This is a genomic window from Phenylobacterium sp. (genome assembly GCF_030698145.1).
In the GTDB taxonomy this organism is placed as follows: Bacteria; Pseudomonadota; Alphaproteobacteria; order Caulobacterales; family Caulobacteraceae; genus Phenylobacterium.
The window spans coordinates 1-52,574 of record NZ_JAUYNW010000131.1; the positions used below are offsets into that span (position 1 = coordinate 1).

Genomic DNA, 52,574 nt, shown 5'->3' on the forward strand with positions numbered 1-52,574 from the left:
GGCCCGCGTCGTTCGGCCCTTCTAGGGCGCTGGACAAAGCCGGCGAACCGGCCAATTTGGCCGCGTGGCACGCGGTCGGTTCATCACCTTCGAAGGCGGCGAGGGCGCCGGGAAATCGACCCAGGTCAAGCGCCTGGTCGAGCGCCTGCGCGCGGCCGGCCAGGAGGTCGTGGCCACCCGTGAGCCCGGCGGTTCCACCGGCGCCGAGGCGATCCGCGAACTTGTGCTGAAGGGCTCGGCCGACCGCTGGAGCCCGGCGACCGAGACCCTGCTGATGTACGCCGCGCGGCGCGACCATATCGAGCGCGCCATCGCGCCCGCCCTGGAACGCGGCGCCTGGGTGGTCTGCGACCGGTTCGCCGACTCCACCCGGGCCTATCAAGGCGGAGCCGGCGGAGTCGACCCGCATCTAATCGCCGCGCTGGAGACCCATGTCCTGGCCAATGTCCGGCCCGACCTGACCCTGGTCTTCGACCTGCCGGTGGCGGTGGGCCTGGCGCGCGCCGAGATCCACGCCGCCGCGGCGGGCCATGCCGAGACCCGGTTCGAGTCCATGGGCGCAGCCTTCCATGAACGCCTGCGCGCGGCCTTCCAGGCCATCGCGGAGGCCGAACCCGCGCGCTGCGTCCTGATCGACGCGGCCGATACGATCGAGGGCGTCGAGGCCCAGGTCTGGGACGCGGTGTCCGGGCGGCTGGCCGTCCATGGCTGAGCACCATCCCAACCAGACCTTCACCCTGCAGGGCCATGAGGGGCCCGAGGCCGCGTTCGAGGACGCCCGCGAGCGGGGGCGGCTGCACCATGCCTGGCTGCTGACCGGACCGGAGGGGGTGGGCAAGGCCACCTTCGCCTACCGCGCCGCGCGCCGGCTGCTGGGGGCGCCGCCGGAGCCGTCCTACGGAATCCTCGGCGCCGAGCCCGACCATCCGGTGAGCCGCCAGATCATCGCTCATTCGCACCCCGACATCCTGGTGCTGGAGCGGATCGGCGAGGATGGCAAGCCGCGCAAGGTCATCCCGGTCGACGAGGCGCGCAAGCTCTCGGAGTTCTTCTCCAAGTCCCCGGCCACGGCGCCGCACCGGGTGGCGATCATCGACGCGGCCGACGACCTGAACGTCAACGCCGCCAACGCCGTGCTGAAGACCCTGGAGGAGCCGCCATCGCGCGGGGTCCTGCTGCTGGTCTCCCATTCGCCCGGCCGGCTGCTGCCGACCATCCGTTCGCGCTGCCGCAGGCTCGCCTTCCACGCCCTGCCGGAGGACGAGGTCGCCTCCTTCGTCCAGGCGCGGACCGAGGCCAACGCCGAGGACGCCATCCGGGTGTCGCGGATGTCGGGGGGAGCGCCGGGCCGGGCGGTGGCGCTCTACGCCGCCGGCGCGGTGGCCATCGACGACGCGGCGCGCGAGATCCTGTTCAACCTGCCCAAGGTGGACGAGGGCATGGCGCTGGCGCTGGCCGACCGGTTCCGGGGCGGGGAGGGCGCCCAGCAGTTCGCCCTGCTGATCGAGCGTCTGGCCGAGCGGGTGCATGGCCACCTGCGGCGCCAGGCGGCGGAGGGCTTCGGCGGCCTTGATCGCTGGGCCTCGGCGTGGGAGACGCTGCAACGCCTTCCGCGCGAGGTGGAGGCAGTCAATCTCGACCGCGCGGACGCCTTCTTTTCGGCCCTTTCGGAACTGCGCGACGCCGCCCGCGCCTGAGACCCCATGCTGATCGACAGCCACGTCAACCTGCACGCACCGCAATACGACGAGGACCGCCAGGCGGTCATCGCGCGCGCCCGGGCGGCCGGGATCGGCCTGATGGTCAATATCTGCGACAAGATCCCGAACTATCCGAAGGTCCGCGCCCTGGCCGACCAGGCCGACATCTGGTGCACGGTCGGCGCCCACCCGCACGAGGCCAGGGACCATACGGACCTCACGAGCGCCCAGCTCATCGCCATAGCCGCCGACCCGCGCGTGGTGGGGATCGGCGAGACGGGGCTCGATTTCCACTACGACCTCAGCCCGCGCGACATCCAAGCCGACGTGTTCCGCCAGCATGTGGCCGCGGCGCGCGAGACCGGCCTGCCCCTGGTGGTCCACACCCGGGAGGCCGACGAGGTCATGGGCGACATGCTGGAGGAGGCCCACGGGCGCGGCGCCTTCAAGATCCTGATGCATTGCTACACCTCGGGCGCGGAGCTGGCGGGGCGTATGGCGGCGCTGGGGGCGTGGTTCTCGGTCTCGGGAATCGCCACCTTCAAGGCCGCCAGGGACGTTCGCGAGATCATCGCCGACATGCCCGGCGACAAGATCATCGTCGAGACCGACTGCCCATACCTGGCGCCGGTCCCGCACCGTGGTCGGCGCAACGAGCCGGCCTATCTCGCGCCCATCGTTCACAAGCTGGCCGAGATCCGGGGCTGGACGCCGGAAGACGCCGAGCGGCGCGCCGAGGACGCCTTCTTTGCCCTCTTCGACCGGATCCCCCGGCCATGAGCGCCCGGCTGGAATTCACGATCTTGGGCTGCGGCTCGTCCGGTGGCGTGCCCCGGGCGGACGGCGACTGGGGCGCCTGCGATCCGGCCAATCCGAAGAACCGCCGCCGCCGCTGCTCGCTGCTGGTCCGCCGCAAGGGCGAAAGCGCCGAGGACGAGACGACCTTGATCGTCGACACCTCGCCCGACCTGGTGTGGCAGACGGCCGAGGCCGGGGCCAAGCGACTGGACGCCGTGCTGCTGACCCATGACCACGCCGACCAGACCCACGGCATCGACGACATCCGCGCCTTCGCCATCCGCCAAAGGGCCAGGATCGCCTGCCACGTGGACGCCCCGACGGCGGCGAGCATGCGGCGGCGCTTCGGCTACATCTTCGAGGGGGAGGCGGGCTATCCGGCCATCGCCGATCTGCGGGACCTGCCGGGCCACGGGCAGACCTGGGATGTCCAGGGGCCGTCCGGCGCGATCCCCGTGGTCACCTTCGACCAGGACCATGGCGCCGTGCGCTCCGTCGGCTACCGGTTTGGCGGCGTGGCCTATTCCAGCGACGTGGTCGACCTCGACGAGACGGCGCTGGAGGCCCTGGCCGACCTCGACGTCTGGATCGTCGACGCCCTGCGCTGGCGGCCCCACCCGACCCACGCCCATGTGGAGCGAACTCTCGAATGGATCGACAAGGTCAGGCCGCGCCGGGCGATCCTCACCAACATGCATATCGACCTCGACTATGACGACCTGGCCGCGCGTCTGCCTGCGGGTGTCGAGCCGGCCTTCGATGGCCTGCAATTCGAACATGAACTTGGTGGCGATTTTCGATGATAGTTTCGCCGCTTAGGCTGGGATTCTTAGCATCCCGAAACGGTTCGAGCCTGCGGGCCATCGTGGCGGCGATCGAGTCCGGGAGCCTGGCCGCCGAGGCGCGCCTGGTGGTCAGCAACAACCGCGCGGCCCAGGCGCTCGTCTTCGCCCAGGACCACGGCGTCCCCGCTGAGGTGATCGCGACCCAGGCCGATTCGGACGCCGCCGACGCGCGGCTTTGCGCGGCGCTGCAGGCCGCCGAGGTCGAACTGGTGGTGCTCTCGGGCTATCTGCGCCGGCTCGGCCCCCGGACGCTCAACGCCTATCGCAACCGGGTCCTGAACATTCATCCCGGCCCCCTGCCGCGCTTCGGCGGAGAGGGGATGTATGGCCGCCGGGTCCACGAGGCCGTCATCGCCGCCGGAGCGGCCGAGAGCGGGGTTACCATTCACCTGGTCGACGAGATCTATGACAACGGCCCGCTGATCGCCGCCCGCGCCGTGCCTCTGGAGCCCGGCGAGACCGCCGACAGCCTGGAGGCACGCGTCACCGACCTGGAGCCCGGGTTCTTCGTCGAGACCCTTCAGCGGCTGGTCAAGGGCGAACTGGTCCTGCCGGGCTAACCGTGCAGGCGCGAGCGCGCCGTGGGCTGCAGCCGCAGGGTCTCGATCGGCTGATAACTCCAGAGGCTGAGCCGGCCCGTAGCGGCCCGCCAGGTCTGCGACTGGCGCAGCGCCATGCGGTGTCGCTCATAGGCCGTGCCGTCCGGGAAGCTCATGAACCAGACGAACACCGGCTCGGTGTTGCGCACCGGAATCTGGGGAAAGTTGTTCGCCGCCGTCTCGGTGACATAGGCGCCCAGGACCGGCGCGCCGGCCGCGGCGAGCAGTGGCCGCAGCTCGTTGTCGAAGAAGGCCAGGAATGCCGGATCGGCCGCCGTGCGCAGATAGACGATCTGGGCGACCACCAGGCCGGGCCCGGAGCCCTTGGCGGTCGGCTCGGGCCGCGCCTCCCGGCTGGGGGCGAGGGCCGATCGCGGCAGGGCGGGCTTGAGCAGCAGCACGTTATCGGAATCGACCATGGTCGGATTGGCGCCGTTGCGGTTCGCTTGCCAGACCGGGCCGAAATAGAAGCCATTCAGAGCCCGGGCCCGCGCCGCCATGTCGGGGAAGGTCCGCAGCCAGACGAAGCGGTCGGGACTGTCGAGATCGCGGAACTGGCCAACGATGGTCATGCCCTGCGCCTCCTGACCCTCGACGAAGTTCCGCTCGAAGATGTCGATCAGGGTGTCGCGTTTGCCGGGATGCAGAGTGTACTGACGCAGTTCCAGTACGGCGTCAGGCTTGGGATCGCGGGCGTTGGCGACCGAGCCGGCGGTCAGCAAGCTAGCGCCCGCCAGCAGGCCGGCGGCGAGGTGGCGGTGACTGATGGGCATGGGCTCTCCGAGGTGACTGCGGAGTGACCTAACCCTGTCCAACTGACATCTTGCGTCAGGTATTAGCGGGCGCGACACGCGGCGCGCACATCCGGGCGGCGGCGAAATAGCAGGGAATGGCGAAGGCCGAGAGACAGGTGAAGGCGAACAGCGTCCAGCTATAGGGCTGCTCGACGCCGCGGGCGATCAGCGCGTCGACCAGGACCCCGCTGCCGGTGATGCCGATCCCCAGGCCGATCACGTTCAGGCTCATGATGTAGAAGGCCACGACCGTCGAGCGCACCTGCGACGGGCACAGCTCCTGCACCGTGGAGAAGGTCGGGCCGTAGAAGGCGCCGAGCTGGAAATAGGCCACCACCATGCAGACCCAGAACATGGCGTTCCCCGGGTCGATGAGCCGATAGGCCAGGTTGATCGGCAGCAGGGCCAGCAGCACCCAGACCATGAACATCGGCCGGCTCTGTCCGGTCGCCGTCACCCAGCGGTCGCTGGCCACCCCGCCGAACAGGTTGCCCGCCACCCCGGCGGCGCAGGCGATCAGGCCGCTGATCACCGCGATCTCCGCCCGTTCGAAACCGCGCTCGCGCACCAGCCAGAGCTGATCGAAGGCCGCCGCGCCCAGGAGGAAATGGACCACGACCCCGCCGGCGATGGTCAGTTGCAGGGCAGGGGACGCCGCCAGCGCGGCGCCGAAGATGCGCAGGAGTTCGCCGAGCTTGGGACTGGCCGCCTTGGTCGCCTCGGTGCGAACCGCCCGGGTCTCCTTGACCTGGAAGATGATCAGCGAGAACACCACGCCGATCGCGCCCAGCAGGAAGAAGCAATTGCGCCAGCCGATGGCCGGTCCCAGAAACCCGGCCACCAGCAGGCTGACGCCGACGCCGATCGGCACGCCCATATAGTAGAAACCCGCCGCAAACCCGCGTTTTTCCAGAGGATATCGGTCGGCGAGCAATGACATGGCGGTAGGGGTTAACGCCGACTCGCCGACGCCGATGAACACCCGCGGGATCGCCAGGGTCACGAAATTGCGCGCCAGGCCCGAGGCCGCGGTCAGCGCGCTCCAGGCGAACATCGCGCCGGCGATCAGCCGCGGCCGGTTCACCATGTCGGCCAAGGCGCCCATGAACAGGCCGGCGACCGCATAGAAGACGATGAACACCAGACCGGTCAGCAGGCCGAACTCGGTGTTGGTCAGGCTAAGGTCCGGAACGATGAAGTTGGCGAAGCTCGACAGCAGCTGTCGATCCACGAAGTTCAGGACGTTCATGAGCGTTAGCAGCACCAGAAGCCCGTGGCCCGCGCCACGCTGTTCGCCAGGCGTCATATGGTTCTCCCTGAACGCGGATCGTCTCGTCGCGATCCTGCGCGTCAGGATTGACTGTCCGCCACGCTGGCGGTTCCATCAAGCGGCGATGCCGCCAGGATCGCCGCCGTTTTCACCAGGAACAGCCATGGCTCAGTACGCAGCGATGATCAGCTTCCAAGTCGCCGCCGAGCGTTTGGAGGAGTTCGAAACCCTGATGCTGGTGGAGGCGCCTCGCACCCGAGCCTTCGACGGATGCGAGCTTTTCGAGATCTACCGAAACGCCGAAGGCGAGGTTGTCTTCCTGGAGCACTGGGAGTCGGAGGAAAAGTCTAAACTCTACGGGCGGTGGCGCGCCGAGAGAGGCGATTTTGAAACCCTGGGGGCATTCTTCACTACGCCGCCAAAGACCTCGGTCTATCGCCGATTGGATAATGCAATTTCTGATAATCTTCCTTAGGCGAAGAACGGATGTAGATCACCGATGGAGATGTCACCGGCCTCGCCGTTCGGAATGTCACAAGCCTACCCTTCGGTTCAGGCGTTGAAGGTGGCGGCGGATGACCGTGATCACGATGAGCCGCAAGGACGTCTCTCGGCTGCGGATTCAGATCGTTGACTCCACCAGAGAAGTAAATAACACTTCGCTACATGGTGAAGTATCAAGCCTCGGGCATCGACCGCACGTTCTCCGCGCTCGCCGACCCTACCCGCCGGCATGTCCTGCTACGGCTGAAGGACGAACCCGGCCTTTCCGTGAGCGAACTCGCTCGACCGTTTTCGCTGAAGCTTCCCGGAATGATGAAGCATCTGGATGTCCTGTCTGATGCGGGATTGATCACCCGGACCAAGGCCGGTCGGACAGTGTCGGTTCACCTTTCGGTCGGGCCGATGCGGGAGGCGATGGAGTGGCTCAAGCGATATGAACGCTTCTGGACGGTAAGCATCGATAGGCTTGCTGCGCTCGTGGAAGAGGATGGCGAGCGATGACCAAGAGCCTGCCGAGCCTGACCATCGTGCGCAAAATCAAGGCGTCGCCCGCGAAGGTCTACGCGGCGATCACACAGCCCAAACTCATGATGCAGTGGTGGGGTCCTGATGCGGGGCCGACGCTCAGCGCCGAGACCGACGTCCGACCCGGAGGTCGATTTAGCGTCGTATTCCGGCTGCTGAACGGCGAGGAGCACAATCCCACTGGGGTCTATCAGGAGGTGGTTCCTGGGAAGAAGCTGGTCTTCACCTGGGAATGGCCCGGAATGCCAGAACGAGAGTCGCTGGTCACGTTTCTGCTTGAGCCGTTTGACGGCGGCACCGAACTGACCCTGATCCACGAGCATCTTCCCGATGAAGAGGCGCGCAATAGTCACGAGGAAGGCTGGGATGGCCTCCTCGATAAACTAGTCGTTTTCCTTGGAGATGCGGAATGGGCGACCTGACCCTCACCACCTTCGATTGGGTTCCCGAAATGCCGCGCGGCTATGTGCGTGACATACGGGTGCGTTGGGCGTTGGAAGAAGCCGGGTTGGCCTACCGCGTTGAGAGCGTGTCCTTCCGCGATCGCAAAGCCGGGCACTTCGCGCATCAGCCCTTTGGACAGGCGCCGTGGCTGACCGATGGCGACCTCTCGATCTTCGAGAGCGGCGCGATCCTGCTGCACCTCGGCGAGCGCAGCGATGCGCTGCTGCCCGCCGATCCGCGCGGTCGCAGCGAGGCCAAGGAATGGCTGTTCGCGGCCCTGAATTCAGTCGAGATGGCGAGTCTGCCCTGGTCCCTATTGGAGTTCTCCGGGGAGAGCGAGGATACGGCGGCCTGGAAGCTTTTCGACGGGTTCCTCAAGGTCCACCGACTCCAGCATATGGAGCCGGTATTGGCGGGGCGCGAATGGCTCGCCGGGACCTTCTCTGTAGCCGACATTCTCATGGTGGATGTGCTGCGCCTCGTGGATCGGTTCGACGGGCTAGCGAATTATCCTGCTTGTCGCGACTACGTCGCGCGCGCCATGGCCCGACCGGCCTTCGTGAAGGCATACGAAGACCAGATGGCCCACTTTGCGGCGGCAGACACCGCTTGATACATGACCGTTGAGATCAAGGTCCTCCAGTCCGGTGATGAGGCCGTGCTCGGCCATGTCGCGCCGGAGGTGTTCGATAACCCCGTGGATCCGGCGCTGAGCCGCGAGTTCCTGGCCGATCCCCGCCACCATATTGCGGTCGCCGTGGACGCCGGCCTGGTGGTCGGCTTCGCCTCGGGCGTCCACTACGTCCACCCCGACAAGCCGGCCGAACTCTGGATCAACGAGGTCGGGGTCGCGCCTAGCCATCACGGCCAGGGCCTGGGCAAGGCGGTGATGCGCGCCCTGCTCCAGGTCGGCCGCGACCATGGCTGCCGCGAGGCGTGGGTCTTGACCAATGTCGGCAACGCCGCGGCCCGGGCGCTCTATGTCTCGGTCGGCGGGACCGAGGGCGCCGATGACAGCGCCGATGCCGCGCTCGGCTATTCGTTCGCGCTCTAGGCGACCGCGCGCAGGTGGTAGCCTAGGGCCAGGGAGACGCAGTGCTTGACGGCCTCCTCCGGGATCGGCCGGGCGGTCGAGAAGATCAAAGCCCGGTCGCCCTCGAAGGTGAAGTCGTCGGGATAGATGTCCCGGAAGGTCGCCAGCAGGCTGGTCTGGCAGTGGAAATACATAGCATAGCCGCCAGACGCCCCGGCCAGGGCGTCGATCCGCACCGTGGTCCCGACCCGCGGCCGCGCCGGCAGATAGGCCGGTTGGCCCCATTTCAGGGTCTCGACCACTTGGCCCACCCGCGGCGTTTCGGCCGCCGCGGCCAGGATCAGGGCCCGCAGGTCCATGAGCGCCGCGCGCAGGTCCGGCGGATGACGGTCGAACACCGCCGCGACCGCCGGGTCTCCGAATGCCTGGTCCGTCATCGCCCGCCTCCCCGCGCCCGCCTTCCCGTGCTTGGCATCATCGGCGCGGCGAAGGCGGGCTGGCAAGCTACCAGCGCTTGGACAGGGTCACGCCGTAGGTGCGCGGGGCGTTGTAGTTGCGGTTGCCGTAGCCCAGGGCCGCGAGATTGATGCCCTGGGTCAGGTGTTGTTCGTCGCCGAGGTTCTTGCCCCAGACGGCGATCTCCAGGTCGTGAGCCGTCAGGGCCAGGGCCGCCCGGGCGTCGAAGTTCCAATAGCTGTCCTGGAGCAGCACGGGATCGTTCAAGGCGTCCTTGAACACCTCGTCCGAATAGTGCGCCCCGGCCTGCAGGGTCAGCGCCCAGCCTTCCGACACCTCGACTTCGTACTGCGCCGAACCGTTGAAGGTTAGCGCCGGGGCGTTGGGCAGCTCGTTGCCCGAGGGCACGACGCCGCCACTGGTGGCGAAGGCGCCGAGCTCGCTATGCACAAGGCCTAGACCCGCCTGCAGGGTCAGGCCCTCCAGGCCCGGCGGCCGCAGGGTCAGGTCCAGGTCGGCGCCATAGAGTTCGGCCTCCTCGACATTGCCCAGGCGTTGGATCGGCAGGGCTCCGGAGGTGTCGCGAATGAAGGTCTGCACGTCGTGATAGTCGTAATAGAAGACGCTGGCCGAGGTCTGCAGGCCCAGCTCCGGGACCCGCCGTTTCCAGCCGGCCTCGAGGGCCACCAGCCGCTCCGGCTCATAAGGGATGAGTTGGGCGGTGGAAGTGGTCATGCCCGAGAAGAAGCCGCCGGACTTCACCCCCTGCGAGGCGCTCGCGTAGAACAGGGTCAGCGGGTCGGCCTTGAAGTTTAGGCCGAGCTTCCAGGACCAGTTGGTGTCGTCGATCGTCTGGTCGATGAAGGACAGTGGGATGGGTCCAGAGCCGCACGGCGCCAGGGTGAGCGCGCTGCCCGGGCACAGGGCCACGAGGTCGGAGGCGCCGGCGCGGTTGGACTTCTCCTCCCAGGTGTAGCGCAGGCCGGTGACCAGGCTGAGCCGCTCGCCGAGCTTCCACTCGCCGTGGGCGAAGGCCGCCAGCGAGTCGGTCGATTGGTCGGCGACGCTCATGGTGCGGGTGTTGAACAGGTCCTCGAGAAAACCCGGCGTGGTCACCTTCACCCGGTCGGTCGAGTAAAAGCCGCCCAGCAGCCACTCCAGCCGTTCGGTCGAGCCGGCCAACCGCAGTTCCTGCGAGAGCTGGTGGATCTTGTCGGTCTGGATGAAGTCGGTCTGGCGAAGCGGGCTGGCGTCGGTGTCGATATAGAAGCTGCGCGCGAAATTGGCGTAGCCGGTCACCGAGGTCAGGGTGGCTTCGCCCAGCTTCCAGTCGACCTTCAGGGTCGTGGCGAACTGGTCGAAATCGTAGAAGTGCTGGCCCGACCAGTCGCCGCGGAACGGGTCGCCGTCGAGGTCTACATAGCCGAAGAAGTTGCTGCAACGGGGGCTGCCCGGGCATGGCGCGCCGGGCGACAGCGGTGACGGGAACTGCCCGAAATACTCGCCCTGCCCCATCTCGGACCGCGACCGTTGGCCCTCGACCTTCAGGTTGACGTCGAGCGTCTCGCTGGGCGTCCAGCGCGCCAGGGCGCGGCCAACCCAGAGGTCCCGGCGGCCGATGTCGCGATTGATCACCCGGTTGAAGTAGTAGCCCTCGCCCTGCTGGATGGTCTTGGCGGCGAAGCGGAGGGCCAGGGTGTCGCTCAGCGGTACATTGACCATGCCTTCCAGGTCGTAGCTGTCGTAATCGCCGGCGCCGGCCGCGGCCCGGGCGGAGAAGCCGGTTGTCGACGGCTTGGCGGTGACGATGTTGAGCGCCCCGGCCGTCGAGTTGCGGCCGTAGAGCGTCCCCTGCGGACCTTTAAGGACCTCCACCCGCTCCAGGTCGACGAGGTCGAAGCTCATCTGGGCCAGCGAGGCCAGGTAGACCTCGTCCACATAGACCCCGGCGCTCGGATTGTTGGTGGAGGAGAAGTCGTCCAGGCCGACGCCGCGGATCGTGATGATCGGCATGGCGCCGGCGACCTGCTCCTTGATGTCCAGGCTGGAGACCACCGAGGTCAGGTCCCTCACCTGCTCGACCCGGCGTTCGCTGAGCTCGTTGGCGCCGACCACGTCGAGGGTCCCGCCGACATCGAGCACGTCCTGGGCCCGCTTCTGGGCGGTGACGGTGATCTCCTCCATCAGCGTCGCCTCCTGTGCGGCGGCCGGCGGCGCGGCCAGCAGGATCGCGGCGCCCAGCACCGTGGAGCCCAGCAGCGCCGAGCGATTCGCATGTTGGCGGATCATATTCGTTCCCTCCCCGTGCTTTCCCCGCTTGTCCCGGACCGCGTCTTGCGGCCTTCGCCGGAGAAATTTGACATCGAAGTATGTGGCGATAACGGCACGAGCAGATTTGCTTGTCAACGAATTCCACATCTGCGTATGTTTCCTAAACCTCGCGTCCAGAAACGTGGGGAGCCGAGGCCATGCCGCAGATTCGAAAGACCTTTTCCGATCAGGCCGCCGCGCCGGCGAAGTCCGCCGGCGGCACGCGCAAGCGCGGCCTGAAGCGCGAAGCGCTGCTGGCTCAGGCCACGAAGCTGTTCAATCTGCGCGGGATCGCGGCCACCTCGCTGAGCGACATCGCCGCCGAGGCCGGGCTCACGCGGGCGGCGCTCTACTACTATCTCGACGACCGGGCCGAGCTGGTCTTCCAGTGCTATATGCGGGCCTGTGATCAGACCGCCGAGGATCTCGCCATCGCCTCGGAGGCGCCGGGCGGCGGCCTGGGCCAGGTCCTGGCCTTCGTGGAGCGCGCCACCGCGCCCGATCGCCCGCCCGTCGCGGTGCTGAGCGAGATCGGCTACCTGGCCTCGCCCCATCGCGAGCTGGTGGAGACCGCCAACCGCCGCAACGCCGCCCACCTCGAGGCCATGGTCGAGCAGGGAGTCCGCGACGGCGGCATCCGGCTGTGCGACGCCAAGATCGCGGCCCGATCGATCATCGGCATGCTCTCCTGGGCGCAACTCTCGCCCTACTGGGTGCTGGGCGCCAAGGGCCCCGGCTTCCGCGCGCGGACCGGGGCGGCGATGCTCGACCTGCTGAAGAACGGCATCGGCCAGGGCGCGCGCAACATCCAGCCCTGCCCCGTCGACGCCCAGAGCTTCCTGCCCGGCCGCTTCAACGCCTTCGACCGCCGCGAGGCCGCCGAGATGAAGGCCGCCCAACTGGTGATGACCGCCTCGCAGCTCTTCAACCGCAACGGCATCGAGGCCACGTCCCTGGACGATGTGAGCGCCGCGCTGGGGGCGACCAAGGGCGTGGTCTATCACTACATGCAGGACAAGACCGACCTGGTGGTCCGCTGCTACGAGCGCGGTTTCGACCTGTTCGAGGCCTTCGCTGCGGCGGCCAAGGCCCGCGGCGCCACGGGTTTCGAGCGCTCGATGATCGGCGTGCACCTCAACACCCAGGCCCAGGTCGGCGAGCTGTCGCCCCTGATGCCGCAGGTGGGCCTGGACGCCCTGCCCGCCCCGCATCGGCAGGCCTTCGTGCGGCGCGCCAATCGGCTGCGCAACCAGTTCTCGGTCTTCATACGCCAAGGGATCGCGGACGGCTCCTGCCGGCCCTGCGACGTGCCCATCGTCGCCCAGTTGGGCGCCGGCGCCTTCGGCTGGCTGCCCAAGTGGATCACTCCGGACGACGCGCGCGATCCGCTCCGGTTCGGCGACGAAGTCGTCGCCCTCTTCACCCTAGGCCTGAAAGCGAGCTGACCATGACCCTGGCGACCCCCGACGAAGTCCGCATCCACGGCACGGTCGCCCCGGGCCTCGAGCCGGTTCGAGACCAGTTCGTCGCCAACTTCCGCCGCGAGGACGCCAGCCGCGAGGTGGGGGCCTCGCTGGCGGTCTATCGGCACGGCGTGCTCGTGGCCGATCTCTGGGGCGGGTTCCGCGACGAGGCGCGCCAGGTTCCCTGGACCGCCGACACCCTGGCCAATGTCTGGTCGACCACCAAGGGCGTCACCGCCATCGCGTTGGCTCGACTGGTGGATCAGGGCAAGGTCGAGTACGCCGCGCCGGTCGCCACCTACTGGCCGGAGTTCGCCCAGGCCGGGAAGGCCGACATCACCGTCGCCCTGCTCGTGTCGCACCAGGCCGGCCTGCCGGGCTTCGTCGACCCCACGCCGCTCACCGACTTCTACGACTGGGACACGGTGACTCGCCGCCTGGCCGGCCAAGCGCCGATGTGGGAGCCGGGGACGAAGAACTCCTATCACGCCATGACCTACGGCTTCCTGGCCGGCGAGATCATCCGCCGGGTGAGCGGCCGCAGCGTCGGACGCTTCGTGGCCGAGGAGATCGCGGGCCCGCTGGGCGCGGATTTCCATATCGGCCTGGCGGAACGCGACGAGCCCCGTGTGGCGCCGTTGATCGCCCCCAAGGCAGGCGAGGCTTTCGATCCCGCGACGATGGCGCCCGAGGCGCTGGCGGCGGTGGCCAATCCGGCCATGGAACCGACCATCCCCAACGACCGCGCCTGGCGCGCCGCCGAGGTGCCGGCCGGCAACGGCCACGCCACGGCCCTGGGCCTGGCCAGGATCTATGGCGCGCTCGCCAACGGGGGCGAACTGGACGGCGTGCGGCTGATGTCGGCGGAGACCATCGCCAAGCTGACCACGGTCCAGACCCGGCGCGAGGACGTCATGCTGGGCTTCAAGCCGTTCTGGGCCCATGGCGTGGCGCTGAACGACTCAGGCGTGTTCGGGCCGCACGCCGGGACCTTCGGCCATTCCGGTTGGGGCGGTTCGTTCGCCTGCGCAGATCCGGCGACCGGCGTGGCCATCGGCTACGTCATGAACCAGATGGGCGGCGGCCTGGTGGGCGATCCGCGCGCGGTCGCCCTGTGCCATGCGGTGTTCGCCAACGCTTAGGCCCTGGCCTCGCCGGCGAAGGACCCCATATGGGGCGGATGGTTGATCTCTCCGTCCTTGATCTGTCGCCCATCGTCGAGGGTGGCGACGCCGCCCAGTCGTTCCGCAACACCCGCGACCTGGCCCAGCATGCCGAGCGCTGGGGCTATCGCCGCTATTGGCTGGCCGAGCATCACAACATGACCGGAGTGGCCAGCGCCGCCACCGCCGTGATCATCGGCCATGTGGCGGAGGCGACCACGACCATCCGGGTCGGGGCCGGCGGCGTCATGCTGCCCAACCATGCGCCCCTGGTGATCGCCGAGCAGTTCGGCACCCTGGCCTCGCTCTATCCCGGCCGGGTCGACCTGGGCCTGGGCCGCGCGCCGGGCTCGGACCAAGCCACCGCCCGGGCGCTTCGCCGCAACCTCGCCTCCGACGTCGACCAGTTCCCACGCGACGTCATCGAGCTGATGGACTATTTCCGCCCCGCCCAACCGGGACAGCTGATCCGCGCCGTGCCGGGGGCGGGACTGGACATGGCGTTCTGGATTTTGGGATCGAGCACCTACGGCGCCCAACTTGCCGCGGCGCTCGGGCTGCCGTTCGCCTTCGCTTCCCACTTCGCCCCGGCCTATCTGGACCAGGCCCTGGCGCTCTATCGCAGTCAGTTCCGGCCGTCCGAGCATCTGGATCGGCCCTATGTGATGGCGGGCTTGAGCGTGGTGGCGGCCAAGACCGACGCCGAAGCCCAGCGGCTGTTCACCTCGGTGAAGCAGGCCTTCATCAATCTGGGTCAAGGACGGCCCGGCCCCCTGCCCTCGCCTGTCGAGGATCTGGAAGGCCGCCTGGACGGCCTGGGCGGGCCGATGCTGCGCCAGGCGCTGAGCTGCGCGGTCGTGGGCTCGCGAGAGACCGTGGCGCGGGGCCTCGCCGCCTTCGTCGAACGCACCGGCGCCGACGAGCTGATGGTCACCGCCCAGGTGTTCGATCACGCCGCGCGGCTGGCCTCGTTCGAGATTGTCGCCCAGGCGCGCGAGGACCTCGCGCGCCTGGAGACGGCGCAAGCCTAGTCGGTCGTATCGTCAACGGGAGCGTCAGGACCGTTCTTCTTGATCGACTCGATGGCGCTTGTGGCGCTGGCCTTGGACGAATAGCCCTCGGTGGAGAACATAACCTCGCTGTTGTACTTGAACCGGACCCGGTATTCCCCAGCCTTGTCCTTGTAGATTTCGAACTTATGGGCCACGCGAGCCTCCTGCTCTTGGATTGGGTCGTCCGCCCCGGGGGCGAGACTTGGCTGCGCGCCGCGCCCCGTCAAGCCACCACGCGATGACAGCCGCGCCACACTAAGGCCACGCTTTGGTCGTGCCTTTCGCTTCGGCCGTCGTGGGCCTATCTCTTAATCGAACGCAGCGCTCGCCTTCGCACCGGAGCACCCCCATGCGCATTCTCCTTTTCGCCGCTTTCGCTCTCGCCGGCCTCGTCGGCTCGGCCATGGCCGAGCCCCTGTCGACTGTCTCCAGCGTCCAGGTCACCATCGGTCCCGACCTTGCCAAGAAGGCGGCAGAGGACTACGGCGTCCGCGATGTCGACCGCCTGGTCGCCGAACTCCAGTCCGACGTGCAGCGCGAGCTGCATCGCACCGGCGTCCTGGCCGGAGGCCGCGTCGAGCTCACCCTGATCGACGTCCGCCCCAATCGCCCCACCTTCAAGCAACTCGGCGACCGGCCCGGCCTCTCCTATGAGAGCTTCGGCACCGGCGGGGTCTCGATCGAGGGCCAGGCCGTCTCGATCGATGGCGACATCACCCCGATCCGCTACACTTGGTACGAGACCGACATCCGTGATTCCCGCATCGGCGGCACCTGGGCCGACGCCCAGCACGGCATCGATCGTTTCGCCTTCCAACTGGGCCGCGGCAAGGCCTACGCTCGCCGTTGAGTCTTGCCTCGCGGTTCAGCAAAGAGACCCATGCCAACGTCAAACGCGCCAAGCGACCTGCCGCCCATCGAGCGCCTGCGCGCGATCATGACCGCCCTGCGGACCCCCGGGACCGGCTGCGCCTGGGACCTGGAACAGACCTTCGCCACCGTCGCCCCCTATACGGTGGAGGAGGCCTATGAAGTGGCCGACGCCATCGAGCGCGGCGACCTGTCGGACCTGAAGGAGGAACTGGGCGACCTCCTGTTCCAGGTCGTGTTCCACAGCCAGATGGCTCAGGATCAGGGCGCCTTCGATTTCGACGACGTGGCCGCCGCCATCTCCGACAAGATGATCCGCCGTCATCCTCACGTGTTCGGCGGCGAGAACCATCGCACCAGCGCCGAGCAAACCCAGGCCTGGGAGGTCATCAAGGCGCAGGAACGGGCGACCAAGGGCGGCAAGGCCAGCCTGCTGGACAATGTGCCGGTCGGCCTGCCGGCTCTCACCAGGGCCACAAAACTCTCCAAGCGCGCCGCCACCGTCGGTTTCGTCTGGCCCACCGTCCAGAAGGTGGTCGAGAAGCTGCACGAGGAGGTGGCCGAGCTCGAGGTCGAGATCGCCGCCGGCGACCTGGAGAAGGCCCGGCAGGAACTGGGCGACGTGCTGTTCGTGGTGGCCAACATCGCCCGCACCTTGGACATCGAGCCCGAGGACGCCCTGCGCGCCACCAACGCCAAGTTCGCCCGGCGCTTCAGGTTCATTGAGGCGGCCCTGGCCGAGCGCGGCAAGACGCCCGATCAGTCCGATCTGGAGGAGATGGACGCCCTCTGGGACGCCGCCAAAGCCGCGGAGAAGGTCGCCGGTTAGTAGCGCAGTTCGGCCTTCGGGAAGAGCTGTTCGAACTGGCCCAGCGCCTGGGGCGATAGCCGGACCGACAGGCGTACGCCGCCATGGTCGTCATCGTGGCGGCCCATCACCCGGCCGTTCCGGTAGAGCCAGGCTATGGCCGCGCCTTCGGTCGTCTGGATTTCGACGGGCTCGGCGTCATCCACCAGCGCCGCGATGGTCCCCAGCAGGGCCTCGCACCCGTCGCCCGTGACGGCGGAGAGCAGCACCGCCGGCGGCTTCTGGCGGCGCGCGTCGCCGGCCAGGTCGTCGCGCAGCTCCTCGTCCACGAGGTCGGCCTTGTTCCAGACCTCGATGACATTGCGGTCGGCGACCGTGATCCCCAGGCGTTCCAGCACCGTGCGGACGTCCTGCGCCTGGGCGGCGCTTTCGGCGGTGGCGATGTCGCGCACATGCAGGATCACGTCGGCTTCCTTCACCTCCTCGAGGGTGGCGCGGAAGGATTCGACCAGTTCGTGCGGCAGGTCGGAGATGAAGCCCACGGTGTCGGACAGGATCGCCGGCCGGCCGTCGGGCAGGTCCAGCATCCGCAGCGTCGGGTCCAGGGTGGCGAACAGCATGTCCTGGGCCACCACGTCGGCATTGGTCAGCCGGTTGAACAGCGTCGACTTGCCGGCGTTGGTGTAGCCGACCAGGGCCACCGAGGGGAACGGATGGCGCTGGCGCGCCCCGCGCTGCAGGTTGCGCGTGCGGCGCACCTCGACCAGCTCCTTCTTGAGCTTGCCGATCTTCTCGGCCAGCAGGCGGCGGTCGGTCTCGATCTGGGTCTCGCCGGGGCCGCCCATCACGCCGAAGCCGCCGCGCTGGCGTTCCAGGTGGGTCCATGTGCGGACCAGGCGGGACTTCTCGTAGGAGAGCCTGGCCAGTTCGACCTGCAGCCTGCCTTCGCGGGTCCGGGCGCGACGGGCGAAGATCTCCAGGATCAGGCCGGTGCGGTCGATGACCTTCACCTGCCATGCCTTTTCCAGATTGCGCTGCTGGACCGGGGTCAGGGCGTCGTCGACGACCACAACGTCGGCCTCCAGGCTTTCGCACAGGGCGGCGATCTCCAGCACCTTGCCCGAACCAAACAGGGTGGCGGGCGTGCGTTTGCGCAGCGGCACGATGATCGCGTCGCGGGTTTCCAGGTCCAGGGCGAGGGAGAGGCCGATGGCCTCCTCCAGCCGCGCCTCGGCGCTGCGGGACGAGTCACGCCCGTCCCGCTCGGGATGGATGACGAGGACGCCTTGCGGCGGGGCCTCGCGATCAACAGATTTTGACGTCAATCGGCTTCGTCTTCCGCCGGCTCGTACAACTGAACGGGTTGGGCCGGCATGATGGTGGAGATGGCGTGCTTATAGACCAGCTGGGACTGCCCGTCCCGACGCAGCAGCACACAGAAATTGTCGAACCAGCTCACCACGCCCTGCAGCTTGACGCCATTCACGAGGAAGATGGTCAGGGGCGTCTTGGACTTACGGACGCTGTTCAGGAACGTGTCCTGGAGATTCTGTTTCTTTTCGTTGTTCGACATGGCTTGTCGCCCTTTTTTCTGGATCGAAGAGCAAGACGCTCTCCACACACAAGTTGAACGCTAGAGCATCCCGCATGACGGGCGCAATCGCCGACCCGACTTTAGATGGCTGTAGCCCGCGCCCGCTCGATATAGAGGCGACGGAGCTTCATCGCTATGGGTCCGACCACGCCATTTCCCACCGGGTGGTCGTCGACCTTGATCACGGGCAGCACCAGAGAACCCGCGCCGGTGATGAAGGCTTCCTTGGCCGCCTTGGCGTCGGCCGGGGTGAAGGGCCGCTCGTCGACCTCCATCCCCTCCTCCCGCAACAGGTCGAGCAGCGTGAAGCGCGTCACCCCGCGCAGGATGTTGGCGTTGGTGTCGCGGGTGCGCAGGCGGCCCTCGCCATCCACGATCCAGGCGTTGGACGAGGCGCCCTCGGTGACGAAACCCAGCTCGTCGACGAACCAGGCCTCGACGGCGCCGCGCTCCTTGGCCGCCTGCTTGGCCAGCGCATTGGGCAGCAGGCCGACGGTCTTGATATCGCAACGGCCCCAGCGGTTCTCCGGCGTGGTGATCACCGCCACGCCCTTGGCGGCCTTAGCCTCGGTAGCGGCGCGGTCGACGGCGGAAACGGTGATGACCACGCTGGGCGGGACGTCGCCGTCGGGGAAGGCGTGGTTGCGCGGGGCGACGCCGCGGCCGACCTGGAGGTAAAGCAGGCCTTCCCGCACCCGGTTGCGCCGCACCGCCTCGCGCAGGACGATGGTGAGCGCCGCGCGGCTCATGGGCATGGCGATTTTCAGCTCGCCCAGGCTGCGCTCCAGGCGGGCGAAATGCCCCTCCGGATCGGCCAGCTTGCCGTCGAACAGCGCCCAGACCTCATAGACCGCATCGCCGAGCTGATAGCCTCGATCCTCGATATGAACGCTGGCCTCGCCATGACGCACGAAACTGCCGTTCACATAGGCGTAACGCCCCATTACGCGTCTTCCTCTTCGACCGGCCGGGCGCCCGATAGGCCCAGCGACTTCAACTTCCGATGCAGGGCCGAGCGCTCCATGCCGATGAAGGCCGCAGTCCGCGAGATATTGCCCGAGAACCGCAGCATCTGGGCGTTCAGGTACTCGCGCTCGAACACTTCGCGCGCCTCGCGCAGCGGCAGGGCGATGATCCGTTCGGCGCCAAGTGCGCTGGGCTGGTCGCTGGGGCTGGCGTCGCCGGGCAGCATGTCGGCGCTGATCGCCTCGGACGGATCCCCGGAGGCCAGGATCAGCATGCGTTCGACGTTGTTGCGCAGCTGGCGCAGGTTCCCCGGCCAGGCCTTGACCTGCAGGGTGGCCAGGGCGTCGTCCGCCAGCCGGCGGCGCGCCATGCCGCTGGCGTCGCAGATCCGCTTGATGAAGTAGTCGACCAGCTCGGGAATGTCCTCGCGGCGCTCGGAGAGGCCAGGCACCGTCACCGGCACCACGTTCAGGCGGTGGAACAGGTCCTCGCGGAATCGGCCGGCGGCGATCTCCTCGCGCAGGTCGCGGGAGGTCGAGGACACCACGCGGACATCAACCTGCACGTCGCTGTCGCCGCCCACCCGGCGGAAACGCTGTTCGACCAGGACCCGCAGGATGCGGCTCTGGGTTTCGCGCGGCATGTCGGCGACCTCGTCCAGATAAAGGGTGCCGCCGTGGGCGTTCTCGAACACCCCGATCTTGGCGGGACGGCCGCTGGCCCCCTCCTCCCCGAACAGCTCCAGGTCCATGCGCTCGGGCGTCATGCCCGCGGCGCTGATCACCACGAACTCGCTCCGGGCCCGCGGACTGGCGCCGTGGATCAGGCGCGCCACGGTCTCCTTGCCAGCACCGGGCGGACCGGCGATCAACACCCGGCTGTTGGCCGAGGCCAGCTTGGCGATCAGGCCGCGAAGCTGTTGGGCGGCCACCGAGCGTCCGATCAGTCCCTCCGGCTGGATAGCCTGAGTGCGCAGCCGCCGGTTCTCCCGCTTCAGCGTGCTGGTCTCCAGGGCCCGCTCCACGCAGAGCAGCAGCCGGTCGGACTTGAAGGGCTTTTCAAGAAACTCATAGGCGCCGCGCTTAATCGCGCTGACCGCGGTCTCGATGTTGCCGTGGCCCGAGATCATGATCACCGGCAGGTCGGGATCGAGCGCCTTGACCATGTCGAGCAGCTCCAGCCCGTCCATGCCGCCCCCCTGCATCCAAATGTCGAGGATCAGCAGGGCGGGCTTGCGCGACTTGATCGCCGCGAGCGCGCTTTCGGAGTCCGTCGCGGTGCGCACGCCGTAGCCCTCGTCCGACAGGATGCCGGCCACCAGCTCGCGGATGTCCGCCTCGTCGTCGACAACCAGAACATCAGCCGCCATCAGGTCACTCCTAAGCCTTGGGCCGGGGTCGGGGCGGCGGGGGGCCTCGTCACGCGCGCCGCCGTCGGGAATTTCAGCACCGCGCGCGCGCCCTGGCCGCTCAGCGCGTCGGTAAGTATCAGTTCGCCGCCATGGTCTTCCAGGATGCGCTTGACGATGGCCAGGCCCAGTCCGGTGCCCTTTTCGCGGGTCGTGACATAGGGTTCGGTCAGGCGGTCGCGGTCCTTGTCGGGCAGGCCGACGCCGTTGTCCTCGACAATGATCTCCACGCCCTGGTCGCCCGAGACGAGCTGGGCGGTGATGTGGCCGCGGGCTTCATGCGCCGCGGCCATGTGGGCGCTCACCGCCTCGGCCGCGTTCTTCAGCACATTGCCCAGCGCCTGGGAGACCATCCGGCCATCGGCCAGCAGGATCACCTCCGGCGCGGGCTCCAGCATTTCGACGTCGATGTCGGGGCTCGCCACGCGCTGGGCGAACACCGCGGCGCGCAACAGCTCCACCGCGTCCTGCTCGGCGAACTTGGGCGCGGGCATCCGGGCGAAGGAGGAGAACTCGTCGACCATCCGGCCGATCCCGTCCACCTGGCGCACGATGGTGTCGGTGCAGCGGTCGAAGACCTCCAGGTCCTCGGGCGCGACCCCGCTTCGGAACTTGCGGCGCAGGCGCTCGGCCGAGAGCTGGATGGGGGTGAGCGGGTTCTTGATCTCGTGGGCGATGCGGCGGGCGACGTCGCGCCAGGCGGCGTTGCGCTGGGCTGAGACCAGCCGCGTGATGTCGTCGAAGGTCAGCACCAGCCCGCCCTCGGACCGGCTGGCGCGAACACGCAGGCGCCGCGTCTCGCGGTCGCGGGCGACGTCGACCTCCTCCTCCGCCTCGCCGGCGATCAGGGCGTTCTCGGCGATCAGGGCGAACTCGGGCGCTACCTCGTTAAGCCGCCGGCCGCGGACCGATCCACCGCCCAGGTCGAGCAGCACGGTCGCCTGGCGGTTGGCCGCCGAGATGCGGCCTTCGGTATCCAGGCCGATCACCCCGGCGGAGACCTCTGCCAGCACGGTCTCGATGAACATCCGCCGCTGCTCGGCCTCGTCGCCGGCGCGCTTGAGGGCCGCCTGCTGGACCTGAAGGTCGTGGGTCATGCTGTTGAAGGCCCGCGACAGCACTGCGATCTCCTCGGGATCGTTGTCGGCGTCGACGCGGGCGTTGAGGTCGCCGCCGGCGACTCGGCCGGCGGCCTGGACCAGCCGGCCCACCGGCGCGGAAATGGCGTTGGCCGCGCCCAGGCCCAGCCAGACGGCGCCCACCAGCACCAGCATGGCGGTCTCCATATAGGCCAGGGCGAACACGGTCTGGATGCGCGAGCGGCTCTCGGCGGCCTCGCGATAGGCGGCCAGTGACCGGTCGGCCTCCTGCAGGTGGTTGACGATGCCCTTCTGGACCGGCCGGGTCACATAGAGATAGCCGTCTGGATAGGCCGAGAGCTTGTAGAGCGCTCGGGTCAGGTCGGTCGTGACGAAGATGTCGCCCTCGTCGGCGGCGGTGAAACTGGAGGGCGGTGGGGTGACGAACTTGGGCGCGTCCACCGCTTCGGCGCGGGCCAGGATGCGGCCCTGTCGGTCGATCAGATAGGCCGCCGGGAAGGCGTGGTACGAGGCTTGGTAGGCCAGGAAATGGCTGAAGGTGACGGGGCTGGCCTGCAAGGCCGGCGCGGCGCGGTTGAGGTCCACGGCCATCAGCGAGACGTGGTCGCCCACATAGCGCTTCTGGTCGTCCACATAGGAGCGCGCCACCGTGGCGGAGTTCTCCATCACCGTCTGGACCCGCTGGGAGAACCAGTTCTCGACCCCGCGATTGACCAGCACGCCGTAGAACAGGGCCACCACCACGGCCGGGGCCACGGCGGCCAGCGCGAACAGGGTCACGAAGCGCAGGTGTAGGCGCGCGCCGGCGTCTTCCGAGCGGGCGCGCAGGAGGGCCGCCAGGCGCACGCCCACCTGGGCGGCCAGCACCAGGATCAGCACCAGGTTGAAGCCGAGGATCGCCAGGATGTTCTTGGAGGCCGGCGCCAGGGGGCCGGTTTCCGGCGGCGAGGCCGCCAGCAGGATGGCCACCGCCGTCAGGATTGCGGCGAGCGCATATCCCCCGCCGAGCACGTAACGCGACTGCAGCGTCCGCCAGATGCGCGCGGACGTCGTCGCCTCAGTACCGCCTTCGTGGACCAGGAACGCCATTGCTGGCCGATCCTAATGGGGAGTGTACCCCAGACACAACAGTGATGTTGCCGACAAGCTTCACTGCAAGGCGTTGGCGCGGACCGGGCCGGACACTCGGGCGTCGGGGAAGATGCGCAGGAAGTTCTCGGCGTAGAAGCGCTCGCGCACGGCCTCGCTCCGGTCGCCCAGGAACCCCTCGAACCGCTTGATCGGATCGCGGCCGCCCTCCACGTGCGGATAGTCGCTGGAGAACAGGTAGAGCTCCGGGTTCGACTGGTCGATCAGGGCGCCCACATCCTCGAAGACGAAGGGGGTGAAGGCCATCTGCTGGGTGAGCTGTTCCGACGGCTTGCGGCTGAACGGGGTCTGGTTCTTGTCGGCCCGGATCCAGTTCTTAGCCACCCAGTCCAGTCGGGTCAGCAGGGATGGAACCCAGCCCGCGCCCAGTTCGACGCTGGCGCCACGCAGGGTCGGGAAACGTTCGAACACCCCATCGATCATCATCACCGACAGGAAGGTCTCGGGCCCCTGGTGCAGGATGGCGATGTCCTTGCTGCGCAGGTTCTCGCCGCCGCCCATCCAGTCTGCGGTCGGACCCTTGCCGTTGTTCATCCAGGCCCTGGCCTGCTGCAGCGGCGCGCCGCCCACATGCAGCAGGAACGGCGTGCCGCTCTCGGCCAGCCGCGCCCAGAACGGGTCGAAGTCCACGTGGCCTGGCGAACGCTCGCCGCAGGGACGGTGCGGGATCCAGACGGCTTTCAAGCCGGCGGCGATCGCCGCGTCCAGCTCGGCGATGGCCAGGGCGGGCTCGTCCAGCGGCACGATGGCCACGCCCAGCAGCCGTGCGTCATCGCTGCAGAAATCGGCCATGTGCCGGTTGTGGGCGCGGGTGGCGCCGTAGCGCAGCTCCGGCGTGATCTTCGCGCTGGCCGAGAACGGCATGGCCACGCTGTGGGTGGCGAAGACCAGCTGCTTCTTGAAGCCCAGCAGGTCCAGGGCCCGGCTGCGGTCGCCGCGATCGAAGGCGCCCAGGGCCTGGATCTCCTTGGAGCTCTCGATCAGCCGGTCGCCCAGCGCGATCTGGGCGGCGATGTGCGCGTCGCTGTGGCGACCGCCCTGCCCGACGATCACCGCCACCTCCTCGTCGGTGACCAGGGAGGCGCTGTAGCTCACCTCGGGGATCTCGTCGCGCAGCCCGGGATCGGCGTACTTCTTCAGGAAGTCCGGCAATTCCATGATGTGGCTGTCGGCGTCGTAGTACGCGCGGTGGTCCGGGGCATAGGCCATGGCTTCCCTCCATCGGGCCTCTGAGGGCCGCTTGGCGGGCACTATCGGACGTGCGCAGCGACCTGTCACGTCGCTCTGGGATGACAAACGGCGGCGGCTGGGTTATCTGGTCGTTCGATGATCCTCGCGGCCAACCAATATTCGTTTTGGTATTTTGGCTATTCCGACGCCCTGGGCGGAGGAAGGGGATCGCGTGACCTGACCAGACGGTCCTAGTCACAGCCCTTTTCAAGCCGCCAGGTTCTGGCGGCTTTTTTCATAAGCGCCGCCGGACCCGACCAACCTCCGGAGCGCCACATGCCCCACACGACCGACGACCTTCGCATCCTGAACATCAAGCCGCTGGCGCCGCCCGTGGCGGTGATGGCCGAGCTGCCCGCCAGCCCTGACGCCGAGCAGACCGTCACCCGGTCCCGCCGCGCCCAGCACGAGATCCTCGAGGGCCGGGACGACCGCCTGATCGTGGTGATCGGCCCCTGCTCCATCCACGATCCGGTGGCGGCCATGGACTACGCCCATCGCCTGGCCGATCAGCGCACACGCCTGGCCGGCGAGCTCGAGATCGTCATGCGGGTCTATTTCGAGAAGCCCCGGACCACGGTCGGCTGGAAGGGCCTGATCAACGACCCGCGCCTCGACGGCAGCTTCCGGATCGACGAGGGTCTGCGGCTGGGTAGACGTCTGCTGTGCGAGATCAACGAGTTGGGCCTGCCGGCCGGCGTCGAGTTCCTGGACGTGATCACGCCTCAGTACATCGCCGACCTGGTGGCCTGGGGCGCGATCGGCGCGCGAACGACCGAGAGCCAGATCCACCGCGAGATGGCCTCGGGCCTCTCCTGCCCGGTCGGGTTCAAGAACGGCACGGGCGGCGACCTGCGCATCGCCGTGGACGCCGTGAAGGCCGCCAGCCAGCCCCACCATTTCCTGGCCGTCGACAAGCATGGCCGATCCGCCATCGCCTCCACCCGGGGCAATGAGGACAGCCACGTGATCCTGCGGGGCGGCAAGGTTCCGAACTACGACGCCGCCGGCGTCGCCGCCGCCGGCGCTGAGATGATCGCCTCGGGCCTCGCCCCGCGCCTCATTGTCGACGCCAGCCACGCCAACAGCGGCAAGGACCCGGCCAACCAGCCCGCCGTCGTCCGCGACGTGGCCGCCCAGGTGGCGGGCGGCGACGCGCGCATCGTGGGCGTGATGGTCGAAAGCCATCTCGTGGCCGGCCGTCAGGACCTGGTCGCCGGGCAGCCCCTGACCTATGGCCAGAGCATCACCGACGGCTGCATCGACTGGGCGACCTCGGTCGAGGTCCTGGACGACCTCGCCGCCGCCGTCCGCGCGCGGCGGACTCGGGGACTTGGTGTGGGCGCGGCTGTGGTGGGCGAGATGGCGTAGCGGCGCACTTGATCACCAACTCCATCCGCTCATCCCGGCGAAGGCCGGGACCCAGATCTCTACGATCAGCGGTGGGTTGGAAGGGTTCAGAGCTTCTAGAGCCCGCTTCGGAGCTGTTCCATCTGGGTCCCGGCCTTCGCCGGGATGAGCGGTGTCAGCGTGCCCCTACCGCCGGCCGCGGCTCATCTCGACGCCGAGGTCCTGGATCTTCTTGCGCAGGGTGTTGCGGTTGAGGCCCAGGATCTCGGCGGCGCGGACCTGGTTGCCGCGGGTCGCCGTCAGGGTGAGCTGGATCAGCGGACGCTCGACCTCCTCCAGCACACGGTCATAGAGGCCGATGGGCGGGATTCCGTCGGGCTGCTCGGCGAAATAGCCGCCGAGGTGACGCTCCACGAGAGTGGCCAGGGTCACCGGGCCCTCGTGGCCCGGGATCACCGGCTGCTGGTCGGCCAGTTCGCGCTCGACGATGCGGGCGCTGATCAGATCCTCGCCGTAGAGGGCGCAGATCCGGCGGATCAGGTTCTCCAGCTCGCGCACATTGCCCGGCCAGGCATGCAGTTTCAGGCGCTCGAGGGCCGCGGCGTCAATGGTCTTGGACGGCAGGCCTTCGCGGTTGGCCCGCAGCAGGAAGGCCCGCGCCAGGTCCGGGATGTCGTCGGTACGGTCGCGCAGCGGCGGCAGCCGCAGGGGCGCGACATTCAGGCGGAAGAACAGGTCCTCGCGGAACAGGCCCTGCTGGATCAGGCCGCGCAGGTCGCGATTTGTGGCCGCGATGATCCGCACATTCGGCCGCCGGCCGGTCCTGGGGTTCAGGGTCTGCTCGGAACCGTCGATCACCCGCAACAGCCGGGTCTGGGCGTCCAGCGGCATGTCGCCGATTTCGTCGAGGAACAGGGTGCCGCCGTCGGCCTCCACCAGCTTGCCGTAGTCGCCGTCGTCGCGGCCGAACAGCTCGGCCTCGACCCGCTCGCGCGGCACGGCGGCCAGGTTGATGACCACGAACTTGCCGTCCTTGCGTCGGCCCATGTCGTGCAGGGCCCGCGCCACCAGCTCCTTGCCCGTGCCGCTCTCGCCCAGGATCAGCACGGTCAGGTCCGCGCCCACCAGGCGGGCGATGGTGCGGTAGACGTCCTGCATGGGCCCGGAGCGGCCGATCAGCGGCAGGCGCTCGTCGCGCATGGCGCGGGCCTGGGCCTTGGATGCGTCGGCGTCGGCGGGCCGGGCCAGGGCGCGACGGGCGGCCGAGGTCATGTCGTCTAGGTCGAAGGGCTTGGAAATGTATTCGAACGCGCCCACCTCGGCGGCGTTGACCGCCGTCAGCAGGGTGTTTTGAGCGCTCATCACGATGACCGGCAGCTTGGGACGCTCCTTGCGGATGCGCGGCAGCACGTCGAACACGTTCTCGTCGGGCATGACCACGTCGGTCACGACCAGGTCGCCCTCCCCGTCCGACACCCATTTCAGTAGGGTCGTGGCGTTGCCCGTGGCCCGGACCTGATAGCCCAGGCGGGTGAAGGCCTGGCTGAGGACCAGTCGAATGGAGGCGTCGTCGTCGGCGATCAGGATCTTCTTGTTTGCGTTGGCCGCGACGTTCATGCGGTGACGTCCTCTTGGGAAACGATGGGCAACAACACACGGAAGGTCGTGCGGCCGGGCTCGGACTCGAAATCGATCAAACCGCCATGGCCGGCGACCAGCTTGGCGACCAGGGCCAGGCCCAGGCCCGCCCCGTGGGTCTTGGTGGTGACAAACGGCTGGAACAGGCTCTCGCGCATGTGGGCTGGAACGCCAGGGCCGTTGTCCTGCACGCGGATCTCCAGGGGCGCGCCGCGCAGGACCTGGCCCTTGGAGGCCCGGACCCGGACGCCGTGACGGTAGGCGGTGTGGACGGTGATGGCGCCGCGGCCGTCGCCGCGCGAATGGGCGGCCTCGGCGGCGTTCTTCACCAGATTCAGGAAGATCTGGATCAGCTGGTCCTCGTCGCCCAGGGCCGGCGGCAGGGACGGATCGTAGTCGTCGGTCAGCGACAAGCCGTCGGCGACGCCGTTGGCGGCCAGCGCCTTCACCCGGTCCAGAACCTGGTGGATGTTGACCGGCTGGCAGTCCGGCAGGGCGTCGTCGGAGAAGGCCTCCATCCGGTCCACCAGCCGGCGCACGCGGTCGGTTTCGTCGACGATGAGCTGGGCCAGCGGCGCGTCCTCGGCCTTGGCGCCGGTCTTGAGCAGCTGCGCCGCGCCACGGATGCCCATCAGCGGGTTCTTGATCTCGTGGGCCAGCATCCGGCCCAGGCCGACGATGGTGCGCAGGCCCGCGGCCTCGGCCCCGGTGCGTTCGCCGCCCAGCGACCCGCCCTTCACATGGAGGGTCAGCAGGACCGAGCCGTCACCCAGCGGCGCGGCCGCGCCGTCAGCTTCGAAGGAAGGATGGCCGAACAGGCTGATCTCCACCCCGCGTTCGCGGACGGCCACCCCCTCCTCGATCGCCCGGTTCAACAGGGAGACCAGCGCCGATCCGGTCGGCAGGGCCGCACCGAACCGCCCGCGGGCCAACAGGCTCAGCCCCTGGCCGAACAGCCGCTCGGCGGCCTCGTTGACCGCCACCAGGGCGCCGTCGCGGTTCACCACCAGCGCCGGCTCGGGAGAAAGATCGAAGGCCTGCGCCTTCAGCGTCTCCAAGTTCACGCCTCCGGGGAGGGTCCTGGATTGCCCGTTCATGCCGCCAACCTCGTCTGGGGATCGCGCCACAGCGCGATCAGGCCACGTTCGACCTCTCCCGGATCCTCCAGACGGCAAAGCGCGGAGCGAGCGCTTCGCCGGGCCTCGGCCTCGTTGGGCCATGGCGCGTTGTCGACATAGGCCGCCAGGTGCTTGCGGAATATCCGCAAACCCAGACGGTCGCCGTAGAACTTGAGACTGTCGTTGAAATGGTCCAGCGCGATGGTCAGGCGGTCCTCCGCCTCCGGCGCTTTGAAGGCCCCGCCGTTCAGAGCGGCCTCGATCTGGGCCGCGATCCAGGGGCGGCCATAGACCCCGCGGCCGACCATCACCGCATCGGCGCCCGAGGCCGCCAGGGCGCGGCGCGCGCTGACGCCGCAGGTGATGTCGCCGTTGACGATCACCGGGATGGAGACCTCGGCCTTGACCGCGGCCACGGCGCTCCAGTCGGCGGCGTCCTTATAGAACTGGCAGCGGGTGCGGCCGTGGATCGTGACGGCCTTGACGCCTCGGGCCTGGGCTCGGGCGGCGATGTCCGGGGCGTTCTTGCTCGCGTTATCCCAGCCCAGCCGCATCTTCACCGTCACCGGCACATCGGGAACCGCGTCGACCGCCGCGGCCATCAGGCTTTCGGCGAGGTCGGGATCGCGCATCAGGGCCGAACCCGAGAGGACACCGGTTACCTCTTTGGCCGGGCAGCCAAAGTTCAGGTCGATGATCTGTGCGCCGGCGCGGGCGGCCAACCTTGCGCCCTGCGCGATATGGACCGGATCACGGCCCACGAGCTGGACCACCATCAGCGGCAGGCCCTCGCCCACGGCGGCGCGGCGCACGACGTCGGGCCGGCCCTTGGCGAACTCGTCGCAGGCGACCATTTCGGTGGCGACATAGGCCGCGCCCAGCTTGCTGGCCGCGCGGCGGAACGGCAGGTCGGAGACGCCGGTCATCGGCGCGATCCACGCCCGGCCGCCGACAGACACATCCCCGATATCGAGCTGACTGCTCATTTCTTACGCACCCCTATCGCACCCTTTTTAGGCATATTCTGGAGCGTCGTAAAGCCTGGACAGGTCGCCGCCCTCGGTTAAACAAACGCAATGACGTTTTCGGCGGTGATCGTGGCGGCGGGATCTAGCACACGGGCCGGACCCGGTGCGCCGAAACCCTGGCGGTCGTTGGGCGGCCGGCCGATCCTGCGCTGGTCAGTCGAGGCCCTGGCCTCCGCCGGGGCCGCGGAGATCGTCGTGGTGACGGCGTCCGAGCGGATCGCTGGGGCCGACGAAGCCCTCGCGGGCCTGTCGGGCTGGCGCGCCGTCGCCGGCGGCGCGACGCGGGCCGAGTCGGTGCGGGCCGGCCTCGCCGCCCTCACCTGCCCCGCCGACCAACCCGTTCTGGTCCACGACGCGGCGCGCCCCTTCGTGACCGTCGACCATGTCGAGGCCCTGCTGGCGGCCTTGGCCGGCGCCGACGGGGCGGTTCCCGTCCTTCCCGTCGCCGATACGCTGAAGCGCGGTGTCGATACGATCACCGAGACCGTTTCCCGCGAGGAGCTCTGGCGCGCGCAGACGCCCCAGGCTTTCCGGCTGGGAACCCTGCGCGAGGCTTACGCCGCCTGGCCCGCCGACGCCGAGCCCACCGATGACGCCGCCGTGGTCGAACGGGTCGGTGGTCGCGTGGTGATGACGCCGGGCGATCCCATGCTGATGAAGCTGACCTATCCCGAGGACTTCGCCATGGCCGAACGGCTGCAGACCCGCATCGTCCGCATCGGCCAGGGGCTGGACGCCCACCGCTGGGGTCCCGGCGAGGCCGTCTGGCTCTGCGGCGTGAAGATCGCGCATGACGCCGCCCTGATCGGCCATTCCGACGCCGACGCCGGCCTGCACGCCCTGACCGACGCCATTCTCGGCGCCATTGGCGAAGGCGATATCGGAGAGCATTTCCCGCCGTCCGACCCGCAGTGGAAGGACGCCTCCTCCGATCGCTTCCTCAGCCACGCGGTCGGGTTGGTGGCCGCCAAGGGCGGGCGCATCCTCAACGCCGACGTCACCCTGGTCTGCGAGCGTCCCAAGATCCGGCCGCACCGTGACGCCATGCGCCAGCGCCTGGCCGAACTGATGAACCTGCCGCTGGACCGCGTCAGCGTGAAGGCCACCACGACCGAGGGCATGGGCTTCACCGGCCGCGAAGAAGGCCTTTTGGCCCAAGCCGTGGTGTCGATCGAGACGCCTGCCTGAGCTAGGGCAGCCAGGTCCAGGTCACCTTGAGCTGGGCGTAGAGCGCGCCGACCAGGTTCATGTAGTCGTCGGTCCAGGGTCGGGCGAGCGTCGGGTCGGTTTGGCTCCAGCGCTTGTCGGCCTCGTACGGCGCCAGGGCCTTCAGGCTCTTGGTGACCAGAAGGGCGTCCTCGTCCGACTCCCAGAGCACCGGACTGCTCTTGGCGGAGTCGTGGCGCTGAATCAGGGCGAAGCCGCCCGCCGCCTCCGCCACCGCCATGGCTGGCCCGCGAAGCTCGAGGTTGCGGTTGGACAGGTGGAGGATCAGCACCCCGTCCGGCTTCAGCTTGGCCAGATAGCCGCGCATCGCCTCGACCGTCAGCAGGTGAGCCGGCACGGCGTCGGAGGAGAAGGCGTCGATCAGCAGCACGTCGAAACTGTCGTTCGGCTGCTTGGCCAGCGTCAGGCGCGCGTCGCCGAGGACATAGTCGATCTTACCCCCGGCGCAGGTGGTGGTGTAGCTGAAGTGCTTCGGATCGGTGGAGATCTTGATGACCAGCGGGTCGATCTCGAAAAAGGTCAGTCGGTCGCCCGGCCGCGTATAGGCGGCCACGGCGCCGGTCCCCAGGCCCACGGCGCCGATCCTCAGGGCGTTGGGCCCGGCATAGCCTCGGGTAAAGATCTGACCGATGGGCGTCTCGGGCGCGTAATAGACCAGAGGACGGCAGTCGTACCTCGGGTCCTGCGCCTGGGCGCCGTGCAGGGTGGTGCCGTGCGACAGCATCCGCACCTGTCCGCCCAGGCCCGGCACCGGCATCTCCGACTGGCGCACCACGCCGAAGAAGCTGCGCCAGCTCTGCCGCACATCGACCCGGTCGCCGACCACCTCCGCCCCCACCGACAGCAGGACGATGAGGCCGAAGAACACGATGGTCCGTCGCCGGGAGATGAAGGCCATGACCACGGCGGCGGCCAGGGCCAGCTTGACCAGGATCCCGACGTTCCCCTCCAGGCCGTAGATGCCCGCCAAGATCGGGGCCGCGACGGACGCGGCGGTTCCCAGGGCGAAGGTCACCCAGCGCCAGGGCTCGATGGGTCCCCAGCCCGGACGGACCAGGCAGGCCAGGGCCAGGATCAGCGGATACTCCCAGACATTGTTGAAGATCACCGGGGCGACGAAGGCGTTGAACGATCCACCGACCACCCCGCCGAACGACATCCAGAGATAGAACTCGGTCAGGTGGGCGGGCTTCGGCCGCCGGGCCACCAGCGCCTGGTGGCACATCAGGGCGGTGAGGAAGAAGGCCGCCAGGTGGATGAAGAGCTGCAGCAGGAAGTTCGAGCTCTTGAACGGCAGCAGGCCCGCGCAGGCCGCGACCGCCGCGGCCTGGAACAACAGCGTATTGGTCTGCGAGATCAGCGGCTTCTCGGAGAAGGCGATGATGAAGGTCAGCAGGTAGAGCGCCAGGGGCACCACCCAGAGGAAGGGCGCCGAGGCCACGTCCGTCGTCAGATGGGTGGTGACCCCCAGCATCAGGCTGGAAGGGATGGCGGCCAGCGCGATCCAGACCAGGCGCTCACGCCAGACCGGCGCGGGCCCGGCCTCGGCCACCACGGTCTCGATGGCGGTCGACTTGGCGCGGGAAACCGCCAGGGCCAACGCGCCTATCAGCAGGATGAAGGTCCCGTAGCCGAGGCTCCAGCCCAGGGTCTGGTTCTTCAGGGTGGCCAGGGGTTCGACCAGGGCCGGATAGGCCAGCAGGGCCAGCAGGCTGCCGAGGTTCGAGGCGGCGTAGAGCACATAGGGTTCGGCGCCGGTCTCGGCGTGGACCGTGCGGGCGTGCCAGGCCTGGAGCAGGGGCGCTGTCGCCGACAGCACAGCGAAGGGCGCGCCGATGGAGACCGCCAGGACCCCCAACAGCCACAGCGAGGGATGCTCGGAGTTGGGCTCTCCCATCAAATCCGACACGTGAAGCGGCAGGGTCAGGGCGGCCAACAGCAGGGCGCCGATATGAACCAAGGCCTGGGTGCGGATCGAGGCGATCCGCTGCAGCAGGTGGGCGTAGACGTATCCGGCCAGCAGCGCCGTCTGGAAGAAGGCGATGGAGGTGTTCCACACCGAGGGGCTGCCGCCCAATAGCGGCAGCACCAGCTTGGCCACCATGGGTTGAACCATGAACACCAGGCCGGCGCTGGAGAAGATGGTCACCGCGAACAAGGCGGGAGAAACGCTGGCGCTGGGCCGTATGGCCGTATCAACAGAGGTCATGGGCTCGATTCGGCTTGTATCCGCAGCAGCGGCGATGTTGTGGTCTCGCCTTCGCCTTGCCTAGACATTTGGAGTCGCCGCCATGTTTTCCCTGGAGATCGTCACCCTGGCGCGGCTGCTGATCGACGAAGCCCGGGAGCGGTCCCTGCGGATCGTCACCGCCGAGAGCTGCACCGGCGGGCTGGTGGCCGCCGCCATCTGCTCGATCCCCGGCGCCTCCGACGTCTTCGAGCGCGGCTTCGTCACCTACACCAACCGGGCCAAGCAGGAGATGCTGGGGGTTCCCGGCGACCTGATCGCCGACCTGGGCGCGGTGTCCGAACCGGTGGCCCGGATGATGGCCGAGGGCGCCCTGGAGGCCTCCAACGCCCATGTCGCCGTGGCGGTCACCGGCGTGGCCGGGCCTGGCGGCGGCACGCCGCTGAAGCCGGTCGGCACTGTCCACATCGCCACCGCGCGGACCAATCATGGTCTGCAGCATCGCTCGGAACTATTCGACTGCGAGACCCGCGCCGAGATCCAGGAACTGGCGGTGCAGGCCGCGCTGCAGGCCCTGCGCGACCGGATAAGCTAGCCGTAGAGCGCCTTCGCGCGGGCCTCGAAACAGCCCATCAGCTTGTCCACGGCGTGATGGAAGTTGGCCGAAAGCAGACCGGCGAGCAGACGGGATTTGAATTCAAAATCTATATCGAATTCGATCTTCGTGCCGCCCGGGACCTCGACGAAGCGCCAGCGATTGGCGAGCTTGCGGAACGGTCCAGACAACAGGCCCACCTCGATCTGGCGAGCGGCGGCGTCGCGCCGAACGCGGGTGGAGAATTTCTCCTTCAGGAACGAAAACCCTACCCCGGCCTGGGCGTCGACCGTGCTTACGCTCTCACCTTCGCTACGTGCGTTCCACGTGCGCATCGAGACGATCCACGGCACGAACTGCGGATAGGCCTCGACGTCGCCGACCAGGGCGAAGAGCTGGTCGGGCGTGTAGGGCAGCGTCTTCTCGACGTGATGCTGCAACGGATCTAGGCCGCCGCGTCCTTGGCGAGCCGCGCGGCCTTCAGCCGGGCGAAATCCTCGCCGGCGTGGTGCGACGATCGCGTCAGCGGGCTGGCCGAGACCATGAGGAAGCCCTTGGCCCGGGCGATCTCCTCCAGGGCGTTGAACTCGTCGGGATGGACGAAGCGGTCCACGGCGGCATGCTTGCGGGTCGGCTGCAGGTACTGGCCGATGGTCAGGAAGTCGACGCCGGCCGAACGCATGTCGTCCATGACCTGCATGACCTCTTCTTTGGCCTCGCCCAGGCCGACCATCAGGCCGGACTTGGTGAACTGGGTGGGATCACGCTCCTTCACCCGCTCCAGCAGGCGCAGGGAATGATAGTAGCGCGCGCCGGGCCGGATGGTCAGGTAGAGCCGCGGCACGGTCTCCAGGTTGTGGTTGAAGACATCGGGCTTGGCGTCGATCACCAGCTCGGCGGCGGCCGTGGGTTTGCGCAGGAAGTCCGGGGTCAGGATCTCGACCGTCGTGCCCGGGGCCGCGGTCCGGATCGCGCGCACCACGGCGGCGAAGTGCGCGGCGCCGCCGTCCGGAAGGTCGTCGCGGTCAACCGAGGTGATGACAACGTGCTTCAGGCCCATCTTGGCCACCGCGTCGCCGACGCGGGCGGGCTCGGTGGGATCGAGCGCGATGGGCTTGCCGGTGGCCACATTGCAGAAGGCGCAGGCTCGGGTGCAGATCTCGCCCATGATCATCATGGTGGCGTGGCTCTGGGTCCAGCACTCGCCGATGTTCGGGCAAGCCGCCTCCTCGCAGACGGTCGTGAGGCCGTGTTCCTTCACGATGGCGCGGGTGGCGTTGTAGCCGGACGAGCCGGGCGCGCGCACGCGCAGCCACTCGGGTTTGCGCAGCATCGGTGTGTCCGGCCGGGCCTGCTTTTCGGGGTGGCGCGGACGCGCGCCGCTGAGCGTATCGATGACGGTCGCCATGGCGCCTAGATCGGCTTTCGAGGCCCGCGGATCAAGCCGTGATTGAGCGGCTGAGCGCCGCATGGTCAAACTTGGCCATGTTCCGTGCGTCTGTGATCGTCGCCTTGCTCCTCGGTCTCGCGGCGTGCGGACGCGACGAGGCGCGCGCGCCGTTCGCCGAGAGCCGGGTTCCACCATCGCTGGGCGCGAGGTTCCAGCCCCCCGAGGGTTGGGCCTGGGGGTTCATCCGCACGGGCCTCAATCCCGTTCAGCGCTATGGCGTGGCCAGCACCTCGCGGGTTCCCCGCGCCATCGTGGTCATCACGCCCGGCTATGGCGAGAGCGCTGAGGTCTGGTTTGAGACGGTTCGCGACCTGGTGGCGGAGGGCTACACGGTCTGGATCCTCGACCGCGCCGGCCAAGGCGGGTCCGAGCGCTTCGTGCTGCCCCGGGATCTGGGTCACGCCCCCAACTTCGACCCCGACGTCACCGGCCTGATGCACCTCCTGAAGGTGGTGGTCCGCGCGCCGGATGAGACGCCGGTCGTGCTGCTGGGACACGCCGACGGCGCGGTCGTGGCCCTGGCGGCGGTCGAGGCGGGCCTGAGGGTCGACGGGGTCATCGCCTCCTCGCCCTGGCTGGAGCCGGGCGTCGCCCCATCGGTCGCCCTGCCCGGCGTCAACCGCCTGCCCCCGCCCGGCTGGCGGAGCTGGACCCGCGACGGACCCGACGACCTGGCGCGCAAGCACACTCACGACCCCTGGCGCGGCGCGGTCGGCCAGGCCTGGCAGACCGCCAATCCGGACCTACGGATGTCGGGTCCCAGCCGGGGCTGGACCGCCGCGCACCGCACCATGAGCCGCAAGGTGGCCAATCGCGCCGCCTCTGCGCGGACGTCCATCCTGATGCTGAACCCCGGTTCGGAGAGCGCGTCGCTATGCGCAAGGGCCCCGGAATGCCGGACGGTTCCGATCGCCGCGGCGCGCCGCGCCCTGCACTTGGAAGCCGATCCATGGCGCGGTATCTGGCGGACGGAGGTTTTGAAGTTCATCGCCAGCGCCGTCTCTGCACGTCGCGTTAATCCGTAATATCAATATGTTACGACCACATTTTGCCGCGAAACTAACGGTTCGGCCCTCACGGTCTGTAACATATCTTTTCAATGACGGGCCCGGGCGATAGGCTCCGCCGCAATGAGCATGGCGGGACGATCGGGGAGGTTGTCGCCTTTGTCGCGTAATCTGGAATCCACTGGGGCCGAGCTTTCGCTGTTCGACGCCCTCATCGCCGCGCGCGCCAAGTACGGCGCCAAGAAGCCGATCCTGGAAGACCAGGAGCGCAATCCGCTGACCTATACCGACCTGGTCCGCGGAGCCTTCGCCCTAGGCCGCAAGATCGCCGGCATGACCTCGCGGGGCGAGCACGTGGGCATCCTGCTGCCGTCCAGCTCGGCGGTCGTGGTCACGTTCTTCGGCCTGCACGCCTTCGGCCGCACGCCCACCATGCTGAACTTCACGGCGGGCATCCGTAATCTGAAGGCGGCCTGCGAGCTGGCCGGGGTCAAGCGCGTGCTGACGTCCCACCGCTTCGTCGAGCAGGGCAAGCTGCACGACCTGATCGACGCCCTGGAGACCGTGGCCCAGGTCACCTACCTTGAGGACGTGCGCGAGAAGATCGGCCTGGCCGACAAGCTCTACGCCGCGGCCGCGGCTGCCCTGCCGATGAATTTCCGCGCCGAGACCAAGCCCTCGGACCCCGGCGTCATCCTGTTCACCTCGGGCAGCTTCGGCGCCCCGCGCGGCGTTGTGCTGACCCAGGCCAACCTGATCGCCAATGTGAACCAGATCGCGGCCCACATTCCGCTCGACCCGTCATGGGTGATGTTCAATCCCCTGCCGACCTTCCACTGCTTCGGCCTGACCGGTGGAGCGCTGCTGCCGATCCTCAAGGGCATGAAGGCCTTCGAGTACCCATCGCCCCTGCACGTCAAGCAGATCCCGCCGCTGATCAAGGATACCGGCGCCTCGATCCTGTTCGCCACCGACACCTTCCTGAACCAGTACGCCCGCGCCGCCGATCCGGGCGAGCTCTCGGGCCTGCAGTTCATCGTTTGCGGCGCTGAAAAGGTTCGCGAAGAGACCCACAACCTGATCCGTGACCGGTTCGGTGACGTGCCGGTGCTGGAGGGCTACGGCGCGACCGAGGCCGCTCCGGTGATCGCGGTGAACAAGCCCACCGACAACCGTCGCGGTACGGTCGGCGGCCTGCTGCCCGGCATCGAGACCCGGCTGGAGCCGGTGGAGGGCATCCCGGGCGGCGGGCGGCTGTTTGTGCGCGGGGCCAACATCATGGCGGGCTACCTGACAGCGGGCGGCGTGATCGAGTCCCCGCCCGACGGCTGGCACGACACCGGCGACGTGGTCGACATCACCGAGGACGGCTGGATCAAGATCCTCGGCCGGGTGAAGCGCTTCGCCAAGGTGGGTGGTGAGATGGTCTCGCTGACGGCCGCCGAGGACATCGCCACCGCCGTCTGGCCCAACAGCCGCCACGCGGTGATCGCCATGCCCGACGCCAAGAAGGGCGAGCGCCTGGTGCTGGTCACCGACCGCCGCGATGCGGACTCGACCCCGTTGGTGGCCCACGCCCAGGCGATCGGCGCGCCCGAACTGGCCGTGCCGCGCAAGATCATCAAGGTGACCGAGGTCCCGGTGCTTGGCACCGGCAAGACCGACTATGTGGCGATCCAGCGGATGGCGGAAGCCGACGGACTGCGCGCCGCCTGACGATCAACGCGGCCGCGGGGCCGTCTAGGGGGAGACCTTTATGCCGAACCTCAGCCTTTGGACGCCGCGGGTGCTCAGCATCCTGCGGTTGATCACCGCCCTGCTCTTCATGCAGCACGGCTTGATGAAGCTGTTCGACTTCCCGGGGCCGCAGCCGGGCGCGCCCGATCCCCTGCCGCCGATCCTGATGGCGGCCGCCTGGCTCGAAGTGATCGGCGGCGGCCTGATCGCCGTCGGCCTCTTCACCCGCATCGTGGCGTTCGTCTGCTCGGGTCAGATGGCGGTGGCCTATATCGTCGCCCATGGCAGCCAGGGCTTCTGGCCCGCGCTGAACCAGGGCGAACTGGCGATCATGTTCTGCTTCGTCTTCCTCTATCTGGTGTTCGCGGGGGGCGGAGCCTGGAGCATCGACGCCCAGGTCCGTAAGCGGCCCTGAGTGGAATCAGGTTGCGGCGGGCAAACTCAAGGCTTCCAGCGCGCGACCGACACTGCCGGCCGCAGCTTGAGTCTGCTCGCTCAAGGCTTTGATTTCTTGAGCGATCACGGCGAAGCTGCGGCCCGCCTCGCCGGCCCGAGCCGCCTCAATGAGGGCGTTGAAGGCGATCAGCTTGACGCGCAGGCCGAGCGTCTCGATCTCCGACAGCGTCGAGACGGCCATGCGGCGGGCCTCCTCGGTGTGCGCCTTCTCCGACCGAATGGCCGTCGAGAGGTCGGCCTCGAAGGCGCGCGCAATGCGGTTCAAAGCGGCGAGCAACTCGCCAGCCGTCAGGTCCGCGAGGGCGACCAGCTGCGGCTGGGCGGGATCGCCGCGCCCGAGCCGAAGCGCGCAGTCTTCGGCCTCGACGGCGAACCGCTCGATGAGCTTGAGATAGGCGCTCTCCTCGCCGTGGAGTAGGCGGCCCACACTTTGTGAGAACAGGGGCGGCAGGTCGGTCGCGGCGTCACCTTCGACCAGGATGCGGCTGTTGGTGCGGAACTCGGCCAGGGCTTCGGCGGCCTTGCGTATCAAGTCCTCCCGCGATCGTGGCGAGGATGCTCCACAGCTGAGGCCCAGGAACATGACGGTGCGGTGCGACAGCATCCGCTGCTTGCCAGAGAGGTTGATCAGGGCGCCGAGCGCGGCGCGCTCTCGATCGACCGCCTCAGCCCGCCGATCGGCGCTTCCACCTGGCTCGCTGGCCGATGTGATCGTACGCCCGGCCACCATGGCGCAACACATCCTACCGCTCCATTAGCGACCCCGGACCGGTCACCCCGTCCCTTATGTCCTCAACCTTCGATGGAACAGGCACGCGCGCAGGTCCACCCGTCGACGGTGAAGCTCATACAAATGTTCGCTTCATATCGTCCGGCGCCTTCGGCGTAGGCGCCGGGGGTTAGAACCGGTGCAATCCGTGGGCCGAAGGGCCTGCGTGGGTCAGATGTGCAGGACCCGGCCGTAGGCGTCGAGGACGGACTCGTGCATCGCCTCGCTCATGGTCGGGTGCGGGAAGACCGTGGCCATCAGCTCGGCCTCGGTGGCCTCCAGGGTGATCGCCAAGGTGAAGCCCTGGATCATCTCGGTGACCTCCGCCCCGATCAGGTGCGCGCCGATCAGCGCCCCGGTCTTCTCGTCGAAAACGGTCTTCACAAAGCCTTCGAGCTCGCCCGAGGCGATGGCCTTGCCATTCACCCGGAACGGGAAGCGGCCGACCTTGATCGCGAGCCCCTGCTCCTTGGCCTGGGCCTCGGTCAGGCCCACCGAGGCGATCTGCGGGTTCGAATAGGTGCAGCCCGGGATCGGGGAGGTCAGGTTGGCGGGCTTGAGGCCCGCGATGTGCTCAATGCAATGCACGCCCTCGTGGCTGGCCTTGTGGGCGAGCCAGGGGGGACCGGCCACATCGCCGATGGCGTAGAGGCCCGCGACGCCGGTGCCGCCGTGGCCGTCGGTGACCACGTGGCTCTTCTCGATCTTCACGCCCAGGCCCTCGAGGCCCAGGTCCTCGACATTGCCGGCGATGCCCACGGCGACGATGGCGACGTCGGCGGCGAGCGTCTCGGTCTTGCCGCCGGCCTCAAGCTCGATCGACACGCCGGTCCTTGACGTCGTCAACTTCTTGACGCTGGCCCCGACGCGGAACTTCAGGCCCCGCTTCTCGAAGGCCTTGTGGGCGGCCTTGGAAACCTCCTCGTCCTCCACCGGCAGGATACGCGGCAGGGCCTCGACGACGGTCACTTCCGAACCCAGGGCCCGGTAGAAGCTGGCGAATTCGATGCCGATGGCGCCCGAGCCGATCACCACCAGGGTCTTGGGCGTGGTCTTGGGGACCATGGCTTCGCGATAGGTCCAGACCCGTTCGCCGTCCGGCGCCAGGCCGATGGCCGGGATCGTGCGCGCCCGCGCCCCGGTCGCCAGGATCACGTGCTTGGCCTGGGCGCTGCGCGAGCCGCCGGCCTTGAGCGCCACCACGACCTTGGGAGCCCCCTGTCCCTTCTCGAGCTTGGCGATCCCCTCGATCACCTCGATCTTGTGCTTCTTCATCAGGAAGGCGACGCCGGCGTTGAGCTGGCCGGCCACCTTGCGAGAGCGTTCGATGACCTTGGAGAAGTCGAACGAAGCCTTCTCCACCTTCACGCCGTAGTCGGACAGGTGGCTCAGGTTCTCGTAGGCCTCGCCGGACTTGAGCAGGGCCTTGGTGGGGATGCATCCCCAGTTCAGGCAGATGCCGCCCAGGGCCTCGCGCTCGACGATGGCGGTCTTAAAGCCGAGCTGGCTGGCGCGGATGGCGGTCACATAGCCGCCCGGCCCCGAACCGATGACGATGACGTCGAAATCCATGTGGCTAGCCTCAGACGATCATCGTGATGGGATCTTCGATCAGGGCCTTGAAGGCCTGCAGCCAACGGGCCCCGATGGCCCCGTCGACCACCCGATGATCGCAGGTGAGCGTGACGGTCATCACCGTGGCGACCTTGAGCTCACCGTTCTTGACGACCGGCCGCTGCTCGCCCGCCCCCACCGACAGGATGCAGCCCTGCGGTTCGTTGATGATCGAGGCGAACGACTTGATGCCGAACATGCCCAGGTTGGACACCGAGAAGGTGCCGCCCTGGAACTCTTCGGGCTTCAACTTGCGGGTCCGGGCGCGCTCGGCCAGGTCCTTGGCTTCAACGGCGATCTGGGCCAGGCCCTTGGTCTCGCACTTGCGGATGATCGGGGTGATCAGGCCACCGTCGATGGCCACCGCCATGGCGATGTCGGCGTTGTGGTGCATGGCGATGCCTTCGGGCGAATAGGAGGCGTTGGCCTCCGGCACCCGCGCCAGGGCCACGGCCGCGGCCTTCAGCACGAAATCGTTGACGCTGACCTTGACCCCCTGCTTCTCCAGCATGGCGTTGATCTTGGTCCGCGCCGCCAGCAGGCCGTCGATCTCCAGATCGATGGTCAGCGGGAAGTGCGGGATGTCGCGGAAGCTGTCGGTCATCCGCCGGGCGACGGTCTTCTTCATGCCGTCCAGGGGCACGAGGTCGTAGGTCCCGTCGGGGATGCCCATCTGGGCCAGGCTCTGGACCTGGCGGGCCGGCGCGGGCGCTCCGGCGGCCGGCGCCGCGGCGGGGGTCTTGGCTGAGGGCGTGGCGCCCTCGACGTCGCGCTTGATGATCCGGCCGTGCGGGCCGGAACCCACGACCTTGGCGAGGTCCAGGCCCTTCTGCTCGGCGATCCGGCGGGCCAGGGGCGAGGCGAAGACCCGTTCGCCGTTGGTCTGGGCTGCGGGGGCCTGGGCCGCAGAGGTCTGGGCCGCAGGCGCGGCCTTGGCGGCCGGCGCGGGCTCAGCCGCCGCGGGTTTGGCCGCTTCGGCCTTGGGCGCTTCGGCCTTCGGAGCCTCGGCCTTGGGCGCGGGCGGTGCGGAGCCGGAGTCCTCGCCGGAGAGGCGGGCGATCGGGGTGTTGACCTTCACCCCCTCGGAGCCTTCCGCCACCAGGATGTCTTCGATGACGCCCTCGTCGACGGCCTCCACCTCCATGGTGGCCTTGTCGGTCTCGATCTCGGCGATCACGTCTCCCGAGGAGACCTTGTCGCCCTTCTTCACGTGCCACTTGGCGAGCGTGCCCTCCTCCATGGTGGGAGACAGGGCGGGCATCAGGACGTCGATGGACATGGCTTTTCTGAACTCGTCAGGAAGGTTCGAGCGACAGGCGCGCCAGCTGGTCGGCGTTGGCCTCCCAGTTGGCGCCGTCGAAGGCGGTGATCTCGAGGCGCAGGGCCTCGTCCAGGCAGCGGGCGTTGACCGACCAGCCATCCGGGTTGGAGCGCGGGCGATAGAAGCTCTTGATCCCGCACTCCGAGCAGAACAGGTGACGCGCCACCCGGCTGTTGAAGGTGTATTCCGCGAGCCGCTCGGCGCCCTTGGTCAGCCGAAACCGGCTCTCCGATACGATGACGTGCAGATAGCCCGTCTTGGCGCACATGGAGCAGTTGCAGCTCTGCGCCTCGACGACCTCAGGCAAGGCCACCTCGAACCGGACGCCGCCGCAATGGCAGCCCCCGGCGCGCCAGGTGAAGGGGTCGGTCATTTGTAGCAGACCGCCTTGGCCGCCTTGACGATGTCCTCCACAGACGGCAGCGACAGGGCCTCCAGGTTGGCCGCGTAGGGCAGCGGTACGTCCTTCTGGCAGACCCGCGCAGGCGGGGCGTCCAGATAGTCGAAGCCGTGCTCGATCACCCGGGCGATCACCTCGGCGCCGACGCCCATGGGCCCCCAGCCTTCCTCGGCGGTGACTAGGCGGTTGGTTTTCTTGACGCTCTCGACGATGGTCGCGTGGTCGAGCGGTCGCAGGGTGCGCAGGTCGATGACCTCGGCGTCGATCCCCTCGGCCGCCAACTCCTCGGCCGCCTTGAGCGCCAGGCCGACCATCCGCGAGTGGGCGGTGATGGTGACGTCCTTGCCGACCCGGCGGACCTTGGCCTTGCCGATCGGCACGAGCCAGTCGATTCCCTCCGGGACGTCGAACTCCTGGCCGTACATCATCTCGTGCTCGAGGAAGACGACGGGGTTCGGGTCGCGGATCGCGGCCTTCATCAGGCCCTTGGCGTCGGCCGCGTCGTAGGGCGCCACGACCTTCAGACCCGGCACCTGGGCGTACCAGGAGGAATAGTCCTGGCTGTGCTGGGCGCCGACGCGGGAGGCCGCGCCGTTCGGTCCGCGGAACACGACCGAGCATTTGATCTGGCCGCCCGACATGTAGAGGGTCTTGGCCGCCGAATTGATGATGTGGTCGATCGCCTGCATGGCGAAGTTCCAGGTCATGAACTCGATGATCGGCTTGAGGCCGGCCATGGCCGCGCCCACGCCCAGCCCGGCGAAGCCGTGCTCGGTGATCGGGGTGTCGATGACCCGCTTGTCGCCGAACTCCTGGAGCAGATCGCGCGAGACCTTGTAGGCGCCCTGGTACTGGGCGACTTCCTCGCCCATCAGGAACACCTTGTCGTCGGCGCGCATCTCCTCGGCCATGGCGTCGCGCAGGGCGTCGCGAATGGTGGTCTTGACCAGCTTGACGCCCTCCGGAAGCTCCGGGTCGCGCAGCTCGACCTTCGGGGCGACGGGGGCGGCCGGCGAGGCGGCCACGGTTGGTTGCGGCTGCGGGGCTTCGGCGACGGCTTTGGCCTTGGCCTCGCCGTTGGACTTGGGCGGCGGAGGCGCCGCGCCGTCGCCGCCGGACAGCCGGGCGATGGGCGTGTTGACCTTCACCTCCTCGGTGCCTTCGGCGACCAGAATCTCCTCGATCACGCCTTCGTCGACAGCCTCGACCTCCATGGTCGCCTTGTCGGTCTCGATCTCAGCGATCACGTCGCCGGAACGTACGGAATCGCCCTTCTTCACGTGCCACTTGGCGAGCGTGCCCTCCTCCATGGTGGGAGACAGGGCGGGCATCAGGACGTCGGTCACTGGGCGGCCTCCAGGTAGACGTCCGTATAGAGCTCGGAGGGGTCCGGTTCGGGACTGGTGCGGGCGAACTCGGCGGCGTCGGCGACGATGCGCTTGACCTCCGCGTCGATGGCCTTCAGGGCGACCTCGTCGGCCCAGCCGCGCTTGGTGAGCAGCTCCTGGGCGTGGTCGATGGGGTCGCGGGTCTTACGGACCTCGTCGACCTCGTCGCGGGTGCGGTACTTGGCCGGGTCGCTCATGGAGTGGCCGCGATAGCGGTAGGTCTTCATCTCGAGGATGTAGGGCCCCTTGCCCGAACGGGCGTGGGCGGCGGCCTTGCCGGCCGCGGCCTTGACCGCCAGCACGTCCATGCCGTCGACCTCCTCGCCCGGGATCAGGAACGAGGCGCCGCGCTTGTGCAGGCGCGTCTCGGCGGAGGAGCGCTCGATGGAGGTGCCCATGGCGTACTGGTTGTTCTCGATCACGTAGACGACCGGCAGGTTCCAGAGCTGGGCCATGTTGAAGCTCTCATAGACCTGACCCTGGTTGGCCGCCCCGTCTCCGAAATAGGTGAAGCTGACCTTCTTGTTGTCCCGGTAGTGGTTGGCCAGCGCCAGGCCCGTGCCCAGCGCCACCTGGGCGCCTACGATGCCGTGACCGCCGTAGAAATCGGCCTCGGTCGAGAACATGTGCATCGACCCGCCCTTGCCCTTGGACGATCCGCCGGCCCGGCCGGTCAGCTCGGCCATGACCTCGCGCGGATCCATGCCGCAGGCCAGCATGTGGCCATGGTCGCGGTAACCGGTGATCACCTGATCCCCCGGCTCCTTGATCGCCTGGACGCCGACCGCGATCGCCTCCTGACCGATGTAGAGATGGCAGAAGCCGCCGATCAGGCCCATGCCGTAAAGCTGTCCCGCCCGCTCCTCGAAGCGGCGGATCAGCAGCATGTCGCGATAGTATTTGAGAAGCTCGTCCTGGGTCACAGGTCCTTCTACAACACCATTGACACCGGTGTCAGCACTCTTCCGCCGAGCAGCAGAGCCCGCTTGCCCACGCGCCATTCGTCTCTCCCGTAGGATTGCATCATCGCGGTTACGCTCCGCGTTTCCGGTTGCCTAGAACGACTGAGTCCGCCCTAAGGCTTCAAGCGGATCACATAGTCGTTCGGATGCGCGAAGCCTAGCAGGGAACGGGCGCGTTCTTCCAGAAGATCGGCCGAAAGGCTCGTATCTCTCAGAAGCTGAGCACGCGCCTCCAAATCCTGCCTCTGGGTACGCAGAACCGCCAGTTCCTGGGTCTTTGCCGCAAGTGTGGCGTCGCGCTGGGTTGACGACAGGAGGCCCCGCTCACCCGTGAAGGCGTGGTACCCGAAATAGAAGATCAGGAACGCCAGGGCCGCTGTGGGCAAATAGGAACGAAGGCGGGCGAGCACGGGCGAATCTGAGACTCCTGAACACCGCTATCTCACGCATTCGTGCTTAATTTCAGGTTACGCCGCCCTCTTCCGGGCCCTGCGGCGAAAGCAACACCGCCACGACCATGTCGGCTGTGACATTGAACAGCGTCTTGAACATGTCGGGAATCGAGTCGATGGCGATCAGCAGGGCCAGGCCCTCCAGCGGCAGGCCCAGCGCCGAATAGAGCGGCGCCTGCAGCATCAGGCCCGCGGACGGCACGCCGGGCGTCGTGGCGCCGATCAGGACGCCCGCGCCGGCGCTGGCGAGGATGGCGAAGGGCGTGAGGTCGAGGCCGTAGAGCCGGCTCACGAAGGCCACGCCCAGGATCGTGGCGATGGCGTGCTGCAGTTTGAAGGTCGAGACCGCCACGGGCAGCACCAGGTCGGCCACTTGGGGACGCAGGCGCAGGTCGTCGTGGCCGGCCTTGATCAGCGCCGGCAAGCTGGCCAGGGAGGACCGGGAGCTCAGCCCGACCGCCTGGACCGGCAGCATGGCCACGGCGAACCGCCGCCAGCCGACCCGGCCGCCGAACACCGCCACGGGGTAGAGCATCAGGGTTCCGAGTAGATAGAGCCCGATCGATACGGCCAGGAAATAGCCGACCGCCCCTGCCCCGGCGGCGCCCAGATTGACGCCGAGCGCGAAGCCCAGGGCCAGGACCCCGATCGGCGCCAGGGCCACGACCCAGCGGACCAGGATGAGCATCACGTCGGCCACGGCGCGGAACGCCTCGACCACCCGCGTTCGGGTCGCGGGCGGCGCGTGGGCCGTGGCCAGGGCGAAGGCGACGGTGAACACCAGCAGCGGCAGCAGGGCGGCGTCGGCGGCGGCCTTGACGACGTTGGAGGGCACCAGGGAGACCAGCCATTCGCTGGCGGTGACCGGCGCGGCGGGCGGCGGCTGGGCCGCCTGGGCCATCAGGGCGGTCGTGGCGGCCGGGTCCAGCCTCACCGCGCTCATCAGCGCTGGACTGACCGCGAAGCTGGCCAAGGTGAAGGCGACCAGCAGGCCCAGGAACAGCAGGACCATCCGCAGGCTCAGCGCGCCCGTCTGCTTGAGGTCGCCCGATCCGGCGATGGCGACCACCAGCAGCGGGACGATCAGCGGGATGACGGTCATGCGCAGGGCGTTGACCCAGAGCTGGCCGACCGGGGCCACGATCTCCTGCGCCCTGGCGCCCCAGGGGCTACCGTGTCCCAGGACCCCCAGTGTCAAGCCGATCGCCAGGGCGGCGATCACCCAAGCCGCCGATGAAGTCGCAAGCCGTCTCATCGCCGCCCCTGAGCCCCTGTTGGAGGAGCCTACAGGGGCTCAGCAACGATTTGAAACAGGCTACAGGTGCTTGATCGCCCTGGCGCCCAGATAGATGGCCTGGTCGCCCAGTTCTTCCTCGATCCGCAGGAGCTGGTTGTACTTGGCGGTGCGATCCGAGCGCGACAGGGAGCCGGTCTTGATCTGCCCGCAGTTGGTGGCCACGGCCAGGTCGGCGATGGTGGCGTCCTCGGTCTCGCCCGAGCGGTGGCTCATCACCGCGGTGTAGGCGGCGCGATGGGCCATATCCACGGCGTCCAGGGTCTCCGACAGGGTGCCGATCTGGTTGACCTTGACCAGGATCGAGTTGGCCAGGCCCTGCTGGACGCCCAGCGCCGAGAGCCGCGCCGGGTTGGTCACGAAGAGATCGTCGCCCACCAGCTGGATCTTGGCGCCCAGCTTGTCGGTGAGCAGCTTCCAGCCCTCGAGGTCGTCTTCGGCCATGCCGTCCTCAATGGTGACGATCGGGAACTTGGCCACCAGGCCGGCCAGGTAGTCGACCATGCCGCCCGGATCGAGGCTCTTGCCCTCCCCGTCCATGACGTACTTGCCGCCCTTGAAGAATTCCGTGGAGGCCGCGTCCAGGCCCAGGTGGAAATCGTCGCCGGCTTTGTAGCCCGCCGCCTGACCGGCCTTGACGATGAAGGCCAGGGCCTCCTCGGCCGAGCCGATGTTGGGCGCGAAGCCGCCCTCGTCGCCGACATTGGTGTTGTGGCCGGCGTCGTGCAGCGCCTTCTTCAGCGCGTGGAAGATTTCGGCGCCCATGCGCAGACCCTCGGCGAAGGTGTCGGCGCCGGTGGGCAGGATCATGAATTCCTGGATGTCGATCGGGTTGTCGGCGTGGGCGCCACCATTGATGATGTTCATCATCGGCACCGGCAGGACGCGGGCTGAGACACCGCCCACGTACTTGTAGAGCGGCAGACCGGCGCTGATCGCCGCGGCCTTGGCGGCGGCCAGGCTGACGCCCAGGATCGCGTTGGCGCCGAGGCGCGACTTGTTGGGCGTGCCGTCCAGTTCGATCAGCAGCTTGTCGAGGCGGCGCTGGTCCTCGGCGTCGACGCCGCAAAGCGCATCGTAGATCTCGCCGTTGACCGCATCGACCGCCTGCAGGACGCCCTTGCCGAGATAGCGTTTCTTATCGCCGTCCCGTTTCTCCACCGCCTCGTGGGCGCCGGTGGAGGCGCCGGAGGGCACCGCCGCGCGGCCCATGGCGCCGTCTTCCAGGATCACGTCAACCTCGACCGTCGGGTTGCCGCGGCTGTCCAGGATCTCCCGGGCGGTGATGTCGACGATCTCGGTCATGGAAGCTCCTTGGCGTTTCGCCGGGACCCTTAGCCAGCTTCGACCGTCGGGGCAATCTTGGGCGGCCCTTGAGCTTGGTGCGGGTTCGTGGCGTGTTGGACGGCGTGAGCGACGCCTTCGTCCTGCTGGAAGATGGAAAGCCCGTGGCCCAGGCGCGCGGCGACCTGGTCGTGCCGTGGTGGAGCTTCGGCAAGACGGTGATCGCCGCGACCGCGCTGCGCCTGGTCGAGCAAGGCCGACTCTCGCTGGACGATGGCCGCGACGGCTCCACGCTGCGCCAGCTGCTGACGCATGAGGCGGGTCTGGGCGACTACGGCGGGCTTCCGGCCTATCACCGCGCCGTGGCCGGCGGCGACGCGCCCTGGACTCGCGACGAGATGCGGGCCCGCGCCAGGGCCGACCGCCCGGTCTTTGGCCCCGGCGAGGGCTGGGCCTATTCGAACATCGGATATCTGGCGGCCCGCGAGCGGATCGAGCAGGCCTACGGCGGCGATCTCGGCGACGCCGCGCGGGCGCTGGTGCTGGCGGCGTTGGACGTCGAAGGCGCACGACTGGCCCGGACCGCCGACGACCTGGACGGCGTCCGCATGGGCTCGGCGCAGGGCTATGATCCAGCCTGGGTCTATCACGGCCTGTTCGTCGGCCCGCTCCTCGCCGCCGCAGAGGTCCTGGATGGGCTCTTTGGGCCAAGCTCGCCGCTGTCGGAGGCGTCCCAAGCCTTGATGCTGAAACGTCTGGAACTGCCAGAACACAATCGCCCCCCGTGGGCGCTTGCAGCCTATGGGCTTGGCCTAATGTGCCCCACGACGACGCAGGGCTGGACGGCCGCGGGCCACACCGGCGGCGGGCCCGGCAGTGTCGTGGCTGTCTATCGCCGAACCGACGGGCCGAGACGCGCCGCCGCAGCGTTCTCGCTGGGGGACGACCAGACGCCGGTCGAGCGCCGCGTTCTCGATCTCCTGGCGGATGGCCCGCCTTGACTTGAGCCGGCGCACTCCGATTCATGCGCCCATGCTGCTCACCGAAAAGACCGCCGACGGCGTCGCCGTCGTGACCCTGAACCGGCCCGAGGCCATGAACGCGCTCTCCAAGGCGCTCCGGGCCGCCCTGCACGAGGCGCTGGTGGCGCTGGAGGCTGACCCCGAGGTGCGGGTGATCGTCCTGACCGGCGCGGGCGAACGCGCCTTCACGGCCGGCCTGGACCTCAAGGAGTTGGGCGGCGACCCGGATGGCCTGCGCGCCGCCAACGCCGTCGAGCCCTCCGAAAACCCCGCCTGGGCGGTCATCGCCAGCAAGAAGCCGGTGATCGGCGCGATCAACGGCGTGGCCATCACCGGTGGGTTCGAGCTGGCCCTGGCCTGCGACGTGCTGATCTGCTCGACCAACGCCCGGTTCGCCGACACCCATGCGCGGGTCGGGATCACGCCGGGCTGGGGCCTCTCGCAGAAGCTGTCGCGCGCCATCGGCCCCTATCGCGCCAAGGAGCTCTCGCTCAGCGGCAACTTCCTCGACGCCAAGACCGCCTATGAGTGGGGCCTGGCCAACCGCGTGGTGGAGCCGGCCGACCTGATGCCTGCGGCGCGGAAACTCGCCTCGGAAATGGCTACGATCGATACCGAGATGCTGGTGACCTACAAGGCGATGATCGACGACGGGTACGAGCTGTCCCTGCGCCGTGGCCTGGAGCTGGAGCACGCCCGCTCCACGGTCCACAACCGGCACGTGACCCCCGAGATGGTCGAGGCCCGCCGCGCGGCGATCCAGGCGCGGGGAAGGACCCAGAAACCCAGTTAGGAGACGGCCGATGACCTTCCAGAGCTGCACACCCCTGCTGAATGTCGGCAGCATCGAGCGTTCGCTCGGCTTCTGGCGCGATCTGGTCGGCTTCGAGGTGGTCGGCAAGTTCGAGGAAGCCGGCGTGCTGCGGTGGATCCGCCTCAGGTCCGGCGACGTCGACCTAATGCTCAACGCGCCCGACAAGGTGCGGGGCAAGGCGCGGGCGGTCCCGGACACCTACACTGACGCGGTGCTCTATTTCGCCGTGCCGTCGGTCCAGGCCATGTGCGAGGTCCTCCGCGCCAAGGGCTTCGACGCGCCAGACCCCAAGACGGAGGACTACGGCGTCGAAGAGGTGCTGCTGCGCGACCCGGACGGCTACGAGGTCGCCTTCACCAGCCCGACAGCGGGCTAGGCGGAAAACGAAAACTGCCCCGATCGCTGGGCGAACGGAGCAGTCACGTGTCTCGATAGGGCCGGTGCGACGCCGAACGGCGTCGCGAGGACGACTAGTCTTCCTTCGGCGTCATGACCTGGCGGCCTTTGTACATGCCGGTCTTCAGGTCGATGTGGTGGGGGCGCTTCAGTTCGCCGGTTTCCTTGTCTTCGACATAGGAATTGGCGCCGAGGGCGTGGTGCGAGCGCCGCATGTTGCGCCGCGACGGGGATACTTTGCGCTTAGGAACGGCCATGGGAGGATCTCGCAGGCGTGGAAAATAGAGACGGCGGCCGAACGACCGGCCGCCGACGTGAGCGCGGGTGTATGCCCCAAAGCCTGCTTCGTTTCAAGCCTCGCCCGAAAACAGCTTCACGAGCCGCTTCGGCGCCACATTGAGCCAGGCCAGTTTCAGCAGCAAAGCCAGGGTGTCGAGGTCGGTTTTCTCAAACCAGACATAGGTCCAGCCGTGCTGCGGATACCACTCGGCCTCCACGACGATCCCCGGATGGGCGGCGACCAGGTTGAGCTGATCTTCCCGGTCCAGCTTCAGGACGATTCGCGGCCGGTCGAGGTGGACCGTGCAGTAGATCTTCTTGTTCACCCGGAATGACGGGATGCCGTGATGGTCGGCCTCGTAGCCTTCGGGCAGATCGAGGGCCAGGCGCCGGATGTCGTCGCGGGTGGGCATGGCGTGAGCCTCGCCCGGAATGCCCGCCTAGACCAGCCGGCTCCGTTCCTTGGCCGCGCCGATGAAGCTCGCGAACAGCGGATGCGGGTCGAAGGGACGGCTCTTCAGCTCCGGATGAAACTGCACGCCGACGAACCAGGGGTGGTCGGCCCGCTCGCAGATCTCCGGCAACACCCCGTCCGGCGACAGGCCGGAGAAGGACAGGCCCGTCCGCTCGATGGCGTCCCTGTAGTCGATATTGACCTCGTAGCGGTGCCGGTGGCGCTCGCTGATGGTCGGACCGCCATAGATGCCGGCGACCTTGGAGTTGGCCGCCAGGACCGCATCGTACGCCCCCAGGCGCATGGTGCCGCCCAGGGCGTCGCCCTCCTTGCGGACCTCGCGCTCGTTGCCGCGGGTCCACTCGGTCATCAGGCCGACGATGGGCTCCGATGTCGGGCCGAACTCGGTCGATGAGGCGTGCTTGATGCCCGCCAGGTTCCGGGCCGCCTCGATCATGGCCATTTGCATCCCGAAGCAGATGCCGAAATAGGGCACCTCGTGCTCGCGGGCGAACTGGACGGCGCGGATCATTCCCTCCGAACCGCGCTCGCCGAAGGCGCCGGGGACCAGGACCCCGTGCACGCCGGTCAGGCGCTCGGAGATCAGCCCCTCCTCCCGCTCGAAGGCCTCGCCCTCGATCCAGTCGAACTTGACGCGGACATTGCTGGCCACGCCCCCGTGGATCAGCGCCTCGACCAGCGATTTATAGGCGTCGGTCAGGCCGGTGTACTTGCCGACGATGGCGATGTTGACCTCGCCGTCGGGGTTGGTCAGGGCGTTGGAGATCGCCTGCCAGCGCGAGAGGTCGGGCGCCGGGGCGGTCTCGCTCATGCCGAACACGTCCAGCACTTCGCGGTCCAGGCCCTGGGCGTGATAGTCCAGCGGCACGTGGTAGATGTTGGGGCTGTCCATCGCCTGGATCACGGCGCTCTCGCGGACATTGCAAAACAGGCCGATCTTGCGCCGTTCGCTCTCCGGGATCGGCTGCTCGCAGCGGCACAGCAGGATGTCGGGCTGGATCCCGATGGACCGCAACTCCTTGACCGAGTGCTGGGTCGGCTTGGTCTTCATCTCCCCGGCCGTCTTGATGTAGGGCAGCAGGGTCAGGTGGATGTAGCAGGCGTGGCCGCGGGGCAGTTGCTGGCCGAGCTGGCGGATCGCCTCGAAGAACGGCAGGCCCTCGATGTCGCCGACCGTGCCGCCGATCTCGACCAGCACGAAGTCGACGCCCTCGCCCGGATCGCTCAGCACGAAATTGCGGATCTCGTCGGTGACGTGGGGGATCACCTGGACCGTCGCGCCCAGATAGTCGCCGCGCCGCTCCTTCTCGATGATCGTCTTGTAGATCTGGCCCGTGGTGATGTTGTCGGCCTTGGTGGCGTTCACCCCCGTGAAGCGCTCGTAGTGGCCGAGGTCCAGATCGGTCTCAGCCCCGTCGTCGGTCACGAAGACCTCGCCGTGCTGATAGGGGCTCATCGTCCCTGGATCGACGTTCAGATAGGGGTCGAGCTTGCGCAGGCGCACGCCGTAGCCGCGAGCCTGCAGCAAGGCCCCGAGGGCGGCGGAAGCGAGACCTTTTCCCAAGGAGGAGACCACGCCGCCGGTGATGAAAATGTACCGGGTCATGGGCGTTCAGATTAGCTCTGATTCGGAGACGGCGCCCCGTGGTGATTCGCATTGAGCTGTGGATCGCACCGCCTGGGCCTGCGGCATCTTGGCCAATACATGGCCTGAGGGCCGCTTTCGCGGCCCTTGGGTTGGTTTCACGATCACACTGAACTCAGGGGTTGGACGGCGCGGGGGCGGGCGCGGGCGCGGCCGGCTGTTCACCGGCGAAGGGGTTGCGGACCTGCGGCGTCGGAGCCGTCAGGGGCGTGGGCGCCGCCGTGGCGGGCTGGGTCGGCGCCGGAGCCGCCGGCCGGTTCAGGCTGTTGGGGTCGATGGCGTCGATCTTCAGGTTGTCGACCACCGAGGAGGCGCCGCGCTCGCTGCCGGCCAGCAGGGTCAGGGCCAAGCTCAGCACGAAGAACACCGTGCCCAGGATCCAGGTGATCCGCGTGAGCAGGTCGCCGGCGCCTCGCGCGCTCATGAAGCCGGTGGGCCCGCCGCCCATGCCGAGCGCGCCGCCTTCGGAGCGCTGCAGCAGCACCACGCCGATGAGCGAGATGCAGACGATGATGTGGATGGTGAGCAGAATGCCGAGCAGCATGACGTGGTCCGATGCGTTCGGGCGGTCGCCCGCGCCGAAA

Annotated in this window: 54 protein-coding genes; 24 read left to right on the forward strand and 30 right to left on the reverse strand. The window is 68.3% G+C overall.

Annotated elements, in window-relative coordinates; all coding sequences use genetic code 11:
* Positions 1-64: 64 nt before the first annotated feature.
* Genes tmk through Q8Q77_RS18510 form a run of 5 tightly spaced genes read left to right on the forward strand, consistent with a single transcriptional unit; the run spans position 65 to position 3,903 of the window.
* Positions 65-712 carry a dTMP kinase gene (gene tmk / locus Q8Q77_RS18490; RefSeq protein WP_305585305.1) on the forward strand — a complete coding sequence of 216 codons (648 nt, stop codon included), beginning with the start codon at positions 65-67 and terminating at the stop codon, positions 710-712.
* Positions 705-1,697: a DNA polymerase III subunit delta' gene (locus Q8Q77_RS18495; protein ID WP_305585307.1), complete on the forward strand. Its 993-nt coding sequence runs from the start codon at positions 705-707 to the stop codon at positions 1,695-1,697. Before tmk ends, Q8Q77_RS18495 begins: the two co-directional genes overlap by 8 nt.
* A 6-nt stretch (positions 1,698-1,703) precedes the next feature.
* Positions 1,704-2,480: a TatD family hydrolase gene (locus tag Q8Q77_RS18500; protein ID WP_305585310.1), complete on the forward strand. Its 777-nt coding sequence runs from the start codon at positions 1,704-1,706 to the stop codon at positions 2,478-2,480.
* Positions 2,477-3,301: an MBL fold metallo-hydrolase gene (locus Q8Q77_RS18505; protein WP_305585312.1), complete on the forward strand. Its 825-nt coding sequence runs from the start codon at positions 2,477-2,479 to the stop codon at positions 3,299-3,301. The genes Q8Q77_RS18500 and Q8Q77_RS18505 overlap by 4 nt, the downstream gene beginning before the upstream one ends.
* Entirely contained in the window at positions 3,298-3,903 is a 606-nt protein-coding gene (locus Q8Q77_RS18510; protein WP_305585315.1) for a phosphoribosylglycinamide formyltransferase, read from the forward strand. Before Q8Q77_RS18505 ends, Q8Q77_RS18510 begins: the two co-directional genes overlap by 4 nt.
* On the opposite strand, the gene Q8Q77_RS18515 is transcribed toward Q8Q77_RS18510, so the two are convergent.
* Positions 3,900-4,715 (reverse strand): NIPSNAP family protein, encoded by an 816-nt coding sequence (locus Q8Q77_RS18515; RefSeq protein ID WP_305585316.1) that lies wholly within the window; start codon positions 4,713-4,715, stop codon positions 3,900-3,902. The two genes, Q8Q77_RS18510 and Q8Q77_RS18515, sit on opposite strands and share 4 nt — an antisense overlap.
* 55 nt (positions 4,716-4,770) lie before the next feature.
* Positions 4,771-6,042, reverse strand: coding sequence for an MFS transporter (locus tag Q8Q77_RS18520; protein ID WP_305585318.1), 1,272 nt, complete (start codon positions 6,040-6,042; stop codon positions 4,771-4,773).
* 127 nt (positions 6,043-6,169) lie between these two features.
* On the opposite strand from Q8Q77_RS18520, the gene Q8Q77_RS18525 reads away from it, so the two are divergent.
* The 5 genes from Q8Q77_RS18525 to Q8Q77_RS18545 all read left to right on the forward strand — a co-directional run bounded on the left by Q8Q77_RS18525 (position 6,170) and on the right by Q8Q77_RS18545 (position 8,533).
* Complete coding sequence (locus Q8Q77_RS18525) at positions 6,170-6,481, forward strand: putative quinol monooxygenase (RefSeq protein WP_305585319.1); 312 nt, start codon at positions 6,170-6,172, stop codon at positions 6,479-6,481.
* Between the two features lie 191 nt (positions 6,482-6,672).
* On the forward strand, positions 6,673-7,011 hold the full coding sequence (locus Q8Q77_RS18530; protein WP_305585321.1) for a helix-turn-helix transcriptional regulator: 339 nt from the start codon (positions 6,673-6,675) through the stop codon (positions 7,009-7,011).
* Positions 7,008-7,457: an SRPBCC domain-containing protein gene (locus Q8Q77_RS18535; RefSeq protein WP_305585324.1), complete on the forward strand. Its 450-nt coding sequence runs from the start codon at positions 7,008-7,010 to the stop codon at positions 7,455-7,457. Before Q8Q77_RS18530 ends, Q8Q77_RS18535 begins: the two co-directional genes overlap by 4 nt.
* Positions 7,445-8,092: a glutathione S-transferase family protein gene (locus tag Q8Q77_RS18540; RefSeq protein WP_305585327.1), complete on the forward strand. Its 648-nt coding sequence runs from the start codon at positions 7,445-7,447 to the stop codon at positions 8,090-8,092. Before Q8Q77_RS18535 ends, Q8Q77_RS18540 begins: the two co-directional genes overlap by 13 nt.
* A 3-nt stretch (positions 8,093-8,095) precedes the next feature.
* Positions 8,096-8,533: a GNAT family N-acetyltransferase gene (locus Q8Q77_RS18545; RefSeq protein ID WP_305585329.1), complete on the forward strand. Its 438-nt coding sequence runs from the start codon at positions 8,096-8,098 to the stop codon at positions 8,531-8,533.
* Here Q8Q77_RS18545 and Q8Q77_RS18550 read toward each other — a convergent pair.
* Both Q8Q77_RS18550 and Q8Q77_RS18555 read right to left on the reverse strand, forming a co-directional pair.
* Positions 8,530-8,949 carry a DUF1801 domain-containing protein gene (locus tag Q8Q77_RS18550; protein WP_305585331.1) on the reverse strand — a complete coding sequence of 140 codons (420 nt, stop codon included), beginning with the start codon at positions 8,947-8,949 and terminating at the stop codon, positions 8,530-8,532. The genes Q8Q77_RS18545 and Q8Q77_RS18550 overlap by 4 nt on opposite strands.
* A gap of 67 nt (positions 8,950-9,016) precedes the next feature.
* The gene (locus tag Q8Q77_RS18555; RefSeq protein ID WP_305585333.1) at positions 9,017-11,257 is read right to left on the reverse strand and encodes a TonB-dependent receptor; all 2,241 of its coding nucleotides are present in this window, start codon (positions 11,255-11,257) and stop codon (positions 9,017-9,019) included.
* Positions 11,258-11,436: 179 nt separating this feature from the next.
* Here Q8Q77_RS18555 and Q8Q77_RS18560 point away from each other — a divergent pair, with 179 nt between their 5' ends.
* Genes Q8Q77_RS18560 through Q8Q77_RS18570 form a run of 3 tightly spaced genes read left to right on the forward strand, consistent with a single transcriptional unit; the run spans position 11,437 to position 14,935 of the window.
* Positions 11,437-12,723, forward strand: a complete 1,287-nt coding sequence (locus Q8Q77_RS18560; RefSeq protein ID WP_305585335.1) for a TetR family transcriptional regulator — start codon at positions 11,437-11,439, stop codon at positions 12,721-12,723.
* A gap of 2 nt (positions 12,724-12,725) precedes the next feature.
* Positions 12,726-13,883, forward strand: a complete 1,158-nt coding sequence (locus Q8Q77_RS18565; RefSeq protein WP_305585337.1) for a serine hydrolase — start codon at positions 12,726-12,728, stop codon at positions 13,881-13,883.
* Between the two features lie 38 nt (positions 13,884-13,921).
* Positions 13,922-14,935, forward strand: a complete 1,014-nt coding sequence (locus Q8Q77_RS18570; RefSeq protein ID WP_305585396.1) for an LLM class flavin-dependent oxidoreductase — start codon at positions 13,922-13,924, stop codon at positions 14,933-14,935.
* Here the strand turns inward: Q8Q77_RS18570 and Q8Q77_RS18575 are convergent.
* Positions 14,932-15,111, reverse strand: coding sequence for a YegP family protein (locus tag Q8Q77_RS18575; protein ID WP_305585339.1), 180 nt, complete (start codon positions 15,109-15,111; stop codon positions 14,932-14,934). The two genes, Q8Q77_RS18570 and Q8Q77_RS18575, sit on opposite strands and share 4 nt — an antisense overlap.
* Positions 15,112-15,305: 194 nt before the next feature.
* On the opposite strand from Q8Q77_RS18575, the gene Q8Q77_RS18580 reads away from it, so the two are divergent.
* Positions 15,306-15,806, forward strand: coding sequence for a hypothetical protein (locus tag Q8Q77_RS18580; protein WP_305585341.1), 501 nt, complete (start codon positions 15,306-15,308; stop codon positions 15,804-15,806).
* Between the two features lie 30 nt (positions 15,807-15,836).
* The gene (mazG, locus tag Q8Q77_RS18585) at positions 15,837-16,655 is read left to right on the forward strand and encodes a nucleoside triphosphate pyrophosphohydrolase (protein WP_305585342.1); all 819 of its coding nucleotides are present in this window, start codon (positions 15,837-15,839) and stop codon (positions 16,653-16,655) included.
* Here mazG and hflX read toward each other — a convergent pair.
* The 6 genes from hflX to Q8Q77_RS18615 form a co-directional block, all read right to left on the reverse strand.
* Complete coding sequence (gene hflX, locus Q8Q77_RS18590; protein ID WP_305585344.1) at positions 16,652-17,959, reverse strand: GTPase HflX; 1,308 nt, start codon at positions 17,957-17,959, stop codon at positions 16,652-16,654. The two genes, mazG and hflX, sit on opposite strands and share 4 nt — an antisense overlap.
* Complete coding sequence (hfq, locus tag Q8Q77_RS18595; RefSeq protein ID WP_254833250.1) at positions 17,956-18,207, reverse strand: RNA chaperone Hfq; 252 nt, start codon at positions 18,205-18,207, stop codon at positions 17,956-17,958. The genes hflX and hfq overlap by 4 nt, the downstream gene beginning before the upstream one ends.
* A 101-nt stretch (positions 18,208-18,308) precedes the next feature.
* A complete protein-coding gene (locus Q8Q77_RS18600) occupies positions 18,309-19,172 on the reverse strand; it encodes a D-amino-acid transaminase (RefSeq protein ID WP_305585349.1) in 864 nt (287 codons plus the stop codon).
* Positions 19,172-20,563, reverse strand: a complete 1,392-nt coding sequence (locus Q8Q77_RS18605; RefSeq protein ID WP_305585351.1) for a sigma-54 dependent transcriptional regulator — start codon at positions 20,561-20,563, stop codon at positions 19,172-19,174. The genes Q8Q77_RS18600 and Q8Q77_RS18605 overlap by 1 nt, the downstream gene beginning before the upstream one ends.
* Positions 20,563-22,791 (reverse strand): PAS domain-containing sensor histidine kinase, encoded by a 2,229-nt coding sequence (locus Q8Q77_RS18610; RefSeq protein ID WP_305585353.1) that lies wholly within the window; start codon positions 22,789-22,791, stop codon positions 20,563-20,565. Before Q8Q77_RS18610 ends, Q8Q77_RS18605 begins: the two co-directional genes overlap by 1 nt.
* 60 nt (positions 22,792-22,851) lie before the next feature.
* The gene (locus Q8Q77_RS18615) at positions 22,852-24,060 is read right to left on the reverse strand and encodes an amidohydrolase family protein (RefSeq protein ID WP_305585355.1); all 1,209 of its coding nucleotides are present in this window, start codon (positions 24,058-24,060) and stop codon (positions 22,852-22,854) included.
* 297 nt (positions 24,061-24,357) lie between these two features.
* On the opposite strand from Q8Q77_RS18615, the gene Q8Q77_RS18620 reads away from it, so the two are divergent.
* A complete protein-coding gene (locus Q8Q77_RS18620) occupies positions 24,358-25,452 on the forward strand; it encodes a 3-deoxy-7-phosphoheptulonate synthase (protein ID WP_305585356.1) in 1,095 nt (364 codons plus the stop codon).
* A 165-nt stretch (positions 25,453-25,617) separates the two neighbouring features.
* Here the strand turns inward: Q8Q77_RS18620 and Q8Q77_RS18625 are convergent, their stop codons facing one another.
* The 3 genes from Q8Q77_RS18625 to dusB are packed head-to-tail and all read right to left on the reverse strand — an operon-like array spanning position 25,618 to position 29,173.
* On the reverse strand, positions 25,618-27,048 hold the full coding sequence (locus tag Q8Q77_RS18625; RefSeq protein ID WP_305585357.1) for a sigma 54-interacting transcriptional regulator: 1,431 nt from the start codon (positions 27,046-27,048) through the stop codon (positions 25,618-25,620).
* Positions 27,045-28,166, reverse strand: coding sequence for a nitrogen regulation protein NR(II) (locus Q8Q77_RS18630; RefSeq protein WP_305585358.1), 1,122 nt, complete (start codon positions 28,164-28,166; stop codon positions 27,045-27,047). The genes Q8Q77_RS18625 and Q8Q77_RS18630 overlap by 4 nt, the downstream gene beginning before the upstream one ends.
* Positions 28,163-29,173, reverse strand: a complete 1,011-nt coding sequence (gene dusB, locus Q8Q77_RS18635) for a tRNA dihydrouridine synthase DusB (RefSeq protein ID WP_305585359.1) — start codon at positions 29,171-29,173, stop codon at positions 28,163-28,165. The genes Q8Q77_RS18630 and dusB overlap by 4 nt, the downstream gene beginning before the upstream one ends.
* A 90-nt stretch (positions 29,174-29,263) precedes the next feature.
* On the opposite strand from dusB, the gene Q8Q77_RS18640 reads away from it, so the two are divergent.
* Positions 29,264-30,403 (forward strand): bifunctional 2-C-methyl-D-erythritol 4-phosphate cytidylyltransferase/2-C-methyl-D-erythritol 2,4-cyclodiphosphate synthase, encoded by a 1,140-nt coding sequence (locus tag Q8Q77_RS18640; protein ID WP_305585360.1) that lies wholly within the window; start codon positions 29,264-29,266, stop codon positions 30,401-30,403.
* 1 nt (position 30,404) lies between these two features.
* Here Q8Q77_RS18640 and Q8Q77_RS18645 read toward each other — a convergent pair whose 3' ends face one another.
* Positions 30,405-32,651, reverse strand: a complete 2,247-nt coding sequence (locus Q8Q77_RS18645; RefSeq protein ID WP_305585362.1) for a spermidine synthase — start codon at positions 32,649-32,651, stop codon at positions 30,405-30,407.
* Between the two features lie 82 nt (positions 32,652-32,733).
* On the opposite strand from Q8Q77_RS18645, the gene Q8Q77_RS18650 reads away from it, so the two are divergent.
* Positions 32,734-33,225, forward strand: a complete 492-nt coding sequence (locus tag Q8Q77_RS18650) for a CinA family protein (RefSeq protein WP_305585364.1) — start codon at positions 32,734-32,736, stop codon at positions 33,223-33,225.
* On the opposite strand, the gene Q8Q77_RS18655 is transcribed toward Q8Q77_RS18650, so the two are convergent.
* On the reverse strand, positions 33,222-33,665 hold the full coding sequence (locus Q8Q77_RS18655; protein WP_305585365.1) for a type II toxin-antitoxin system RatA family toxin: 444 nt from the start codon (positions 33,663-33,665) through the stop codon (positions 33,222-33,224). The two genes, Q8Q77_RS18650 and Q8Q77_RS18655, sit on opposite strands and share 4 nt — an antisense overlap.
* A gap of 5 nt (positions 33,666-33,670) precedes the next feature.
* A complete protein-coding gene (lipA, locus tag Q8Q77_RS18660) occupies positions 33,671-34,633 on the reverse strand; it encodes a lipoyl synthase (protein ID WP_305585366.1) in 963 nt (320 codons plus the stop codon).
* 77 nt (positions 34,634-34,710) lie between these two features.
* Here lipA and Q8Q77_RS18665 point away from each other — a divergent pair, with 77 nt between their 5' ends.
* The 3 genes from Q8Q77_RS18665 to Q8Q77_RS18675 all read left to right on the forward strand — a co-directional run bounded on the left by Q8Q77_RS18665 (position 34,711) and on the right by Q8Q77_RS18675 (position 37,834).
* The gene (locus Q8Q77_RS18665) at positions 34,711-35,700 is read left to right on the forward strand and encodes an alpha/beta fold hydrolase (RefSeq protein WP_305585367.1); all 990 of its coding nucleotides are present in this window, start codon (positions 34,711-34,713) and stop codon (positions 35,698-35,700) included.
* Positions 35,701-35,841: 141 nt separating this feature from the next.
* Entirely contained in the window at positions 35,842-37,398 is a 1,557-nt protein-coding gene (locus Q8Q77_RS18670; protein WP_371130480.1) for an AMP-binding protein, read from the forward strand.
* 40 nt (positions 37,399-37,438) lie between these two features.
* Positions 37,439-37,834, forward strand: a complete 396-nt coding sequence (locus Q8Q77_RS18675; protein ID WP_305585371.1) for a DoxX family protein — start codon at positions 37,439-37,441, stop codon at positions 37,832-37,834.
* A 6-nt stretch (positions 37,835-37,840) separates the two neighbouring features.
* On the opposite strand, the gene Q8Q77_RS18680 is transcribed toward Q8Q77_RS18675, so the two are convergent.
* From Q8Q77_RS18680 to eno, 9 genes are all read right to left on the reverse strand, one after another.
* Positions 37,841-38,617, reverse strand: coding sequence for a methyl-accepting chemotaxis protein (locus Q8Q77_RS18680; protein ID WP_305585372.1), 777 nt, complete (start codon positions 38,615-38,617; stop codon positions 37,841-37,843).
* Positions 38,618-38,815: 198 nt separating this feature from the next.
* On the reverse strand, positions 38,816-40,216 hold the full coding sequence (gene lpdA, locus Q8Q77_RS18685) for a dihydrolipoyl dehydrogenase (RefSeq protein ID WP_305585373.1): 1,401 nt from the start codon (positions 40,214-40,216) through the stop codon (positions 38,816-38,818).
* A 10-nt stretch (positions 40,217-40,226) separates the two neighbouring features.
* Positions 40,227-41,537, reverse strand: coding sequence for a pyruvate dehydrogenase complex dihydrolipoamide acetyltransferase (locus Q8Q77_RS18690; RefSeq protein ID WP_305585375.1), 1,311 nt, complete (start codon positions 41,535-41,537; stop codon positions 40,227-40,229).
* Positions 41,538-41,553: 16 nt separating this feature from the next.
* On the reverse strand, positions 41,554-41,952 hold the full coding sequence (locus Q8Q77_RS18695) for a GFA family protein (RefSeq protein WP_305585377.1): 399 nt from the start codon (positions 41,950-41,952) through the stop codon (positions 41,554-41,556).
* Complete coding sequence (locus Q8Q77_RS18700; RefSeq protein ID WP_305585380.1) at positions 41,949-43,325, reverse strand: pyruvate dehydrogenase complex E1 component subunit beta; 1,377 nt, start codon at positions 43,323-43,325, stop codon at positions 41,949-41,951. Before Q8Q77_RS18700 ends, Q8Q77_RS18695 begins: the two co-directional genes overlap by 4 nt.
* Entirely contained in the window at positions 43,322-44,368 is a 1,047-nt protein-coding gene (pdhA, locus tag Q8Q77_RS18705; protein ID WP_305585383.1) for a pyruvate dehydrogenase (acetyl-transferring) E1 component subunit alpha, read from the reverse strand. Before pdhA ends, Q8Q77_RS18700 begins: the two co-directional genes overlap by 4 nt.
* A 74-nt stretch (positions 44,369-44,442) precedes the next feature.
* Positions 44,443-44,739 carry a septum formation initiator family protein gene (locus Q8Q77_RS18710; RefSeq protein WP_305585385.1) on the reverse strand — a complete coding sequence of 99 codons (297 nt, stop codon included), beginning with the start codon at positions 44,737-44,739 and terminating at the stop codon, positions 44,443-44,445.
* Positions 44,740-44,791: 52 nt separating this feature from the next.
* Complete coding sequence (locus Q8Q77_RS18715; RefSeq protein ID WP_305585386.1) at positions 44,792-46,003, reverse strand: dicarboxylate/amino acid:cation symporter; 1,212 nt, start codon at positions 46,001-46,003, stop codon at positions 44,792-44,794.
* Positions 46,004-46,096: 93 nt separating this feature from the next.
* Positions 46,097-47,380 (reverse strand): phosphopyruvate hydratase, encoded by a 1,284-nt coding sequence (gene eno / locus Q8Q77_RS18720; RefSeq protein WP_305585387.1) that lies wholly within the window; start codon positions 47,378-47,380, stop codon positions 46,097-46,099.
* A 104-nt stretch (positions 47,381-47,484) separates the two neighbouring features.
* On the opposite strand from eno, the gene Q8Q77_RS18725 reads away from it, so the two are divergent.
* Genes Q8Q77_RS18725 through Q8Q77_RS18735 form a run of 3 tightly spaced genes read left to right on the forward strand, consistent with a single transcriptional unit; the run spans position 47,485 to position 49,571 of the window.
* Positions 47,485-48,360, forward strand: coding sequence for a serine hydrolase (locus Q8Q77_RS18725; protein WP_305585388.1), 876 nt, complete (start codon positions 47,485-47,487; stop codon positions 48,358-48,360).
* A 31-nt stretch (positions 48,361-48,391) separates the two neighbouring features.
* Positions 48,392-49,174, forward strand: a complete 783-nt coding sequence (locus Q8Q77_RS18730; RefSeq protein WP_305585389.1) for an enoyl-CoA hydratase — start codon at positions 48,392-48,394, stop codon at positions 49,172-49,174.
* 10 nt (positions 49,175-49,184) lie between these two features.
* Entirely contained in the window at positions 49,185-49,571 is a 387-nt protein-coding gene (locus Q8Q77_RS18735; RefSeq protein WP_305585390.1) for a VOC family protein, read from the forward strand.
* Positions 49,572-49,665: 94 nt separating this feature from the next.
* Here Q8Q77_RS18735 and rpmF read toward each other — a convergent pair whose 3' ends face one another.
* The 4 genes from rpmF to secG all read right to left on the reverse strand — a co-directional run.
* Complete coding sequence (rpmF, locus tag Q8Q77_RS18740) at positions 49,666-49,848, reverse strand: 50S ribosomal protein L32 (protein WP_305585392.1); 183 nt, start codon at positions 49,846-49,848, stop codon at positions 49,666-49,668.
* Positions 49,849-49,941: 93 nt separating this feature from the next.
* The gene (locus tag Q8Q77_RS18745; RefSeq protein WP_305585393.1) at positions 49,942-50,283 is read right to left on the reverse strand and encodes an MmcQ/YjbR family DNA-binding protein; all 342 of its coding nucleotides are present in this window, start codon (positions 50,281-50,283) and stop codon (positions 49,942-49,944) included.
* Between the two features lie 27 nt (positions 50,284-50,310).
* Positions 50,311-51,951 (reverse strand): CTP synthase, encoded by a 1,641-nt coding sequence (locus tag Q8Q77_RS18750; protein ID WP_305585395.1) that lies wholly within the window; start codon positions 51,949-51,951, stop codon positions 50,311-50,313.
* Between the two features lie 154 nt (positions 51,952-52,105).
* The coding region (gene secG / locus Q8Q77_RS18755; RefSeq protein WP_371130481.1) for a preprotein translocase subunit SecG at positions 52,106-52,574 on the reverse strand (469 nt) is incomplete at its 5' end.

Coding starts and splice junctions, on each gene's coding strand:
- Q8Q77_RS18600 (WP_305585349.1), bottom strand. CDS start 19,172: ATGGGGCGTTACGCCTATGTGAACGGCAGTTTCGTGCGTCATGGCGAG.
- lpdA (WP_305585373.1), bottom strand. CDS start 40,216: ATGGATTTCGACGTCATCGTCATCGGTTCGGGGCCGGGCGGCTATGTG.
- Q8Q77_RS18610 (WP_305585353.1), bottom strand. CDS start 22,791: ATGGCGTTCCTGGTCCACGAAGGCGGTACTGAGGCGACGACGTCCGCG.
- eno (WP_305585387.1), bottom strand. CDS start 47,380: ATGACCGAGATCGTCGACATCACCGCCCGGGAGATCCTGGACAGCCGC.
- Q8Q77_RS18665 (WP_305585367.1), top strand. CDS start 34,711: ATGTTCCGTGCGTCTGTGATCGTCGCCTTGCTCCTCGGTCTCGCGGCG.
- Q8Q77_RS18535 (WP_305585324.1), top strand. CDS start 7,008: ATGACCAAGAGCCTGCCGAGCCTGACCATCGTGCGCAAAATCAAGGCG.
- Q8Q77_RS18615 (WP_305585355.1), bottom strand. CDS start 24,060: ATGGCCTATGCCCCGGACCACCGCGCGTACTACGACGCCGACAGCCAC.
- Q8Q77_RS18510 (WP_305585315.1), top strand. CDS start 3,298: ATGATAGTTTCGCCGCTTAGGCTGGGATTCTTAGCATCCCGAAACGGT.
- Q8Q77_RS18565 (WP_305585337.1), top strand. CDS start 12,726: ATGACCCTGGCGACCCCCGACGAAGTCCGCATCCACGGCACGGTCGCC.
- Q8Q77_RS18520 (WP_305585318.1), bottom strand. CDS start 6,042: ATGACGCCTGGCGAACAGCGTGGCGCGGGCCACGGGCTTCTGGTGCTG.
- Q8Q77_RS18650 (WP_305585364.1), top strand. CDS start 32,734: ATGTTTTCCCTGGAGATCGTCACCCTGGCGCGGCTGCTGATCGACGAA.
- Q8Q77_RS18555 (WP_305585333.1), bottom strand. CDS start 11,257: ATGATCCGCCAACATGCGAATCGCTCGGCGCTGCTGGGCTCCACGGTG.
- rpmF (WP_305585392.1), bottom strand. CDS start 49,848: ATGGCCGTTCCTAAGCGCAAAGTATCCCCGTCGCGGCGCAACATGCGG.
- Q8Q77_RS18690 (WP_305585375.1), bottom strand. CDS start 41,537: ATGTCCATCGACGTCCTGATGCCCGCCCTGTCTCCCACCATGGAGGAG.
- Q8Q77_RS18500 (WP_305585310.1), top strand. CDS start 1,704: ATGCTGATCGACAGCCACGTCAACCTGCACGCACCGCAATACGACGAG.
- pdhA (WP_305585383.1), bottom strand. CDS start 44,368: ATGGCGCGTGGGCAAGCGGGCTCTGCTGCTCGGCGGAAGAGTGCTGAC.
- Q8Q77_RS18730 (WP_305585389.1), top strand. CDS start 48,392: ATGCTGCTCACCGAAAAGACCGCCGACGGCGTCGCCGTCGTGACCCTG.
- Q8Q77_RS18525 (WP_305585319.1), top strand. CDS start 6,170: ATGGCTCAGTACGCAGCGATGATCAGCTTCCAAGTCGCCGCCGAGCGT.
- Q8Q77_RS18735 (WP_305585390.1), top strand. CDS start 49,185: ATGACCTTCCAGAGCTGCACACCCCTGCTGAATGTCGGCAGCATCGAG.
- Q8Q77_RS18620 (WP_305585356.1), top strand. CDS start 24,358: ATGCCCCACACGACCGACGACCTTCGCATCCTGAACATCAAGCCGCTG.
- Q8Q77_RS18570 (WP_305585396.1), top strand. CDS start 13,922: ATGGTTGATCTCTCCGTCCTTGATCTGTCGCCCATCGTCGAGGGTGGC.
- Q8Q77_RS18640 (WP_305585360.1), top strand. CDS start 29,264: ATGACGTTTTCGGCGGTGATCGTGGCGGCGGGATCTAGCACACGGGCC.
- lipA (WP_305585366.1), bottom strand. CDS start 34,633: ATGGCGACCGTCATCGATACGCTCAGCGGCGCGCGTCCGCGCCACCCC.
- mazG (WP_305585342.1), top strand. CDS start 15,837: ATGCCAACGTCAAACGCGCCAAGCGACCTGCCGCCCATCGAGCGCCTG.
- Q8Q77_RS18630 (WP_305585358.1), bottom strand. CDS start 28,166: ATGAACGGGCAATCCAGGACCCTCCCCGGAGGCGTGAACTTGGAGACG.
- Q8Q77_RS18645 (WP_305585362.1), bottom strand. CDS start 32,651: ATGACCTCTGTTGATACGGCCATACGGCCCAGCGCCAGCGTTTCTCCC.
- Q8Q77_RS18515 (WP_305585316.1), bottom strand. CDS start 4,715: ATGCCCATCAGTCACCGCCACCTCGCCGCCGGCCTGCTGGCGGGCGCT.
- Q8Q77_RS18625 (WP_305585357.1), bottom strand. CDS start 27,048: ATGAACGTCGCGGCCAACGCAAACAAGAAGATCCTGATCGCCGACGAC.
- Q8Q77_RS18745 (WP_305585393.1), bottom strand. CDS start 50,283: ATGCCCACCCGCGACGACATCCGGCGCCTGGCCCTCGATCTGCCCGAA.
- hfq (WP_254833250.1), bottom strand. CDS start 18,207: ATGTCGAACAACGAAAAGAAACAGAATCTCCAGGACACGTTCCTGAAC.
- Q8Q77_RS18695 (WP_305585377.1), bottom strand. CDS start 41,952: ATGACCGACCCCTTCACCTGGCGCGCCGGGGGCTGCCATTGCGGCGGC.
- Q8Q77_RS18540 (WP_305585327.1), top strand. CDS start 7,445: ATGGGCGACCTGACCCTCACCACCTTCGATTGGGTTCCCGAAATGCCG.
- Q8Q77_RS18605 (WP_305585351.1), bottom strand. CDS start 20,563: ATGGCGGCTGATGTTCTGGTTGTCGACGACGAGGCGGACATCCGCGAG.
- Q8Q77_RS18545 (WP_305585329.1), top strand. CDS start 8,096: ATGACCGTTGAGATCAAGGTCCTCCAGTCCGGTGATGAGGCCGTGCTC.
- Q8Q77_RS18675 (WP_305585371.1), top strand. CDS start 37,439: ATGCCGAACCTCAGCCTTTGGACGCCGCGGGTGCTCAGCATCCTGCGG.
- Q8Q77_RS18680 (WP_305585372.1), bottom strand. CDS start 38,617: ATGTGTTGCGCCATGGTGGCCGGGCGTACGATCACATCGGCCAGCGAG.
- Q8Q77_RS18530 (WP_305585321.1), top strand. CDS start 6,673: ATGGTGAAGTATCAAGCCTCGGGCATCGACCGCACGTTCTCCGCGCTC.
- Q8Q77_RS18505 (WP_305585312.1), top strand. CDS start 2,477: ATGAGCGCCCGGCTGGAATTCACGATCTTGGGCTGCGGCTCGTCCGGT.
- Q8Q77_RS18750 (WP_305585395.1), bottom strand. CDS start 51,951: ATGACCCGGTACATTTTCATCACCGGCGGCGTGGTCTCCTCCTTGGGA.
- Q8Q77_RS18550 (WP_305585331.1), bottom strand. CDS start 8,949: ATGACGGACCAGGCATTCGGAGACCCGGCGGTCGCGGCGGTGTTCGAC.
- Q8Q77_RS18560 (WP_305585335.1), top strand. CDS start 11,437: ATGCCGCAGATTCGAAAGACCTTTTCCGATCAGGCCGCCGCGCCGGCG.
- Q8Q77_RS18495 (WP_305585307.1), top strand. CDS start 705: ATGGCTGAGCACCATCCCAACCAGACCTTCACCCTGCAGGGCCATGAG.
- dusB (WP_305585359.1), bottom strand. CDS start 29,173: ATGAGCAGTCAGCTCGATATCGGGGATGTGTCTGTCGGCGGCCGGGCG.
- Q8Q77_RS18580 (WP_305585341.1), top strand. CDS start 15,306: ATGCGCATTCTCCTTTTCGCCGCTTTCGCTCTCGCCGGCCTCGTCGGC.